Genomic DNA, 44,964 nt, shown 5'->3' on the forward strand with positions numbered 1-44,964 from the left:
ATAAATGAGATAGGGCCATGCCTGCCTGCATCCGGAACATCTCCGGATCCAGCGGGCTGAAACGCATCGCGCGCGTAAAGAACTCGATCGCGGCATCGGGGTCACCGCGCTCCGCTCTGAGAAAGCCTCCCAGGAACCAGGCCGACGCCAGGTTCGGATTGAGCACCAGCGCCTTGTCGACCAGCGTGATCGCGCCCTCCACGTCGCCAGCGAGATGGGCAAGGGCATGTCCGCCCCTGGTGAGCGCGACAGCGTCGTCCTTGCCCAATTCCACCGCAAGGCGGGCCAGTCGAACGCCTTCCGCGATTTCCTGCGCCCGGTCGGTCATCCAGCCATTTACCTTTCGCCAGAAATGACACCAGGCCGCCATTGCGTGGGCAGAGGCAAACTCCGGATCGAGCTGCATGGCCTTGTAGAACAGCGGCAGCGCCTCGTTGATTGCCTCCCGCGTGCCCCGATGCAAATGAGGCATGGCACGCAAATAGTTGTCGTAGGCACTGAGGCTGCCGGTCGGCTTCCGCCTCGCACGATCGATCTCCGCCCGCTCGAGCTGCGAGGCGATCGCTCCGACGATGCTGGTTGCGATCTGATCCTGAAGTTCAAAGATGTCGTCAAGCGTCCCTTCGAATCTCTCGGCCCAAAGATGGGTGCCTGTCGCCGCATCCACGAGCTGGCCCGTGATACGAATCCGGTTTTCGGACTGGCGCACGCTGCCTTCGACGACGTAACGCACGCCAAGCTCGCGGCCCACCTGCTTCTCGTCTACCGTCTTGTCTTTGTAAGTGAAGCTCGAGTTACGGGCGATCACGAACAGCCAGCGAATGCGCGACAAGGCGGTGATGATGTCCTCGACGATGCCATCGGCAAAATAGTCCTGCTCGACGTCGCCACTGAGGTTCCGAAATGGCAGGACCGCGATCGATGGGGAATCCGGCAGGGTCAGAATGGGTCCGAGCCTTTCGCCCGCGTTACTTGAGTCCATGATCAAAGCGTTCGCGGGCAATTTTTCTTCGGCGATCCTGCCGACGAAGCGGATGCCCCTGCGTGCAACCGTCCGGATCAGGCGCTGCTCCTTGCCGGTGTCGCCGATCGCCTTGCGCACCGCATTGATGTGGCTCGTCAGCGTCGACTCGGAGACGATCCGTCCTTCCCACACGGCCTGCAGCAGATCGTCTCTTGTTACGACCTGATCCCGGTTCTGGACCAGAAAGAGGAGCAGATCGAACACCTTCGGTCCGATGGCTATGAGCTCGGAGCCTCGCTTGAGTTCGCGCCGGTCGGGGTCCAGGCAATAATCTTCAAACGAGAACAGCACTTCCGCGCTCCCCTTGGACAAGAAGCCAAGCAAAATTCAACCGCAATTCAAGACGCCTACAAGGCCTTTCCGGCCGTAGGGGCGCATTCTCATCAGGAGCAGGGCCATTGGTGGCCACCAAATTGAGGAGCGTCATGAAGATTGTTGTTGTTGGCGGCACCGGCCTCATCGGAACGAAGCTTGCGAGCAAGCTGCGTCGGAAGGGCCACGAAGCGATTCCAGCAGCTCTCGGCACGGGCGTCAACACGATAACGAGCGAGGGCCTCGATAATGCACTTTCCGGCGCGGAAATTGTCGTCGACGTCGCGAACTCTCCCTCGTTCGAGGACGACGCGGTTCTGAGTTTCTTCGAAACTTCGGGTCGCAATTTGCTCGCGGCTGAGTCTGCCGCCGGCGTGCGTCTCCATGTCGGGCTGTCCATTGTCGGGGCAGACCGGCTTCCGGAATGCGGTTACTTCCGTGCCAAGCTAGCGCAAGAAAATCTGATCAGAGCTTCGAAAATTCCCTACACGATCCTGCGCGCGACGCAGTTCTTCGAGTTCGTGGGCGCGGTCGTCGATTCCTCCACGGATGGACAAATCGTCAGGCTGTCGCCCGCTTTGTTTCAGCCCGTGGCATCGGACGACGTTGCCGATGCGCTGGCCGATGTCACGCTCGCAGCTCCAATTAACGGCGTGGTCGAACTGGCCGGTCCGGAGCGATTCAGCCTCGATGAATTCGGCCGGCGTTACCTGACGGCGACGAAGGACCGCCGCAAGGTCGTCGCCGACATCCACGCCCGCTATTTCGGCGCGGAACTAAACGATCGGTCTCTTATGCCGGGCAACAACCCCTGGCTCGGCTCGGTGCGTTTCGAGGACTGGTTGAGAAGGCTTAGCCAGTGAGAAGCACGAGCGACGAACGCTCTTCACGTGCCTATATCATGCGAGCATGAAATCATGAGCAAGTCTATCTTGCGCGATCCCTCGCAGGAGGATCCGCCGGTCGAATCTGAAGCGCGCCAGGGCACCCAGCCCACCGCCGACCGGCATTCTGCCGATGCGGAAATGGCGCGTGTTCTCAACACGGCTCCGCTCCGTATGGCGTTGGACCCCTCCGGTGGCGGAATCGCCCACTGGAAACACGAACCACTGCACGACGTCGTCCAGCCCATGACCGATCACGTCATCATGGCTTACAACGGCTCGATTCAACGCATGGAGCGGCGGTCAGGAAGATCGGTTACGATTGGAACGTTTCGTCCTGGGGTTGTGATAATCATTCCGGCCGGATCAAGCTCCCGGTGGGATATTCCGAAATCTGTCGATGTCGTTCAGCTCTATCTTCCGCACACAACGCTCGATCGCGTTGCACACGAAGCCGATACTGCCACATCGGTCGATCTTCTGGAGCGAACGGCGCATCCCGACCCGATTACATCCCGATTGCTCTTGAGCGCGGCCGACGTCCTGGAGGGCAATGCAGCTCTGGATAGGTTGTTCAGGCATCAACTGACAGACCTCCTGGCCACGCGCATCCTGGTCGCGCACACCGGCTCGCCAAACACGTTCCGGCCGACCTTGGGCGGGCTTTCGCCGAAGGTCCTGCTCCGTGCCATCGAACGCTTGCGCTCGGACAGCGATGCCGACGTCTCACTGGCTGCACTGGCTGCAGATGCCGGCCTGTCGCGCTTTCACTTCTGCCGTGCCTTCAAGGAAAGCACCGGACTTTCACCTCACGCCTGGCTGCGCCAACACCGGCTCGAGCAGGCAATGAACATGCTTCGCGACACCGACGCGTCGATCGTCTCGGTCGCAGCGGCACTTGGCTACGCCTCTCAAACAGCCTTCGCGGCGGCGTTCAGGCGTTTGACCGGCGAAACTCCGAGCAATTGGAGACGGCGCGCGCGTTAGCAGCAATTCCTCTGCAATTACCTCAATCGCTCGGGGGCGGCTGCACACCTCCTTCGGTAAATCGGCATGTGCACGACCCATGCCGACCTCGTCAACGCCGAGTTGCTCTCGTTCATCGCGTCCTAGCGTCTCCGGTTTCTTGCGTCGGAAAAACTCAAACCACAGGAGTAGGTCACATGCGACTTGTCATCATAGGCGCCGGCTTCGCCGGCATGTACGCAGCGCTTTCCGCTGCCCGGCTGCGCGACATCAGGGGCGCTTCACCTGAAGAACTCGAGATCGCGCTGATCGCGCCGGACCCGAGGCTGGTCATTCGCCCGCGACTTTACGAGCCGAAGCCAGAGACGCTGACCGCGCCTCTGCTGGAGGTCCTCGAAGCCATCGATGTCGTCTACGTGCAAGGCAGCGCAAAGACGGTCGACACCAAGTCTCGCACGGTGGAAATCGCCACCGCAAAAGGTGCGAAGAAGAACCTCTCTTACGATCGGCTGGTCGTCGCCACCGGCAGCCGGCTGTTCCGTCCGAATATTCCGGGCCTTGCCGAACATGGCTTCAGCGTCGACCAACTCGAGGATGCGATGGCCCTCGACCGGCATCTGCACAGTCTGGCCGATCGGCCGGCAAAGAACGGGCGCGACACTGTCGTCGTCGCCGGCGGCGGGTTCACCGGCATTGAGGCGGCAACGGAGATGCCCGCGCGGCTTCGCGGGATTCTCGGCAAAGATGCCAGGCCGCGCGTCATCATCGTCGATAGGAACAGCGCGATCGCTCCCGACATGGGCGAAGGCCCTAGGCCCCTCATAGAGGAGGCATTGCGCAAACTCGGCGTGGAGGGTCGGTTCGGCGTCGGCGTCGCCGAGCTGGACAAATCCGGGGTCACGCTTTCGAACGGCGAACGCATCGAATGCGGGACCGTGATCTGGGCTGCCGGCATGCGTGCGGCTCCATTGACCACGCAGATCTCCGCCGAGCGCGACAATTTCGGCCGGCTGCTGGTCGACCGCGATCTGCGCGTGCTGTCGGTGCCCGGTGTCTTCGCCACAGGCGATGCCGCTCGCGCAGCGTGCGACGACGTCGGCAACTATGCGCTGATGTCGTGCCAGCACGCTACGCGGATGGGTGCCTTTGCGGGCAACAATGCCGCCGCTGAACTGTTGGGAGTTCCGACTATGCCGTACCACCAGAAGGTATACGTCACCTGTCTCGACCTCGGAGAAGCCGGCGCGCTCTTCACGCGCGGCTGGGACCGCAAGGTCGAGATGGTTGGCGACGAGGCAAAGAAGACCAAGCGGGAGATCAACACCGTCTGGATCTATCCGCCGCGCGCGGAGCGCGCCGCTGCTCTGGCGTCGGCCGACCCCGAGCGTGTCACCGATCTCTGAACACCCAACCAGCATTGAAGCCCTTCCCGCGCGGGAAGCGTGGCCCGCCCAGGATCGAGCACCAAGATCGAACGCAGGAGATGAATCAGATGATCCACAACACTCAGCAGGAGACAAACATGAGCCTAGATATTACCGCACACCCCGTTAGATCGAAGCCCGACGAATTGGTTCCGTCGCGCTACGCGCTGAAGGTCGGCGAGATTGACGTGCTGGTGGTCAGCGATGGGGTACTACCGCTGCCCACCAAAATGTTAGGACACAACGCCGACCCGGCCATCCGGGCGGCCTGGCTGAACAACATGTTCCTGCCGCCGGACGCTTTCGACTGGGCGCTGAACGCGGTCGTGGTGCGTAGCGGCGGTCGGACCATCCTCATCGATGCTGGACTAGGGGGCGACCCGGACTTGCACTTGCCGCGGGCCGGGCAGTTGGTCAAGCGACTGGACGCCGCCGGCATCGATCTCGCGTCCGTGACCGACGTGGTGCTGACCCACATGCATATGGATCACGTTGGCGGGCTGCTCGTCGAGGGCGTGAAGGAGAGGCTGCGTCCGGACCTGCAGATTCACGTGGCTGCCGCCGAGGTCAAATTCTGGGAGTCACCCGATTTCTCCCACACCGCCATGCCGCCGGGGTTCCCGGACGCGCTTCGGTCGGCGGCCAAGCGGTTCGTCAACCAGTACCACAACCATCTGCGTCAGTTCGATGAGGAGCACGAGGTGGCTCCGGGCGTGGTCGTCCGCCGCACCGGCGGCCACACCCCCGGGCACAGCGTGGTCCGCCTGGCGTCCGGCGGCGACGCCCTGACGTTTGCCGGCGACGCCGTGTTCGCGGTCGGGTTCGACCAGCCCGACTGGCACAACGGCTTCGAACATGACCCCGAGGAGGCGGCGCGCGTTCGGGTCCGTCTTTTGCGGGAGCTGGCTGCGACCGGCGAGATGCTGGTGGCCACTCACCTGCCATTCCCGTCTGTCGGTCGGGTCGCGGTGGACGACGACGCGTTTCGTTGGGTACCGGTTTTCTGGGACTACTGACCGCTTGTTGGCTTAAATCCGAACTAGGGCGCGTGCTCATAACGTAAAGAGTTCACGCCCTAGTTTGCGCGCTGCTGATTGCGGTCCCCGATTCGATCAGCGAATTAGTGAACATGCACAATTGCGAGCGCACCATTGCGTGGTGGCGCGACGGGAGAAAGGCTTGCCAATTCGAAGGGCCGGAGCAGGGATACTGTCCTGAGAAGCGCGATAACGCTCAAGCTCTTGACGTTTCCACACGGGCGAAAAGACGGTGACCATCGCATCGTTGATCCACACATCGATCGGTTCAAATTGCCGCACAATGGAGTCTGCCGCTGCGAAGAGCTCATCCGATTTGAGACGTCAGCCGACGTGACGAAACCAGCGCCCCCAAGCTCCTCGAGTTCGCCCTTCACGTCATTCAGTGCGTCGGCATCGCGCGCAATCAATCCGACGCGAGCGCCGGCTCGGGCAAAACGATGCGCGGCGGCTCGGCCCACGCCCGCGGAGGCGCCAGTGATTACGACTTTACAGTTTCGAAGCTCACCAGACATGTGCGAACCGTGTCTCACTTATGGATCAGTCTCTCCGGGTGGGCCGGGCTTATGACGCATGCTGATCTCACATCAGACCAACCGCGCGTCCGGCGAAGAAGTTCCTGAAAATCGCGGGCTTATAGGAACGGGCCCGGAGCCCGCTTGTTCTTCGCAAAGGGACGACGTTACAACCTTATCGGACGTATCCATGGCATCCTCCACCGCATCAGATGTCCTGGTCGAGACGCTGCTCGACTGGGGTGTCGATACCGTCTTCGGGCTTCCGGGTGATGGCATCAATGGCATTATCGAGGCCCTGCGCACGCGCCAGGACCGGATCAAGTTCGTCCAGGTCCGTCATGAAGAAGCCGCGGCCTTCAACGCCTGCGCCTACGCGAAGTGGACGGGCCGGCTCGGCGTATGCCTTGCAACATCAGGCCCGGGTGGCATCCATCTTCTTAATGGTCTCTACGATGCCAAGCTCGATGGACAATCAGTGTTGGCCATCACGGGTCTGCAATTTCACGATCTGCTCCACACGTTCACGCAGCAGGACGTGGAACTCGACAAGCTCTTTATGGACGTGTGTGTCTACAACAGCCGCGTGATGGGTCCACACCACGTCCAGAATATCGTGGAACTGGCCTGCCGGACCGCGCTTGCCTACCACGGTGTCGCCCATGTGACCATTCCGGTTGACATGCAATCGCAGCCTGTAAGCGCCGGCAAAAGATCGGAACGCAACGTGCCAAACCATGTTTCGGACCTGATGGCCCGCTCGGCGCAGACCGCAAGCGACGAGCAACTCGCCAAAGCATCCGAGATCCTTAAGGTCGGCAAGAAGACAGCCATTCTTGCAGGCCGCGGAGCGCTCGATGCGCGCAACGAGGTTCTCGCTGTAGCGGAGCGCCTCGGGGCGCCGGTCATCAAGCCACTTCTTGGCAAGGGGGTGATCCACGACGACAGTCCGTATTCGGCCGGCGGCATTGGCCTTCTCGGAACCAAACCCGCGCAGGAAGCGCTGGAAAGCTGTGACACGCTTCTGATTGCCGGCAGCACGTTCCCCTACATCGAATTTTATCCAAAGCCGGGTCAGGCGCGCGCCGTCCAGATCGATGTCGATCCGCAGCGGATCGGGCTGCGGTATCCGGTCGAGGCAGGCCTGGTGGGTGATACCGGCAAGGTACTTCAGGCTCTGCTGCGGCGGCTTGATTATCGTGACGATCGTTCGTTCCTGCAACAGACCCAGGAGGGGATGAAGGAATGGAACGCGTTGATGAGCCAGCGCGGCACCAATAGCCAAAAGCCGATGAAACCTGAGCGCGTTGCGTACGAGCTCAACAAGCTTCTTTCCGATGATGCGATCGTGGCAACCGATTCCGGAACAATCACCACCTGGATAGCCCGACACCTGGTCATGCGCGGCAATATGATGTTCTCGTGCTCCGGCAATCTCGCGACCATGGCGTGCGGCTTGCCCTATGCGATTGCGGCTGCGGTGGCTTTCCCGGGCAGGCAGGTTGTGGCGTTTGTTGGCGACGGCGGTCTCACCATGCTGATGGGCGAGCTTGCCACCTGCGTGAAATACGGCCTCGACGTAAAGATCGTGGTTATCAAGAACAACTCCCTCGGGCAGATCAAATGGGAGCAGATGGTGTTCCTGGGCAATCCGGAATACGTCTGCGATCTGCAGCCGATCGACTTTGCAGCGGTGGCGCGCGGCTTTGGTGTGAGCGCGTTCAGTGTCGACGATCCGGCGCAGTGCGGCGAGGTGCTGCGCGAGGCGCTGAGCACGCGCGGCCCGGCATTGATCGAAGCGGTGGTCGATCCGCACGAACCGCCGATGCCGCCGAAGGCGACTTTGACGCAGATCACGCATTTGGCCGAATCGCTCGTTCGCGGCACGCCGGCGAAGGGCAAGATCGCACTGACCATCGGCTCGGATGTGGTCCGCGAAATCATTTGAGTCGGAGCGATGGGCGAAGAGACAAGGATCAGGCGTCTGGCAGCACGGTCGTATCGCATTCCGACGGATGCGCCGGAAGCAGACGGTACGATCGCCTGGTCGGCTACGACGCTCAGGCTGGTCGAGGTCGACGCCGGAGGTGTGACCGGCGTTGGCTACAGCTATGGCAGCGCAGCTACCGCCGAGATCGTGAATAACAAACTCGCGTCGACCTTGCGCGAGCAGAATGCGCTGGCGATTCCGGCGCTCTGGCTTGCCATGGTGACGGCGGTGCGCAACATTGGTTGGCGCGGCGTGTGTGCGTGGGCAATTTCGGCCGTCGACGTGGCGCTGTGGGATTTGAAAGCGCGCCTGTTGAAAATGCCGCTGGCAGATCTCCTCGGACGTGAACGGGCCGAAGTGCCGATCTATGGCAGCGGTGGCTTCACCTCCTATTCCGAGGGGCGCCTGTGCGAGCAGTTGAGCGACTGGGTAGAAAGAGACGGCTGCCGATTCGTCAAGATGAAGGTCGGAACGGCGCCCGAGCATGATCTGGCTCGCATCCGGGCGGCGAAAGCGGCGGTCGGCTCCGCGGAGCTTTACGTCGATGCCAACGCCTACCGGCGTAAGCAGGCGCTCGAATTCGCCAGGCAGTTCGCCTCGCTCGGTGTGACCTGGTTCGAGGAGCCGGTCTCGAGCGACGATCTTGAGGGATTGCGACTGCTACGAAGCACGTCGCGGAAGTGATCGCTGACGCCATGCACTGAGCTCTGACGGGCACCGGCATTGCCGCCTTTTCAAGTGAAAGGCGCTATCGGAATGCCCCTATGGGCAATCCTGCAGAGCGAAACGGTTGCTCCTCATGCGCTGACCACCATTGGGCCACGGCTTGCGCGACGCGATCCCAAATTGATGTAGGCAAGTCGGGGATCGCGATTCTGACGAGGTAGCGAGTGCGTATCTTGTCGTGGAACCACTCCGCTGCACCGAAATCGAAACCAAAGCTTCCTGCGTGACGCAACGGCAACCCGGCCTTCCTGAGGTCGCCGCACAAATCCGCTGCCATTTGCCTCGTTTGCCTCTCATCAAGCATCCGCTTTGGCGTGAGCGTCACATACAGCCCGTGGCCAAAATGAAGTTCTCCCGACGAGCCGGCGAGCGTGGATGCAAAATAGCGCGCAGTCCTTCTGCTGTTCCGCAAGATTGCTGAGACGCGCTTATCGGTGAGATCCCGATAGGCTCTCGTTCCGACATAGGGCGGGAAATGCGCCGGCAACGCTGCGCCGCCGAACAGTCGAACGGCTTTTCGCATCTCCCTCGCAAGCGCCTCCAGTTGTGCCTGATGCACACGGTGCGCTTCGCAGGCGACAAAGACGGCGGAGCCGAGCCGGCCGTATTCCAACCCAAGGGAGTCGAGCTTGGTGTGGCTGCGTACAAGCACGATCGGAATTTCCCAGCGATGCGCCCAATTCAGGACGCGGCGGATGCGCCCCGAGCCGCTCGAGAAGCAGGTTGTGTCGAAAACGATGAGATCAAGGCGCGGGTTTGCGCCGCGAAGCGTCGTCTCGAATGCGGCCGCGGGTGCACATGAGTCCAAGAGAAGCACCCGCAATCGTCGCGCCCGAGACGCGACCTCGCCAGGTGAGCTTTTCAGCAGCATCGGCCGCAAATGGCGGGCATGACTTTCGATCAGCTCCAGGGTTTCACTATAAGAGCCAGGTAGTACCAAGATGTCTGCCTCTGGCATCATTTGTGCCGATGCCAGCAGCAGCGCCGATATCGCGGCCATCCCCGAGGAGGTATAGATCGTCTCATTGGCTGCCGCGTCGTCGAATTGATAAAACGACGGGCCCCGTACGTCCAGGTCGGCGCGCTGGTAGCCATAGCTGAATTCGAATGGTCCCGCGCGCAGCCGATCGGGATACGCCCATGCAGTCTCCGTGAGCGCCCAATCGTGCAGCGCATGCTCAGCCTTCAGGGCAGCGGCCAGTTGAAATTTCCGTTCAATGACCTCAGCGACCGAGGCGGGATGGTGCAACGACAGAGGAGTGCTGAGGAAGCGGTTCAGCAAGTTGAGCTCTTCGTGCTTTCTGTGGAGATATGCCTCGAGGGTTTCCATGCCCGGCCTTCATTTTTGTCCGCGCATTATGATTAACGTATCTACGAGGAATTGGGTCCTTGGCCGGTCCGGTCGGCTCACGAGCTATGGAATGCATTGCGGCCGGGGCAGGCCACTTCTGCATTGCCGCCATGAATCCGGGCCGCAGCCAGCCTTAGGTCCGGGTCAGGAAGTCCATTAGTCCGAGCCACAGCAGGATTGCCAGCCAGAACAGTCCGGCAGCCGCAAAGATCAGGGTTCGTGGCCCGCGGTGCCAGAGTTCCATGAATACGGCAGCAACGACCGAGGCCTTCAGAGCGGCGATGCTGAGCGCGACCATCGCGTTGCCGTTCCCGAGCGGGACGTAAGACAGGCTGACCGTGAGCGCGAGCAGAGCAAGCAGCACGAGCCAAGCGGCGAGCAGCGGAATTGAAGGGCGCGAAGGCATCACGAGACCGATCTCCCGGGAAGATAGATGAGAGCAAACAAGAAGATCCAGACTACACCGCCCAAGCGACCAGAAAGCTCGATGTGAGCAGGATCGCCGTATTGGCCGTGCCGATCAGAAGATCGGTGTGGCGCCCCGCAGCCAGGAAACTTGCGGGATAGGCGTGCCGGTAGACGAAATAGGAAAGCACGAGGCCGCCGAACAGAAGCACCTCGGTCGCGATGAAGACCCACATGCCGAGTTCGGCGGTGTGATCACGATGCTCAACGGAAATGAACTGCGGCGCAAACGAGCGGGTCTCAGGCATTTTGTGGTTCTGCCTTGAAGTCGGAGGAATACTGGTACGGCGCACGCGTGACGACCGGCTGCACCTCAAAGTTAAATTCCGGTGGCGGCGAGGGTGTCTGCCATTCCAGTCCCGGCGCGTTCCACGGATTGGCCAGCGAGCGTCGCCCGAAGAAGGCGGAATAGGCGAGATCGCGCCGATCGGCGCTGGCTTTTGGGATTGTGCGCGCTGACGCTGCTGATGCGCGTGCTGGAGGCCGCCATTCTGATCCTGCCCGCGATCGACCACGTCGCGCCGCTAACCACGGCGGTGATGCTGGCGGCCGCGCTGGTCTTTGTCGGGGCGCTTCTGCTTTGGATGTTTGATGCCATGCTGTCTGAGCGCGCGCGTTGGATCAACGCGACGGTGCAACATGTTCGCGCCGAAGGAGAAGCAGGATCAGGGCGGCCAGCCCGATGATCGTCATGAGGGCCGTGCCGGCGAGCAGCCGCCCAACAGCGAGCGTATAGGTGCCACTCACGGGATCGAAGCCGTAACAGATCAGGCCAATGTGATCGGCAACCGACCCAACCTGTCCCGACCGGCATCGACCAGAGCAAGGCGCAGGCTCGCGGCATCCAGCGCAAGTGCCGAAAGGCCGCGGACGACGCGGCCATCCGGGGTGACCACGAAAGCGGCGAGGGGATGCGCAAACTGATCGTGTTCACTGTCGTAGCGGAAATGAAACCCGAAGGCGTTGGTCAACTCGCGTATAGCAGCGGCGTTCGTGCGCAGGAAGTGACTGTTGCGGACCAACTCCCCGTCGCTACCGATTTGCTCGTGCTTCATTGTTAGCGCATCGGCCACCGCATCCCTCGGATCCAGGCTGACCACCAAGCACCCAGACGGATGGCGTCGCGCCCAGCCACTCCCGCAACGGCTCGATGTCTTTTTCGCCTTGCAGGAGCAGCGATAGCGGAAGAGATCCATTCGGCGGTGGCACGGCTTCCACCCCGCCATTTCACTCACGTTAACGCGCGCCTGCGCCGGGACTCCGGCGAGCAATATCGCAACAGTTGCGATTGCGGCAGCTCGCATCATGAGCACGTCGACCTTTCAGCCAGTGCCTAACGCTGGGTCTTGAACGGGGTTCCATTTGCGGCATTAGCCCGAGGCGGTCATCTCAAATAAAAAGATGCCGGCGGATCTACCGGCATCATTGAGTTTGTGCATCTACTTGCTGGACTGACCGACGCTTGGTGCCTTGTCGAGCTCTTGGGCCATATCAAGGTGATGCTGCAGCGCGGGCAACGTTTTGCCGGCCCAGTCTTTCAGATCGGCATTGTCGCCACCCTTGGCATAGCGCTCGAAAAGCGACACCGCGTCCTTGTGAGCGCTGACCTGGTAGGAATCGTAGTCCGAGCTGAAATCCTTGCCGGACACATCCTTCAGCTTGTTGAGCTTGCTCTGGTGCGAACTGTCGAGCGCCGCGGGCACCTCCGCCTTGACCTTGCCGCTGGTGACCAGTTGCTTCAGCTCGGCTGAGGTCTTTGAGTGGTCGGTTACCATCCGCTGGGCAAAGGATTTCTCCCGCGCATTGCCCTTTTGTTCGGCGAGCTTGCTCGATTCGATTTCGAACATGTCGCTGATTGCGACCTCCTTGACGAAGTCGGCCGTGGTCGGCGCAACACCCAGCATTGAATTGACGCCGGTCTTCTCGCCGGCGGATTGAGCAAGAGCTGGGCCTGCCAGCAGAACGCAGCCCAGCACGATGATTGCACGCGTCATGATTTTGGTCCTTCCGGATTTCAGCGGCGCCATGGTTGCCGACTGAAGGTGCGCATCAACCCGCAGAGGAGGGTGTTGTTCCTCTCGGTTGGCTGCGGCAGGGGCGTTTGATCGTATCGGCTGGGGCTGGTTGAGGAGCAGCCGCGCCTATCGCGCGCTGATTCTTGGCTCGAACCTGTCGGCAATGGCCATCCATTCCGGAAGCGGCGCGCCGTCACGGTGTCGACCGCCAGCAACAGCTGCCGCCCAGGCGCTGACGGCTCCGAGCAGGGCGGCGACTGCCAGTGAAAATGCCAGGATGATTGTGCTGCGACGCGCATGAGCAATCGCCGTCTTCGAACTCGCAATCGCCTGATCGGCTCGCCGCTCGGCGTCGCCCGCGGAAAGACCCGTAAGTGTCTGGACCTGCTGAATCAGATAGGTCCGGTCATCACCATTTACCCCGCCGTGGCTCGACGAAGTCATGAGTATCCGGCCGGCCTCGGCACGTTCGACGCTCATATCGACGTTCGGAGGTCGACGCGGTTGGCGGAGAAGCCGATCGAGCTCGTAGCTCAGAAGTGGTTCGGCTGAGGTCCTGTTTTCCATTGCAAACGATGGAGATGCGCGATTGATTGCTGCTGCGCTCACGATCGCCGTCAATCCGGCCCCGATTAGAACGGCGAGTGCCCAAGCCGTCAGGCCATGAAGACCATCGCGCGTTTCCTCCGAATTGGGGCCAGCGCTAATGTCATCGCGGACAGCACCAATGTCGCCGCGCGTCCGACCGGCAATGTAGCCGCCGAGGCCGAAACTGACGATCGCCTGCAGAATCAGAAAGAGGCCTGATAGCAGCGACAGGGCGGCAGATGCATCTCGCCAAGTTGGTGAAGTCGAGCTGATCCCGAGACCGATGGTGACGCCAAAGGTCACCAGGGTGAAGGCAAACGCCGCGGCGACTAACGCGCCTGCGATAATCGGCGTCCAGCGCAGATATCTGACATCATCAGTAAACGTCGGCACTCCGTCTTCGACGAGCGCGGCAGCCTCGATCGTCATGGTCGAATCCCTCAGCGCAGACCGAAAAACGAAAGGATGGCCAGTATGACGACGATCAGGCCAACCAGATAGATCAGCTGGTTCATTTCAATCCTCCTTGATCGCTTGATAAGCGCAGGCGGGTTCGGAAGGTTCCTGTCAGACCTGATGATGCGGCGCAAAACGCGCCATAATGGCTATTTCGTTCGCGGTGATCGCGCTGGAACGTTGCGGGCCGGAAAAGCCGGAAGGCTGCACACCGCTCCTGATGCAGCCTGCACCCAGTGGAGCATCAAAGACCATTGTCGATCACAATCCGCCCCGCTGATTTTCAGGCGTCTGGGGATCCCCCTCGTTCGGATGCAACCCGATCATCACTTGGACTTGGGGAACAGGACGCTACCGCTTCTTCCACTTCCTTGACCAGCGCTCGGTGGTGTTCAGCGAGCTTGGCAAATAATGCTTTCTTCGTCCCATTGGTCGCCAGCTTGCTGATTAACTCGCACTCCTCGGCTTCATTCCGAAGCCTCTCCAGGTGCGCCTGCATGTCTTTCATTTTGGTGCGCCCAAACTTAGAGCTACGTCCAGCTCAGCAGCTTGTTCGATTTGCCGCGCCTGGCGGAGAAGCTTGTCCCGCTCGGCGCCCGGAGACAGATTTCTGGCGCGCGTCCGAGCCCGTTGCGCTGAGCTGATCAGTCGCTCATGCAATGAGCCGATCGGCTTGGACCGATTGCGCTTTCGTTTATTGCTCATATTGAGAGCTTAGCATCGGGCTGCCAGGGGAAATTCAACTATGTAAAGACCCTGCGCAAGGCTGCGATAAAATTGGATTGATTCTCCGACAATGGCGGCCATCCATCGCTGTCCGCTGTGCCGCTGACAGCCGATCTGTTCGGGCCCGCAGCCGATCAGGGCTAGTGCCGCTGCAAAGGCTGACCTCACTTAACATGTGTGATTGTACCGCCAGGTCGCGCTGGCACAGGCTATTGCGAGGCGGTCGCTAATGCCGAAGGTAAGGGGAAGAAATGATGCTCAGCGAGGAATTTAGTCAGAAGACGATCGCCGCAATGGACCTGGCGCTGGAGAGGGCATGCAGATTCCTGCCTATCGGACTACCAGAGCATGAAACAAGGAAGTTCGTTGCAGAGAAGATCATTGAATGCGCCAAGAACGGCAACCAAACTCTTGCCGGCCTTACCGAGGTGGGACGCCGCGCGATACATGAGCTGATCGCAAGAAGGAACGAGACCGCTGATGAGATGACTTTGACCCACCCTGATGGCAAGTAAGCCATGCATCTTGCTCATCGGGCTGAGGAGGTGTCGCTCAGAAGCCTCAAGCGCACCTGTTCTCGACAGGGGGTAGCGGGTTAGCGTGCCCCGCCCAAAGGGCGAGGCCGACCTTTTGCGCTGCAGCGCAGGTAATTGCCACCAGTTCAATGATGGTGCTGCCCTTGGCTTCGCCACCTCTCGCTGACCAAGCAACTCCTGCCGAGAGGAAGCGGGCTCCGGTGTCGACGCCATGATCGCGCGGGGTGCGACGCGCCCAGAGCCCACTTAACATAGGTTGCGACCGTAGTCGGGGACTCGCATAATCTCTGCTCAGTTACGGCCCGGTCGATCGGCGCGCATGCCGCCCCCTTTATGGGCCGATGTTCCTCCCGCTGAACTCCCGTGCGCCTAAATTCCGGCGTTGACCCTCGGTCGCGACAGGACACGGCGCGCCTCGCCGCTCGCTTTGCCCTTATGTGGACAGCCGCTTGATGGTCTTGACGGCCTGGTTGGGGCCGCGCCAGCCCAGGAACTCAAGCTCCTTTTCCTCAAGCGCATTCGTTGCGAGAAAGAACTGCTGAAGCTCCTGGTGCGCTCGAGAGGGAAGATCGCGGATGTCCTTCAGGTCGGTCTCGAGCGGAGTGCGGTCGGGCACCGCGAACAGGCGATCGTTTCTCTCCGTCTTGCTCTTGCCTTTCTGTTCGACTTCGAGAATCCCTATCGGTCTGCACCGCAAGACCACGCCGGGGTAGGATTGCGCATCGTGAATCACTAGGACGTCGAGCGGATCACCGTCCTGCGCCTTGGTCGATGGGACAAAGCCCCAATCGTACGGATAGCTCAGACCGGCCATCAGAGGCTTGGCGAGCGTAAAGACGCGCAGCTTCGGATCGAAGTCAAGCTTGCAGGTGCTTCCGCGAGGAGTCTCGATCACTGCAAAGATTTGGTCATCGCCGGCCCAGGTCGGAAGCTTAAAAAGGTTCGTCATCTCATCTTCCTGTTATCTCGCGCGGTCAGGTGCGTCGGGCCCCTGGCCGGGAGGCTGACAAAGCTTGTCGCGCCGACAAACTTATCTGTCTGCTCTTTGAGGACGCCATAACGATTCCTTAGCTATCGACCGCCCTCCGTTGGTGTCTCGGCCCTAGCATGGCTGCGTGCCTGCCAGCTCTCAAGAAGCGTCTCCATCGTGATCGTTTCGACCTGCTCTCCGAACCGGTTCATGTAGATATTCATCATCGCGTCGTGGGTCTCGTCAGCCGAACTGCAAAGCGCGTCCTGGACGAGGATGACGCGGAAGCCCCAGTCGACCGCTCCGAGCATGGTGCTCAGAACGCAGACGTCAGTCTCGCCGCCGGTTATGATGACCGTATCTACGTCGGCGCCGCGCAACTGCTCGTGCAGGTCGCTGCCGGTCCATGGCGAATAGACATGCTTATCGAAGACTTTGGCGGGAGGAACAAACGTCGCAAGGTCTGGGACGAGGCCAACCATGTCGGGGCCGATCTGATCGATGGTCATCGACGCCCAGCGCTCATAGTACTGCCGCCACATGCCGACGCCATGCCCGGGCTTCCGGGCGGGAATGAAGCGGGTGAAGATGGTTCTCTCGGGGTGAGCGGACGTGATCGCGACGATGTTTGGCAGGACGCGTTCAAGCCAGGGCATCTTCCACTCGGTGCCCTCCGCAAACATTCTCTGCATGTCAACGCAGAGGTGAACCGCGCTATCGCCCGGCGCGCCATACCGAAGTGTGTCGCTCTTTGACATGGCAAATCCTGAAAACGGTCCAATCGGCGGGCTGGCTAGTTAGTTCCAATCGCCCGTGATCGCGTGCCAATGCCCCATCGCGCTTTAGGCCGCTTCCGAAACCTCCTCTTCCTCGGCTTCGAGATTGATCACCGAAGTGGCCAGTTCTGTCAGCGCTTGATCGGTCGCCTCCTCCTCGGCAAGGGTGGCCTGCAGCAGCTTCGCCGCATCCGCCATGCCAAGTTCTTCCGCCCAAGTCCGCAGGGTCCCGTAGCGGGAAATTTCGTAGTGCTCTACCGCCTGCGCTGCGGCCAAAAGCCCGGCATCGAGTGCTGGCATTCCCTTGAAGTCGCGCATGATCTCAGCGCCTTCATCGGTGATGCCATTGATGGCCTCGCATGTTTTGCCGCGGGCCGGCTTGCCAAGCATCCGGAAGATCTGATCCAGCCGCTTCACCTGTCCCTGGGTCTCGCGTAGATGCTTGTTGAAGGCGTTCGCAAGCTGCCTTGAGTGCGCTGCTTTCGCCATTTTCGGCAAGGTCTTGATGATCTTGTTTTCGGTAAAATAGATGTCCTTGAGGGTCTCGTGAAAAAGGTCGCTCAGCTTCTTCGGTTGTCGCGTCCGCCGGGATGTCGCTCGCTTGGCCATAACTCCTCCGGGTGTAAGTATCTAGAATTTGACACGTCACTTGTCCTACTCGGCCGATCAACCTGCCGTGTGCTTAAAGGTTCCTAGTACATGGGCTGTTCATCGCGAGCCAAGACAACCAGCGCAGCCCGGTTGAGCCGCGCAAGCCCTCGCGACGACCCGCCGGCGCCAACGCCGCCGACACAGATCCAGATCGAAAGATCCTGGTTCGTTCAGAACGTGATGCAGATTCAGCTCGATATCGAGATAGTTGAAGAGCCAGCTCGGCATGCCGTCGAGCCAAGTCGCGCCAATCTGCAGCGCCATTTCCAGCGGCGTGATTCCAGGCGGCCCACCACAGCAGCATCACACGATCCGAACCACGATCCTGGCCCGCCAGCTTGGCCTGCTCGGTGGCCGTGTCTCCCGATGGTCTAATCTGCCGCATCCAGGTGGCTAACGATGCAGCGGCCGCAGTTAGGTATACCCAAGGTTTATTTTTGTTCGTGATGCATCATTCAAGTTGATCTTAATTCCGCCGTTCGGAGGCTCGATTCCTCCCGCCACAGCCAGTCGTTGCTCAACGCAAGACGGTTTAACAATCCTTGTGTCGGCGATCTTCGGGGGGTATGCCCTGGAACGGGCCGACCGCGATCAATCTCGTATTCGGCCCGCCGCCGCTATAGGGAATTTGGTCGTATCCCCGCGCACCGGTGCACCCCGCTATTTGTCGATCAAAAAGAGCCGTTTGCTTGGAAGGAATCTCGCCGTGACAGAATCGAAAGCCGTCATCATCGACCGGCATCCAGGCCGCTCCACCCAAACCATCGGGATTGCGCGAGAGCTTGGCACCGATCCGGATTTGATCCACGAGCCGTCGGTTGGCGTGGTCGGCACCAAAGGCGACAGCCAGTGCTACATGGGCGTGACGGCGAAGGTCGATGCCATCCACGACAGTCTCAAGAGCCGCATTGGCAAGGGCGCGGGCCAGTTGAAGCTGCGCCTGGTCCAGCCAGAATACACGATCGCGACGTCGGACGGCATCCGCAATGGCACCCGCGAAATGCGCTATTCGCTGATCGGGCGTGAAGTCACTCACGATGCGCTCTGTGAGCATCTGAGCGCGACCGGTCTCGCCGGCACCATAGCCGTCGTAGCCTGTGACAAGCCGCCGGTCGGCACGCTGGCCGCTCTCCTCGAGCACAATCAGCCCGCGATCATCATGTCGGATGGGCCGATCCATCCCGGTACCGACCCGAACACCGGCGAGAAACTCGACATCGTCAGCGCCTATCAGGTCGCCGGCAACCCGGACGCCGAGTACCGCGATCACATCGCCTGTCATGCCTGCCCTGGATACGGTAGCTGCGGCGGCATGTTCACCTACAATACCATGCAGACATTTATCGGTGTCGTCGGCATGCAGCCGCTGCACATGGTGGCGCCACCGTCTGACGATCCCCGCCGTCTCAAGGAATTCCCGGACCAGCTAGTCGACTACCTCGCGCAAATGATCGCGAAGGACCTGAAGCCACGCGACATCGTGGTTCGCGATTCCATCCGAAACGCCGTCATCGTCGCAATGGCGGTCGGCGGTTCGACCAACGTCACCCTGCATGCGCCGGAGATCGCGCGCGCCGCAGGCTTTGCGGACTTCTGGAAAGAGGTGATGACGCCGGCCGAGTTCAATCATCTGTCGCAGTATGTCGTTCCGGTCCTCACCGATGCCCGCCCGTACGGCAAGTATTCGATGGTCGACATCGACCAGGTTGGCGGCGTGCAGGTGATCGTGCGCGAATTGCTGGAGGCCGGGCTTCTCAACGGCGACGTGATGACCTGCACGGGCGAAACGCTGGCGCAGCAGGTCAAGCGCCTCGGCACCAAGGCCGTCGATGGCAGCGTGATCTATCCCATCGCCAAGCCTTATAAGCCGACTGGAGGCCTGCGGGTTCTCGGTGGCAATTTGTCGCCGGAATTCTCGGCGATCCTGAAGCTTGCCGGCGTCGAAGGCGGACTGGAAAACAATCTGTTCCGCGGCAAGGCACGTGTGTTCGAAGGCGAGCAGGACCTGCTTGACGCGCTCGACAAGACGCCCGAGCGATTCCAGAACAACGACATGATCATCGTGCGCTACGAGGGGCCGAGCGGCGCTCCGGGCATGCCGGAGATGCTTGACCCGACCTCGCGCATCACCACGCTGTGTCGCGAGCGGGGAATCGTGGTGGCGCTGATGACCGATGCGCGGTTCTCCGGCGGATCGGTCGGCCTTGTCATCGGCCATGTCGGCCCCGAAGCGGCCCTTGGCGGACCGATCGCCCTCGTTCAGGACGGCGACGAGATCGTCGCGGACTTGAACAAGAACGAGCTCAACTGCACGGAGCTGTCGGATCCTGCCGTTCTCAGGCAGCGCAAAGCTGCATGGGACAAGGTGGTGGCTGATAACGACGGCATCCACCCGAATTGCGGCGACGCGGACACCCGCCTGCTGCACCGCGCACGGCTCACCGCCGTTCCTGCCACCCGCGGCGGCGGCCTGCATCCGAATCGCGAAGTCTGGGTGCGCCAGCCGCGCGAAGCAAAGCCGTCGGGTTTTGTGCCGACGAACAAGCACCGGCCGGAGACGAAAAAGGCGTTCTAGGAACGGCGACACGGCGCCCCAGGGCGTCGTGCCCGTGCGGATGCGCGTGGTCGCCAGTATGATGCGCTCACCCGAAGCGCGTTTGCTGGCGCCGGCGTTCCAAATTCGCCATCAACTGCTCGACGGATGTCCTCGAGTACACCATCATTGATTTCACTGGTGGGCCCGGCAGGACTCGAACCTGCAACCAGACCGTTATGAGCGCCGGAAAGGTGCTTCGGAGCGCGCAAAACCCCTTATTTTGCAGGCATCTTTATCACGTTCGTTTTCGTTTGTTCGCTCCGTTTCTGTGGCGAAGCTGTGGCGGTAGATCGTCGCTTCGGTTTAGCCGTCATCTTCTCAACGGCGTCGGATAGATAGTCCGGGTGATGGTGACCATATACCTTCAGCAGCGTCTCAACGGACATTCCTAAATACCCGGCGCCCTGCCAGGGATCGGTGCCGTTTTGCATCAACCAGGTTGCGGCGGTGTGGCGCAGCGTGTGAGGCGAGATGTTCTTGCCCAAGTTTGCCAGCTTCACGGCGCGTTTGAAAGCTGTCTTGACCGAGGTCACCGGCTGCCCGTTGAATTCGACAAAATGTCGCTTGATGATGCCGCGGGCATGCCAGCGTCGCAGGTGTGCCAACAGACGAGGCGGGATCGGCATTGGAGGCTGACGTTTGTTCGTTTCCTGCTGACCTTGCCGGCGCCGGTAGTAGACCCCACGCTCCAGATCGACAAATGACCGGCCAATGGCCGCAATCGGTGAAGCGGACGCAATGGCGCCCGCACGCGTTCCGCTATAGAGGCCGATAATGATGAACCGCGCGAGATGGCGCAACGGGCGCTTGTCCGTCTGGACTTTCTGGCCCTTCATGGGACCACGATGCACAGTTTGGATCTCTCGAGCTCGCCAACAGATCCAAAGCAGCTTAGCGGCCTGTTCGCGTGTCAACCACGCATCGCGTGGCGGACCTTTCTTCGGCAGCTTTACCTTGACGAGTCCGCGGTGATATCCCTCATCAGCATGATGTTCAATCGCAGCCCGAAGATCCTCCAGATCACGCCTCGAACCGCCATTGTTTCCACGTTTCTTCACGTACTCGTTGCATTTGGCCTTATTGACGTCGCCCAGCATTAGCGTGCCCCAGAAGTCACACAGCCGCTTCATGCGGGAAACGTACTTTTTGGCATCTGCATTCTCTACGAACAGGTCTGGCCGATCGTCGATGAAGATGGAAAGCACATCCGCGATCGGTATTGAATCTATGTCGCGCTCTTTTCGCTGCGGCGAGTATTTGCCGCTGATGTAGTTTCTGAGCGCTTGCTCAGCCCTTCCAATTTCATGTTCAAGGCATCCTGTGCCTTGGTACTTAGTGCCGTCTCGGATGATCCAGGTGGCCGCGTGAGTGAGCTTTCCGGCCTCGTAGCGGGCTGGTCTGAGGTGGAGACGGGCACCTTTACTTCTACGCGGCATCGGCCACGCATCCTTTCAATCTCATTGAGCGTCGTAAACGCTTTACCAGCAATAATCTCGACCGTAAGTCGCCCCCGCTTGGCCTCTCGTCTCAAGCTGCTTTCCGAAATGCTCCGGTCCGGAAATGCGATTGCGGCCGCCACAGACAGCCTCAGTGGGGTATCAGGTCCTATACTCTCCAAAGATGTTGGCGCTGGTTTTCGCATAAATCATCTCACAAATGATTCAGCCGGGCAACGGCGAAGCTTTGACACGCTTCGTTGACTTCGTAGTCACACATTCCGGAGTATCGAGCGGATCAAGCGGCTGCGACGCCACGCCAGCGCGCGCATTCGTTCAGACCTCGGCGAGGCCATTGAATCGCCCCGCCAGAGAACATTCAGGCGATGAAACCAAGCACGTGCTCCGATTATCCCTGGCGTATTGCCAAGCGGTCTGCGAAAGCTGAATGGTCATGAAGCCTTCGATCAACAGAAGCGCACTGCTGTTCGCGGTTCAACTGCAGCTAAAGGAAGGCTGCCACCTCAAGACGCTGCATGCCGAAAGACCGTATCACTCAGTATAGTTTGGTCGCACGTGGAGAATGCGATCATCTTTTTGTAATCTTCGCGTTCGGCGCTTGTCCGTTGAGGGAGGTGATTGACGATAGTTGAAACGTATCAATTGTAGGCCTCGAGTGGATAGGGCCGCGTAGGTCGGCGGATGTGCACGGCACGAATTTCAGGGCAGACAAGTGTCGACGACCGTTAGTGTCGGAGGTGGAAAGGCGCCTCCACCGCGCCTTCGCGCAGCTGCGCTGATCGCAACCGAGAACGAATGCTCCCGCAAATGTGGGGTTGGTAGCGTGCCCCCGCTACCAACGGTCACCCCCCCGCTCGAACGTTTCAGCAGCGGTCCCGGCAACGTCAATTCCGACAAGGATGCCTTGATCTCGATTGCGAGTTCGTCGGTCCCCGGCGGCGCATGAACGATGACGGCTTGGACCAGCTGGCGCAGCGTTGCGACGAGCACGGGCTCGTCGAGTTCCGCAGCCTCTGCGGCGACCTCGGCTAGGCGCCTGATGTCGGCGAGATAGCGCTCGATCGCCGCCGGGTGCACGGTGACGATCTCGGAAGCGGCCGCGATCTGTGCGAGCTCGGCCTTGACACGCTTCCGTTCGGCCGCGAGCTCATTGACCTTCGGGTTGTAGGTGTCGAAATCCGCGCCCTTCGCAATGTTCGTGATCAGGCGATCGATCTCGCGGTCGAGCTCGCCGTTGCGGCGCTGCAGATGCTTCTCGCGATCGCCACTCTCCTTGGCCAAGCGCCGGCGCTCGGAGTTGTAGGTGCGGACATATTCGGCGATTGCCTCGGGATTGGCGAGCTCCTCGCGCAAGCCTTCAAACACCAGGGTCTCGATCGCTGGGCGCGAAACCTTGCGGCCGTTGCTGCAGACGCCGCTCTCGCGGAATGCCGAGCACTGCATGCGGTGAGGCTTCCCCTTCCTCTGCGCGCCGATCGCCGACATACCGGCGCCGCAGAATCCACAGCGCAGCAGGCCTGACAAGGGCCGGACAGCCTTGCGCGATTGCGAGGCGCCCTGGTGACTGCGGCCAGCCTTGATCACCTGTGCGGCCTTGAACGTCGCGTCCTCAACGATCGCCAAGTGCGGCGCGTCGACGCTACGATATTGGTCTTGCGGTTCGGGCGTGGCACGCGCCTTCCGGTGGCAGGATCCTTGATCATGCGGACCTTGTTCCAGACGATGCGGCCCGCATAGAGCTCGTTGATCAGCATACCATGGCCGCGTGCGGCATTGCCGTTGATCGTCGACGCGTTCCAATTGTTGCCGCGGGGCGGTCTGACACCGTCGGCATTGAGGCCCGCGGCGATCTCGCGCGGCGTCTTGCCCTCGACAAACTCGCAGAAGATTCTCCGCACGATCTCGGCTTCGGCCTGGTCGATCTCGAGCTCGCCTGGTTTGCCTGCGATCGCCCGATAGCCGTAGGCGCGGCCCCCGGCGTGGCGGCCGTCGCCGATCACGCTCTCGAGGCCGCGGCGGGTGTGGACAACCCGGTTCTCGAGAAACATCTCGCCCATGAGCGCGCGCAGGGCGCCATCGAGCTTGCCCACCTTGCCGCTCGCCGTGTGGATCGCAATGCCGAGGAAGTCGAGCCGCTTGCGTGCGGTATGCCAATCGCCCTGGTCGCGCGAAATGCGATCGACGTCCTCGGCGATGATGACATCGAAGCGGCGCGCTTCGGCTGCTCGCATCAAGTCCTGGAAGCCGGGACGATTGACGGTCGAGGCGCCGGAGATCTCGCGATCGCAGAAGGTCAGCACGACCGTAAAGCCTTCGCGGGCGCAGAGCTCGCGGCAGGACGCGATCTGATCGTCGACAGATCTATCGTTCTGCCGATCGGACGAGAAGCGGGCGTAAATGGCTGCGCGGATCATTTGCGGTTGCCTCCAGCTCGGCCCGGCGGACGAGCTCGGCCGCATGATCCTGCCTTGCGTGCAGTAATGCAAGGGCGTGCGCAACGGCCAAAGCGGCCGCGCCAGGCCTTTCCGCGGATAACTCGCGCGGCGAGTTAGTCATCGGGAGCCGGGCTCCTGCTCGATCATTTCGACATTGAGCGGTGCCGTGAGGCTTTCGTTGGCGAGCGCCGCGGTGTCGCCGACGACGCGGGCGATCGAGAAGACAGCACATTCCTGCAGCTCGAGGTCAAGGATGGCGGCTATGATGGCGAACACCGTCACCTCATCGTCTCCCTGTTTGCGGCCACCAGCATACGTCGCCCATCGATCAGTGCTTCGCCGGCGAGCTCTGCGACGTCGCCATAGCCGCGGCAAACGCCTTTGTTCTGTTACCTATCGGGCGAATGCCGGAAGCGTTGATCATCCGAACATCATGCTCAGGCGAGGCCAAAACGGAATGAACGCTATGAGCTCATCGTACGATCGGATGCGACAGGAAAGGAAAAGGAGGGCAGCCTGCCGGTCGGGTCTTCAACCCGCGTATTTGGGGCGAAAGTCCATCTCGGCCCAAACGAGTCCCTGTCTCGCCATTGATTTCGTTATCATCGGCCGGCACTCGAAGCCGCGCGCAGACTGTTATGAGCGGCAGAATAGCGATCAGCTTCGTTGAATTTCCTACGTTTTCGTTCGATTTCGATCGCGTTCGTTGCGCTTCGTTGATGCCGTTTCTAGTGCGAAACTGGTCCGATTGCACAACTCTCCTTTCGGAGGACGGACCATCGCATCGGGGTCCCTAGTCATCTGGAACGCAAGTTCGTCACATTAGTTGATAGTTCGAATCTCTACAGAGGAGAGTGCGAGTGGCTAATGCAGGTGAGCGAGGCCGGCCGATTGCGCCGTTAATGCTGAATCCGCAGGAGCGGGCGTACTTGGAGAGGCAAGTTCGTCGTCATCGTGTTGCCCGGTCGCTGTCTGAGCGATGCCGCGCGATCCTGCGATGTGCGGATGGCTTGCCAAGCAAGTCTGTAGCTGCGGAACTCGGCCTCCACGAACATACCGTTGGCAAGTGGCGCCGCCGATTCTTGAAGGACCGCTGTGATGGCCTGCTTGACGAGGCCCGCCCTGGCCGCCCTCGCACCATCAACGACGATCAGGTCGCTGCCGTGATCGAGCGGACGTTGCGTACGACGCCGGCCGATGCGACGCACTGGTCGATCCGCTCGATGGCTGCGGAAACCGGCTTTTCCCACACCACGATCCGCCGAATGTGGGCAGCGTTCGGCTTGCAGCCGCACCGCAGCCAGACGTTCAAGCTGTCGAGCGATCCACTGTTCGTCGACAAGGTGCGCGATATCGTCGGCCTTTACCTATCCCCGCCGAACCGAGCCCTTGTCCTCAGCATCGATGAGAAAAGCCAGATTCAGGCACTCGATCGCGAGCAACCGGTCTTGCCGATGATGCCTGGCGTACCGGAACGTCGCACGCACAGCTACGTGCGGCATGGCACGACCACGCTTTTTGCCGCGCTCGACGTCGCTTCCGGGTTTGTCATTGGCAAATGCTACAAGCGCCACCGCGCAGTCAAGTTCTTGAAGTTTTTAAAAGAAGTCGATGCCCAAGTTCCTGAAGGGCTCGATGTCCATATCGTCATGGATAATTACGCCACCCACAAGACACCCAAGATCAAAGCGTGGCTCGCACGTCGACCTCACTATCATGTTCATTTTACGCCGACGTCCGCGTCATGGATCAATCAGGTCGAGCGCTGGTTCGCTGAACTCACCAGAAAGCAGATCCAGCGAGGTGTCCACACCTCCGTCAGGCAGCTCGAGACCGACATCCGTACCTTCATCGACCTGCACAACAGAAACCCGAAGCCCTTCAAATGGACCAAGTCCGCAGACCAGATTCTGGCCTCGGTCAAACGCTTCTGCCATAAAGCCCAGCAGACCTTATGTGGCGAACTTTAGATTCACGTGACTAGCTGGTCACCTACAAAATCGCTTAAGAAGTTTACCCATTGCAGGCGGCTGCATCGCGCACCTAGAAGGTGTCGGCCTGTTGCGTTGCAGTTCGATTCCTGCGGTCCCGCGGTTTGATTCCGATCGCATTTGCCGCCAACCAGATGCTGGAATTGTCCTGCACTTCCGGCGCCGCAATCTGTCCCTGGCCGGCGCCGAATTGGACAGACAAGTTATTGATTTCATTTGGCATTTTATGACGGCGAAATCTCGGTACCAACACGAATACCAACGTTGGCATTCCAAGAATCTGCGCGGATTGTCAGGGCGTGGCCGGCGGTTCCAGTCGCTTCCGGCCATTTTTAGCCCACGATTTCTCATCCCAAACTAGGATTTCATACGATATGGTGCTGACTATCGTACCCGTGAACGCGAATTGCGACATCGCGTAGCCGGTAGCAGTCGGGTTGTCTCTGAGAACTGATCCCTCGCGCCAATGGCGTACTTCGGCTTCGACCGCACGAGCGAAATCGGAGGATCGGCAGGTTATGGCGCAAACCGGACATTGGAGCCTATGACGGAGCTATGCGGAATTTTGGGTGATGAGGTGATCAGGCGGCGTGGTTTGCCGGCATTTGGATGACCTCGATGCCGTCGTTGAATCTGACACCTGCGATGACCTTCGGCAACTGATTTGTGCCTTTGAGCCGCCGCCAGGTCTTTGATGCGGCGATCACCAGTTTGAACACCATCAGCCTGGCGGTGGTTGGCGACAACGAGCCCTTGGTGTGCACCGTCCGGTGCCGCACGGTGGCGAACACGCTTTCGATGGGGTTGGTCGTCCGCAAGTGATCCCAATGCTCGGCAGGAAAGTCGTAGAAGGCCAGCAGGGCGTCGCGATCCTTGACCAGACATTCGACCGCCCGGCCGTATTTGGCGCGGTATTTCTCGGCGAAAACGTCGATCGCCGCTTCGGCGGACGCCCGGTTCGGCGCCCAGTAGACCTCGCGCAGATCCTTCTTCATGGTGGCCTGCACCGAGAGCGGGACCTTGTCCAGGACGTTCACGGTCTTGTGCACCCAGCATCGCTGGTGCCTTGTGCCGGGACAGACCTCGTCGAGCGCCTTTCAGAAGCCGAGCGCGCCGTCGCCGACGGCAATTTCCGGGGCGATCTGCAACCCGCGCCGCTTGACGTCGATCAGGAGCTCACGCCAGCTCCGCGCGCTCTCCCGCACGCCGACCTGGAAGCCGATCAGTTCCTTCTTGCCTTCCGGCGTCGCGCCGATCAGCACCAGCATGCACTCGCCGTGGTCTTCCATGCGGGCCTGCAGGAAGACGCCATCGGCCCACACATACACGTATCGTCGCGCCGACAAATCGCGCCTCTGCCAGCGCTCGTACTCGCCTTGCCACTCCGCGGTCAGCCCGGAAATCACCGCGGGCGACAGGTTCGGTGCGTCCTTGCCCAGCAAGGCCGTCAGCGCCTCCTGGAAATCGCCGNTCGAGATGCCGCGCAGGTACAGAATCGGCAACAGCGCATCCAGGCTTCTGGTCCGCCGTGCCCACAGCGGCAGGATCGCCGAGCCGAACCGGATCCGCTCACTATCGCCGGCCGCCCCACGGTCGCGAATCTTCGCCCGCGCGACCTCGACCGGACCGATGCCCGTCGCAATCGTTCGCACCGGGCCGTAACCATGCCGCACGACACGGGCGCGTCCGTCGGCAAGCTTCAAATCCTTCATCGTGGCAAGAAAGGTCTCGACTTCGACCTCGACGGCCTGCGCCAGAAGCTGCCGCGCACCAGCACGCAGGATATTGGTCAGTGGATCGTCGATCTCGTCGGGCTGACGGAGCGGGACAATGTTGCTAGTCTCGTTCATGGCGTATCGCTCTCCTTGAGAGGTTCTGGCAGGCTTCGACACCCGCCTCGATACGCCGCCTATCTCAGTCCGTCATCACCCAGTTTCCCGCATAGCTCCCTATGACGAGGTCGCCGAAGGGCCAATACCGGAAGTAGCCAGCCTAATCGATCACCCGGTCGATGCGGGCGCTGAACGTCGGCGAAAATTCGAGCGATCCGCTCCGTCAATCTTGCGCGCGCCAGGTGACTACCTATTCAAATGCCGCGATTGCAAGCACAACGGCGGCAAGGATCGGACCTGCATCGGCGACAAGCGGGCGATCATGTGCGCTGACTGCGCCTACGCACTGCCCAATGATCACGAACCTAGAAATATCGCCACGGACAAGCACCCGCAATCTGTGCGTTAGGAACTTTGTTCAATCTCAAGATCCTTCTAATATTTGCACTGCCGTCAGGCAGGACAGAAGTACCAAGACTCACTTGCGATTACCCTCGGACCCGGACTGGGATTGCTACCGCACATCGTTCGATGACATTGAAAACCGTCACAAGCATCATAACCGATGAATGCAACTTCAGGGGCGGGATAACCTGAACAATACACTTTCGTTCCAGTCCAGCATTTGTCACCGTCCCCTTTTGAATCACTCCTCACGTATGTCATTCCCAGATCGGTGCAGTCTGCTGGCGACCCAAAGCGAAATGGGGCTGTCCCGATCCAGATTCGCCGGCTCCGCAAATGCATCCCTGGTTAGCAAGATAGCGCTTACTGCGAAGACTATCCTGAATAGGATCATAGAAGAGCCTCCCTATCTGTGACAGATGTGGAGGGGGATATCTGACCCACCGCAGAAGATATTTGAGCAACCAGAGACGCCTGTAAAGAAAGATCCGTATGTCGCACGACTCACCAGTGGTCAATCGCGCTCATTGCTTTCCTTTTGCTTCATGATTTCGCGGAGAGACTTCGGCCGCGGAGGTGACCTGTAGCGGCCCTCCCACGAGGCCGCGATCACGCCCTCGAAGGGAGCTTCCCCCGAGTGCAACTCGGCATTCCGCTATCGGTTGTGACTAGTTTAGCGTTCGCCGCGCCAGGCCCTGCCACCGAAATGCCCATGCCGATCCTCGACGAGACAACGCAGCCTGATCCGGCAGGGATGGAGGAGGTGCTAAATCGAAATGACCATCATACGCTGGATGCGAAGGACCATCACGGGTCGATGTCGCATTTGGGTCAAACTGAAGAAGAACGTGCGGTGATGGCCGAACAATTCGCAGGCGCATATTTGCTGAAGTAGAAATCCCGGCTTGGTCGGGGTGGGGTACCTGGCATCGCCGGCTACAAGGCGATCAACGCACTGGACTCTATGATCGGCCATCATACGCCGCGACACGAAGCCCTTGGTTGGGCTGCGGCGCGCGCATCGATGATGTGGCAAACTTCATTCCAGCTCGCCTGACCGCTGTTCTCTTCGTGCTGCGCGCCCCGGTCTTCGCAGGGTGGTCATGCATGATGCGCGATGCGAACCGGCGCCGCTCGATTAATGCCGGCTGGCTCGAAGCCGCCATAGCTGGAGCGCTCGGCGAGCGGCTCAGCGGTCCGCGAGCGTATCACGAGACCATCGCGGCGGGAACTCGAGGCGCTCGCGAGGGCTGAGCTCGCGATCGTGGTCAACCCGAACGATCCCGACGGAAAGCATCATGATCAGAGTGAACTTCTTTCGATCCTGCCGCGTGTCGGCCGTCTAGTGATCGACGAAAGCTTTACCGAGCTAGCCCTGGCTTATCACCTGCGCCCGATCAGTCCCTCTTCGCCGCCCTTGGTCGCCCTGATCTTTCGCGGACCATCTCCTTTTTCGCCATTTTGATGGCGTGGCGGGCGTCGGTGGAGCCCTCGGGCGCGACGATGTCCCCGTCCTCGGCGGCATCTGGTTCGGACATCATCCGGCGTGGTCCCTTTGGCTTGACAAGTTGCGGCCCAGAGCAAATGGTCGGCCCGCGTTGGTGCCTGTTCTGCGACAGGCGAAGAGGGAATGCGATAGGGCTCGAGCCAAACGGCTTGGCCTGAAAAGCAGCCGCCCCCGCGACCGTGACCGGAGAGATGCCCGAAGCCACTGATCCCCTGGGGATCGGGAAGGCGGGGATCGAAGGGAAAGACCCTGCTCCGCAAGCCGGGAGACCTGCCAGCGCAACGTTGAGACCGGCGGACGGGGTGTTCCGCGACGGGGAAAGCGAAGCCTCCTCAAGGACGGTTCGTGCACCTCATCGCTTCCCGCCGTCAATTCAGGAAGGGGCGATGATCGTCACTCTTCACGTTTGCATCACATGCCGCCCGGGCCAGACGCTCGGGGAAGGCGAGATTACGCCCGGTGCGCGCCTGCATGCCGCTATTCTCGACGCGGGCGTGCCTGACGGCGTCGTCGTTCCCGTCGAATGCCTGTCCGCCTGTAACCAGGGCGGCTCGGTCGCGCTCAGCGCGCCGGGACGGTGGTCCTATGTCTACGGTCGCTTGTCCGATGGCAACGCGCACGACGTGATTGCCGGCGCGTCAGCTTACGCGGCGGCACCCGATGGCATCGTGCCATGGCGCAGCCGGCCGGAGATCTTCCGCAAACAATCGCTCGCTCGCATTCCACCTATCGCCGCCCTGCCAGAAGCCGCGGAATGAACACGCTCGCAAAAGTCCCTGTCACGGTCGTCACTGGCTTGGCATCACTCTGGAAGACGCGCCGAAATTCGATCGCGGCTGCGCCGCGCGAGGCGTCATGAGTACGGTCGCTATCAAGGGCTGGTGCCCTGGCGCGTTGCGGCCGATGCAGTCAGGCGACGGGCTCGTGGTCCGCGTGCGCCCCTATGGCGGAAGGCTCGATGCGGCACAGGCGGCAGGGCTGGCTGATCTGGCAGAGTGTTACGGCAACGGCTTGATCGACTTGACCAGCCGGGCCAACTTCCAGATCAGAGGCGTGAGTGATCAGGGACACTTGTCTCTGCTCGACGGTCTCGCCCAATTGAAGCTGCTTGACCATGATCCGGAGGCCGAGTCGCATCGCAACATCCTGGTGACACCGTTCTGGGGCATAGGCGATGACACGCGTTCGCTCGCAGCCGAACTGGAGCAGGCCCTTGCCGGCAGTGGGCTAGCTCTTCCGACCAAATTTGGCTTCGCTGTCGATGACGGCAAGGAACGGGTGCTTGCTGGCGCATCCGCGGACATTCGGATCGAGCGTGGCCGCGCGGGCGGCCTTTTGGTGCGCGCCGATGGCGCTGAGTTTGGTCGCTCCGTTACGCGCGGCGACGCTGTGAGCGTTGCAGTCGCGCTTGCCGAATGGTTCATTACCTCAGGCGGCACCAGCGGCAGGCGAGGGCGCATGGCCGCCCACATCATGGCCGGCGCGAGATTGCCGGATGCACTGCTCGGTAGGACCGAGCCCGCACCGACGATCGCTGTGCCTCGTCCCGGTCTTTGTCCGCTGGGTGCGATGGTCGGCGTCGCATTCGGGCAACTGCCCCATTCGGCGCTTCGGCTTATTGCCGCAGATGCGCAAGGGTTGCGTATGACACCGTGGCGGATGATTCTTGCTGAGGGAGCACGCACGATGCCGCGCGGTGCGGACCTCATCACCGAGGCCGATGACCCAGCGCTTCGCGTCATCGCTTGCAGCGGCGCGCCGCGCTGCCGCGAGGCTCTTGCCGATACCCGCACGCTGGCTGCCGCGCTTGCGCCGCACATCGCCGCGGACGCGCGCCTCCACGTTTCGGGCTGCGCCAAGGGCTGCGCGCATTCCGGGGCGACCGCGATCACGCTGGTTGCGACCAGCGCCGGATTCGATCTCATCCGCGACGGCTCGCCGCGCGCCGCGCCAGTTATGCGTGGCTTGAGCCACGGCGTCATCATCGAAAATCCCTCCATGCTGGCGGGAGGACGCTGATGCCGCACATTTATGAAACCGACGGTGCAGCGATCTATCGACAGTCCTTTGCCACCATCCGCGCCGAGGCGGACTTGACGCGCTTCACGCCCGATGAAGAACAGGTGGTCGTGCGCATGATCCATGCCGCCGGCATGGTAGGGCTCGAGGCCCATATCCGTTTCACGCCCGGCATGGTGGCGGCGGCGCGGGATGCGCTGCAGGCCGGCGCGCCCGTACTTTGCGACACGCGTATGGTGTCCGAGGGGATTACACGCGCGCGGTTGCCGGCGGTCAATGCCATCGTCTGCACGCTCGGCGACCCCGCCGTTCACGTACTGGCACAATCCATGCGCGATACCCGTTCGGCCGCGGCACTGGAACTGTGGCGACCGCACCTCGATGGCGCCCTTGTCGCGATCGGCAACGCGCCCACCGCGCTGTTTCACCTCCTCAACATGCTGGAGGATCGCGATTGCCCGAGGCCGGCTGCAATCATTGGCTGTCCGGTCGGCTTCGTCGGCGCGGCTGAATCCAAGGCCGCGCTGATGGCCGATCCGCCGGCGCCCGCCCTGACAATTGAAGGACGCCTCGGCGGCTCGGCGATCACCGTCGCCGCCGTGAACGCGCTCGCGAGCCGGAGCGAATAGCGATGGGGCGCATCATTTGCTGCGGCCTCGGGCCAGGCAATCCGGACTTGATGAGCGTGCGCGCGGACCGCGAGGTGCGCGCAGCCAGGCACGTCGCCTATTTCCGCAAGAAAGGGCGTCCCGGTCAGGCCCGCCGCATTGTCGAAGGCATGCTGGCCGCCAATGTCTCCGAATATCCGATGGAATATCCGGTCACCACCGAGCTCTCCTTCGACAGTCCGGATTACCTTCGCGTGCTCGCCGGCTTCTATGAAGAATGGGCGGAGCGTCTGGCGCGGCTTGCGCTCGCGGTCGATGTCGTCGTGCTCTGCGAAGGCGATCCCTACTTCTATGGCTCCTTCATGCATTTGCACGCGGGCCTGCGAGGCCGCGTCGAGATCGAGGTGATCGCGGGCATTCCGGGCATGGCCGGCTGCTGGAATGTGGTCGGTCAGCCGATTGCGTTGGGCGATGACGTGACGACCGTCTTGATGGGCACAATGGCGGAGGATGAACTCGAACGGCGGATGCGCAATTCGGACGCGCTCGTCGTCATGAAGACCGGGCGCAACCTCCAAAAGGTGCGCCGTGCGCTCGCCTCCGCCGGTCGTCTCAATGATGCCTGGCTGGTCGAGCGCGGCACCATGCCGGGCGAGCGTGTTGCGCGGCTGGTCGATGTCGAGGAAACCGATTGCCCCTATTTTGCAATCGTGCTCGTGCATGGAACGGGATGGCGCGCGGACAACATCGCATGACGGGATCGCTGACGATCGCGGGACTTGGGCCGGGCGATGAGGCGCTGGTCACGCCGGAGGTGACGGCCGCGCTAGCTACCGCGACCGACATTCTGGGCTATGCGCCCTATGTCGCGCGCGTAGCGCCGCGCGAAGGGCTCACGTTCCATCCGTCGGACAATCGCATGGAGTTGCAACGCGCAGCCCACGCATTGCGGCTGGCATCAGAGGGACGCAACGTGGTGCTGGTATCCTCTGGCGATTCCGGCATCTTTGCGATGGCTTCTGCCGTGTTCGAAGCACTCGAAGAGACGCCGCAATACCAGGGGCTTCCGATCCGGGTGCTCCCTGGCGTGACCGCAATGCTGGCGGCGGCCGCGCGCGCCGGCGCGCCGCTCGGACACGATTTCTGTGCCATTAATCTCTCCGACAATCTGAAATCGTGGGCGGTGATCGAGAAACGGCTGCGGCTTGCGGCCGAAGCTGATTTTGCCATCGCGATGTACAATCCGCGCTCGGCGAGCCGGCTGGAGGGATTTGGACGCGCGCTCTCAGTGTTGAAGGAGGCCGGGTGCGGCGACCGTCTCGTGATATTCGCGCGCGCGGTCAGCACACCCGATGAGCGGATTGAAATGATCAAATTGAGCGAGGCGTTGCCCGAGATGGCCGACATGCGTACGCTCGTGATCATCGGCAATTCGGCGACGCGACGCGTTGGCCGCTGGGTCTATGCGCCGAGGCACGCCCGATGACCGAGCCATTGCATCACCTCGGCCACGCTTTCCATCCGCGTCCGCTCAGGCAGAGGCGGCCGCGAGATCATGATCACGGGAAGGCCGAGCGCACGCGCAGCGTCGATTTTTGCGCGCGCGCCTTCGCCCCCGGAATTGCGGGCGACAATCCATTCGATGCCGCGCGTGCGCATCATCTCCAGCTCACTTTGAAGAGTGAATGGCCCGCGCGACACGATGACGTCGGCATCGAATGGCAGTGCGCCCTCGGGCGGGTCGACGAATCGCAAGGTGTAGGCATGCTGCGGCTTCGCGCCGAACGGCGCGATGTGTTGCCGGCCGATGGCAAGAAAGACGCGCGCCCGATTTTCCGGCAAGGCGGCGACGGCGGACGCGACATCCGCAACCTCGATCCAGTTATCGTCAGTCGCCTTGGCCCAAGGCACACGCTCGATCGCGATCAGAGGCGTTCCGCTTGCCGCGCACGCGGCAGCCGCGTTGCGGCTCATTTCGGCCGCAAACGGATGGGTTGCATCAACGACATGCGTAATGGCTTCGCGGCGAATATAGTCGGCAAGTCCGTTCGCGCCGCCGAATCCACCGACGCGGGTGGGCAGTGGCTGGTCGGCGGGGTTGCGGGTGCGTCCGCCATAGGAATAGATCGCTTCGAGGCCCGCCCGCGCAATTGCTGCAGCGAGCAAATTGGCCTCAGTCGTTCCGCCCAGAATGAGGGCGCGCGTCATGGCTGATCCCTGGCTGACCATCATCGGTATCGGCGAGGATGGCCTTGCCGGCCTCTCCGAGGCAAGCCGAAAGGCGCTTTTTGAAGCCGAAACCGTCTTTGGTGGCGAGCGCCATCTTGCGCTCGCAGGCATAACCGAACGCACCCGGCCCTGGCCAGTGCCGTTCGATGCCGACGCTGTGCTGAGCTGCCGCGGCCGCCCGACGGCGGTGCTCGCCTCGGGCGACCCGTTCTGGCATGGCGTCGGCGGCAGTCTTGCGGAGAAGCTCGAGGCAGGCGAGTGGATCGCGCATTCCGCGCCTTCGACATTCTCGCTCGCCGCAGCGCGGCTCGGCTGGCGTCTTGAGTCCGTCATCTGTCTCGGACTGCACGCCGCGCCGTTCGAACGGCTCGTGCCGCATCTCGCGCGCGGCGCACAGATCATTTGCCTGGTGCGCGATGCCAGGGCGGCTGGTGACCTTGCGAGATGGTTGACAGAGCAGGGGTGGGACGCATCGTCGTTCTGGACCCTCGCCGCGCTGGGCGGCCCACGTGAGAAGATCATGCAGCATCGCGCAGACAGCTATGCCGGTGATTTGGCCGATGGCCCGGTCGCGGTTGCGCTGAAGGCCAGCGGAGCACAAGGCATCACCCGCAGTTCGGGGCTGCCGGACGATCTCTTCGCGCATGATGGCCAGATGACGAAGCGGCCGGTGCGTGCGCTCGCTCTTTCGGCGCTGGCGCCGCGACTGGGCGAACGGTTGTGGGATATCGGCGCAGGCTCTGGCTCGATCTCGATCGAATGGGCGCTGTGCGGCGGGATCGCGGTGGCCGTCGAGGCGCGCGATGACCGCGCCGCGAACATCCGCCGCAATGCAGCGAGTTTCGGGCTGTCGCACCGGGTCACCGTCATTGGCGGGACTGCTCCCGACGCTCTCGCTGCACTTGAAACGCCGGATGCTGTGTTCCTCGGCGGAGGTCTCGACAGCGCGATGTTCGATGCCGTCTGGTCGCGCGTTGTCCCGGGTACGCGGCTGGTCGCGCACGCCATAACGCTCGAGACGGAAGCGTTTCTCGTGGAACTGCACCATCGCCACGGCGGCGGGTTGATGCGGATCGAGCTCGCGCATGCAGGACGACTCGGCCATTACCGCTCCTGGGAGGCGACACGGCCGGTCGTGCAATGGAGCGTGGTCAGATGAAGGTCGCGGGCTTGGGATTCCAACGCGACGCCACGCTCGACGCGCTCCGCGAAGCGCTCGTGGCGGCCGGCGGACCCGCCGGAATCGCGGCGGTGGCAACCGTTAGCGACAAGGCGGAAGCGGGTGCCCTGAAGTTGCTCGCGCGAGAATGCGGCGTGCCGATCAAGGCGATTCCAGCTGAAGTTCTGACAGGCATCGCAACGCCGACTCAGTCAAAACTCATCAGGGACAAGTTTGGCACGGGATCGGTCGCCGAGGCTGCCGCGCTCGCCGCGGCCGGCCGTCGCGCGCGGCTAATTTCGAGGCGGTCGATCTCGCAGGACCGGACGGCAACCGCTGCCATTGCGGAGGGAGACGGCGAATGACGGTGCATTTCATCGGTGCAGGGCCGGGCGCCGCGGATCTCTTGACCTTGCGTGGCCGCGATCTCATCGCCTCTTGTCCGATCTGTCTCTATGCCGGCTCGCTGGTGCCGGCGGGCGTGCTGGCGCATTGCCCGCAAGGCGCGCGAATCGTTAACACCGCGCCACTGTCGCTCGACGAGATCATCGCAGAAATCGCAGGTGCGCATGCCGACGGCAAGGATGTGGCACGGCTGCACTCGGGTGATCTCTCGATCTGGTCGGCGATGGGCGAACAATTGCGCCGCCTGCGCGCGCTCGGTATTTCCTATTCCGTGACGCCGGGTGTTCCCGCCTTTTCCGCGGCCGCGGCAGCGCTGCAAGCTGAGCTGACATTGCCGGGGTTGGCCCAATCGGTGGTGCTGACGCGTACGCCGGGCCGGGCCAGCGCGATGCCGGAGGGCGAGAACCTCGCCGCGTTCGCCGCAACCGGCGCGGTGCTCGCCATTCATCTGTCGATCCATTTACTCGATAAGGTCGTCGCCGAACTCGCGCCGCATTACGGCGCGGACTGCCCGGTGGCGATCGTCTGGCGCGCGAGCTGGCCAGACCAGCGCATCGTCCGCGCCACGCTCGCCACAGTTGAAGCCGCTCTTGGTGCTGAGCTCGAGCGGACCGCACTCATCCTGGTGGGCAAGACCTTGGGTTCGGAGGAGTTTGCCGAGAGTCGTCTCTACGCCGCCGACTATGATCGCCGCTACCGGCCGATCGGGCCGGTACCGCGCTTTCCGGAGGCGTCGTGATGGGGGCGGGCCTCGTCATCTCGGCGCCGGCCTCCGGCGTCGGCAAGACGACGCTGACGCTGGCGCTCGCGCGCGCCTATCGCGACCGCGGATTGAAGGTGCAGTGCTTCAAGAGCGGGCCCGATTATATCGACCCGGCGTTTCATGCCGCCGCCGCCGGATGCCCGTCCGTCAACGTGGACAGTTGGGCGATGGATCGCGCGGCGATCGAGCACCTCGTTGGCCGTGGTGCGGATGCCGACCTCGTTCTAACCGAGGGTTCGATGGGCTTGTTTGACGGCGCGGCCGCACGCGGCGTCTCCGGCACCGGCGCCACCGCCGACATTGCCGAGATGATCGGTTGGCCAGTGCTGCTCGTGATCGATCCGTGCGGACAGGCCCAGACGGCCGCGGCCGTGGCCGCGGGTCTGCGCGATTTTCGCGCGGGTGTGCGCCTTGCCTGTGTCGTGTTGAATCGCGTCGCGAGTCCGCGCCACGAGGAGCTCGTGCGCAGTGCCTTCGCCAATGCCGGCATACCCGTGCTCGGGGCCTTGCCTCGCCACGCCGAAATCAGCTTGCCGAAACGGCATCTCGGCCTGGTGCAGGCGGAGGAGCAGGCTCAGATCAGTGGCCTGATCGGTGAGGCCGCGCGCTTCGTCAGCGCGCATGTCGATCTCGACGCCGTGCTGCAAGCGGCGTCCAGCTGGTCGCCGCAACCGTCCGCGCGCGGGCTCGGCGTCGATCCGCCCGGTCAACGCATTACGCTCGCTCGCGATGCGGCGTTCTCCTTTGTCTATCCGCATATGTTGGAGGCCTGGCGCTCCGCGGGCGCCGAGATCACGACCTTCTCGCCGCTCGCCGATGAAGGCCCCGATGAAAGCGCCGATGTGTGCTGGCTGCCCGGCGGCTATCCCGAACTGCACGCCGGCCGCCTCACGGCCAACGCACGATTTCGCACCGCTCTCCGCGCCTTTGCGGCGACGCGCCCCGTGCACGGCGAATGTGGGGGTTATATGGTGCTGGGTGCGGCTTTGGCGGATGCCGAAGGCGCGCGCCACGAGATGGTCGGCTTGCTCGGTCTGGAGACGAGCTTTGCCAAACGTCGCATGCACCTCGGCTATCGTCTCGCCGAGCTCGCGGCGCCGATCCCTGGACATCAAGCCGGCGCGCGCTTGCGTGGCCATGAGTTTCACTATTCCACGATCGTCGCACAGCCAGATACGCCGCTCGCAGTCGTCCGCGACGCGACCGGGGCGATCGTCGCCGAGACCGGCTCGCGGCGCGGTCACGCGACCGGCACATTCTTTCACCTGATTGCGGAGGACCGGTGAGGGGCTTCGTCTCTTTCATCTCCGCCGGTCCCGGCGATCCCGAGCTCCTGACGTTGAAAGGGGCCGCGCGGCTTCGCGAGGCCGACGTCGTACTCTATGACGATCTCGCGTCAGGCGCGATCCTCGACCGTGTCCGTCCCGGCGCCAATCTCGTCGCGGTTGGAAAACGCGCCGGCCGTCCCTCGACCAAGCAGCAGCATGTCAACCGGCTCCTGGTCGACTATGCCTCGACCGGCGCGCGCGTGGTGCGCCTGAAATCCGGCGATGCCGGCGTCTTCGGCCGTCTCGAAGAGGAGATCGAGACGCTGCGCGCGGCTGATATCGGCTATGAGATCATTCCCGGCGTGACCGCGGCCTGCGCTGCCGCCGCGCAGGCCGGCGTTCCGTTGACGCGACGCCACACGTCGCGCCGGGTCCAGTTCGTGACCGCAGCCGATGTCACCGGCGAATTGCCGCAAAATCTCAATTGGGCGGCCCTCGCCGATTCGGAAGCAACCACCGTGGTCTATATGGGCCGGCGGACATTCCCCGCTCTGGCGGCAAAGCTGATCGCGCATGGTCTTGCGCCTGATACCCCGGCGCTGCTTGCGGAATCCTTAGGCCACTCCGATGAGCGGCTTGTCCGCACCACCATCGCAGAGCTCGCCGAACGTCTTGCGCAAGCCGAAGCCGTGACCAAAGCCGCCGTCATTCTGTTCGGCGCGCTTGCAGGAGATTCTGCCTGATGATGTCGGCGTCCGCCCTCGCTCGCCCCTTGACGCCTGCTGTTCGAAAAGAGCACACAAGAGGGCATGGTGCTCGAAGCGGCGCAAAGCGCCGGAACATAATCGGGAATGGGGTAGGGCGGACCCATTGCGCGCGCCCGGAAGCCCCGGCCGCCCGTGGACCCAGGGCCGTCGGGTGTGACGGCAGGAAGGGCTTGAGATCATGCATATCGAACCGGGAATCGTAACGGGCGCCAAGCTCGTGTTGAGTTATGCGACGGGCATCGCCGCGGGCGCTGTCGCGCTCAAGCTCGCGGTCGAGACCGTGCGCGAGCAGGGCATCGGATCGTTGGCTGTGCGGATAATGGCCACGACAGCGCTTGTGCTCACGTTCTTCGAGATCCTGCCGCATTTCTCGGTCGGGGTCTCCGAGGTGCACTTCATCCTCGGCTCGACGTTGTTCTTATTGTTCGGCGCGGCGCCAGCTGCCTTGGGACTTGCGCTCGGTCTACTGTTGCAGGGACTATTCTTCGTGCCGACCGATCTGCCGCAATACGGCATGAACGTCACGACGCTGTTGGTGCCACTATTTGCGATCCAGGCGCTCGGCCAGCGCATCGTTCCACGCAACACGGCCTATGTGGACTTGCAATATCGCCAGGCCCTCGCGCTCTCGACTGCATACCAGTCGGGCATCGTGGCGTGGGTCGCCTTCTGGGCGCTCTATGGTGCGGGCTTTGGCGCCGCCAATCTCGCCAACATCGCGACCTTCGCGGCGTCCTATGCGCTAGTCGTATTGATCGAGCCGTTGGCCGATCTCGCCGTGTTGGCGCTCGCCAAATCGCTGCGTGCCGTGACCGCGGAGGGGTTCGTCACCCGCCGCCTGCACAACGCTGCCTAGAGACAATGCGAACGGCGGCCGCCATGGCCGCTCTTCGCTCAAGCAATGCTCACGATCTCCTTGATAGGCATCGGTTGCGGCGATCCCGAGCAACTCACGCTCGCGGCAATCCGTGCCATCAACGCAGCCGATCTCATTCTCATTCCGCGCAAGGGAATGGCGAAGTCCGAGCTCGCCGAATTGCGGCGGGCCATTTGCAAAGACGTACTTACCAATGCAGCGGCACGCATCGCGGAATTCGACCTGCCGGTTCGTGACGCAGACGAAACGGATTACCGCAAGCGCGTGGACGAATGGCACGACGCGGTCGCCGCAACCTGGTCGCAGACGATCACCGGCCATTTGGGACGCGAGGGGCGGATTGCGCTGCTGATCTGGGGCGATCCTTCGCTCTATGACTCGTCCCTGCGCATCGCGCGACGGCTCGATCCCACACCTATGATCGAAGTGATCCCCGGCATAACGTCGATCCAGGCATTGTGCGCGGCCCACGCGCTGCCGTTGAACGATGTCGGCGAGCCTTTTCTGGTCACGACGGGACGGCGGTTGCGCGAAGGCGGCTGGCCGCCCGGCACCGATACCGTGGTCGTGATGCTCGACGGTGGCACGGCGTTTCAGTCGCTCGACGCGCACGGCCTGCACATCTGGTGGGGCGCCTATCTCGGTACGCCGGATCAGATCATTATGTCGGGCGAGCTATCCGAGATGGGTCCGCGCATCACTGCCGCGCGGCAGGAGGCGCGCGCACGGCACGGGTGGATCATGGACAGCTACATTCTCAAACGTAGATCGTGAAGCGGCCATTCGTCGCGCGAACGGAACAGAGGTACGGCAACATGCTCCCTCAATGGGTCTATCAGAAGTGCCCCGGAATCTCTGCCGTCCATCGCGAGGCGGCCGTCGCGGTTGCTCTAAAACTGTCCGCTAGGATCGCAGTCGCCGCCAACCTATCACGATACCGCTCGTCGACACGACGATTCCAATGAGCGACAGGAGCACCATCACGGTGTCCCATGCCGGGCGATGGCGCAGCAGCAGCGGAAAATCTAGACTGTGCATGGCATTGAATAGCCAGCGATACGTCCGGCGGCTATTGTCGACGCGGCCGAGAATGTCGCCATTGCGCGGATCAATGTAGAACCAGCTCTGAGCCGCGTCCTCGAAGCCCACGCGCAGCACCGGCAGAGGGCGCTCATTGTGATGCGAATACCAATAAGCATCGAACCACGTTTGTGGGTGCGCTTCTCGATCCGAAGCCGGTGAACGCGCACTTGCAGGACACCATTCGTCGTTACCGCAAGCTCATGGGGAATGAGGAGCGAGAGCCTGAAAGCCGCCCGCAGGGTAGGAGGGCGGCTATACGCTAAAGCGTATTTATATGGTGTATACGCTGAAAGGTATATCCATTTTTAACCTCTGAAGCGTATATTGACATTTAACCTCTAGAGCGTATATGGCGTGCCTAGAGAGGTACGCCGTGGACCAGATCGCCCGAACGCCCAAGCAAATCGGAGATGCCATCCGCCGGCAACGCCGCAACCTTGGCCTGAACCAGACCCGCGTCAGGGACAAGACAAAGCTACGGCAAGCAACTATCTCGGCCGTCGAGAGTGGCGCGCCCGGGACTCAGCTCGGAACGCTTTGTGATATTCTCGCAGCGCTCGACCTCGAGTTCGTTATCCGTCCCAGGACGAAGGCAAAGCCGGCCGAGATCGAGGACATCTTTTGATGGCTCGCCCGCGGCGGCATATCCCGCTCAATGTCTTCTTGAACGGCCGTCTCGTCGGGCGCCTGAACAGGCAATCCAGCGGCGCAATCGACTTTCAGTACGATCCGTCCTGGCTTGCCTGGGAGCATGCGCTGCCCGTGTCGCTATCTCTGCCTCTGCGTGAGGACCGCTATATCGGTGCGCCTGTCATCGCCGTCTTCGACAATCTCCTGCCCGATAGCACGCCCATCCGTCGTCGCATGGCGGAGCGAGTCCACGCTCAGGGCATCGACGCTTACGACCTACTTGCCCCTGTCGGACGGGATTGCGTCGGCGCACTGCAATTCCTGCCGGACGGTATCGAACCCGGCACCGCCGGTGCTGTCGACGGCAGACCTGTTAACGACAAGGAAATCGCGCAGCTTCTCGGCGACCTTGCATCGGCTCCCCTTGGGCTTGGCGAGGACGAGGACTTTCGGATCTCGATCGCCGGCGCCCAGGAAAAGACCGCGCTCTTGTTCTGGAAAGGGCGTTGGTACAAGCCGCTGGCGACTACAGCTACGACGCACATCCTCAAACCGCAGATTGGCCGACTGCCGAACGGCATCGATCTTTCCTACAGCGTCGAGAATGAGTTCTTCTGTCTCAAGCTGACAGCCGCCCTTGGGTTTCCGAGCGCCCCGGTCGCCATTGAGGAGTTTGAGGGTAACCGCGTGCTCGTGGTCGAGCGGTTCGATCGCCGCTGGACCAGCGACAACCGTCTCCTGCGTTTGCCCCAAGAGGATTGCTGCCAGGCTTTGTCCGTGCCGCCATCCTTGAAATACGAATCCGAGGGCGGGCCCGGTATTCCAGCTATCCTCAATCTGCTGAAAGGGAGCGATCAGCCAGAGGCAGATCAAACGACGTTTCTGAAAGCCGTGATTGCCTTCTGGCTTCTCGGTGCCACGGATGGGCACGCCAAAAATTTCAGCGTCTTTCTCTCTCCCGGCGGTCGCTTCCGCATGACCCCGCTCTACGATGTGATCTCAGCGCAGCCCAGCCTCGACGCAGGCCAGATCAAGCGTAACAAGATGAAGCTGGCCATGGCCGTCGGTGATAGCCGTCACTACGTCGTCGACAGCGTCATGCCGCGCCATTTTGTCCAGACCGCTGCCAAGGCAGGGATTGGCGCGGGACTCGTGACCGCGATCTTCGATGAGCTGCGCGCACAGGCGCCGGCGGCGGTCGAACAGGTCACCGCGGCGCTCCCGAAGGCATTTCCTGCCGAAGTCGCTGATAGCATCAATAATGGGGTCAAGGCTCGTCTGCGCAGGTTGGAGGATGCGTGATGCCAAAGATCGATGTGCCACCAGTTAATCGAAGCCGAGGGGCATCTCTGCCCATCGCCACGCTGGACCAGCGAGATTGATCATGGGGCCAAAGCTCGATTCAGCGATGCTCCAGAACTGGAATCTGGCCCCATTCACCTATGAGAATCCCGAGGGCACAACATTCTTTGCCCCCGAGCGATCCTGCCTGGAGCTCGCCGACACGCCCCAAACGGCCCTGGCGGTCTCGATCGCGCGCCGTTCGCGATTCCTGTCGCGCACAAAGGAAGCGGCAGCCGGCCTCGACATGCGGATGTTGAAGACCCCCGTCGAGGGGAAGTTCATCGACCTGCGCACCGTGTCGGCCGAACTTCCGCGAGAGCAACGCTGGTCATTGGGCAACGCGGTCCCAGCCGACATCGACGGTGTCCTGTTTCGGCCGGCCGAGCGCCCCACGGCAACGGCGATTGCCGTCCTCAAGGGACAGGCGCTCGGCCGATCGATTCAGACAACGCACTATCGCTTTGAATGGAACGGCGTTCGCATCGACAGGCTCTACGCCTTCGACGAGGAAGGTACTGTCCTGCAACCCGAGATTCTCGCGGGAAAGGAGGAGGTTCTTGCAGCGTAGAATCGAAATGGCGCTGTCCTGGGCAAAGGCCGTTTGGCGCGCGATCTGGTCACGCCGACCATTCACGCCGCGTCGCTCGCCCACGCAACGACACACGCCGGAACCGCGGACCCGCCTTGCGCATTGGCGGGGGACCGGTTCAGCACCAGCAGGCCATTGGACCGCCTGTCACCCCTCCACCGAGCACATCTTCAAGGCCGAGGTCACGTGTTCGCATGGTCACCGACTTACACTCAAGGGGCATTCCATCAGCGCCAGGGGCCAGGTTCAGCCGAGCGTGATTTGCAGGCATCCCGGCTGCGACTTCCACGAATTCGTCATGCTCGACAACTGGTCGCACCGGCGAGCGGCGCAGACCGCGCTGCCGCGCTAGCGAGAACGGGCAACCAGGGTCCTCGGCAACATGAAGCGTCACACCGTCATCGTCGAGGGCACTCTCTCCTTTCGCATGCAACGTGTCGCAGCGGCGCGTGCGGGAGACCACGGCCGCGATGTCGCCACACTACCGCTGCTCGCGGCCCGCCTCGCGGGTGGCTTCAGCCGACCCGCCGATCACGCCACCCTTGTCCCCATCGTCGGTCGAGCGCTCGCGGAGCTCGCGTTCGAAGAGCTTGAGGCAGTCAAGACCAGGCCCGGCATGGCGCGGGCCGTGCTTGCAGTCCTGGCGCGCGTATGGGCCGCAGACATTCGATTCGATGATCCGCTTTATGCGAGCGCCCGCCTGCTCGATCTGGGGCGCATCGAGACCTATCTGCGCGACCAACTGCCCATCGGCGCGCTGCCTCCGGACCTTCGCGACCAGGCGATTGTGGGTGTAGGACATGCGCCTGCGACCATCGGCAGCCTGCATTTCCACCGGCTGATCTCCATCGACCCGCTATGGCGACCGTGTGAATAAGCGCCGAACTCTGACCCCCATCGGCTTCCAACGTTGACCCCATACGTGATGGATTTTTCGCCGACGGTCCAAGGGTTTCGTCATTACTGGCCGGGGCGCATTGCCTCATCAAGAATGTTACCCGAGAACTGACCGTCAGGATTGGGGCGGCGACACCGAATCGGATCGGTGTCACCGATGGCAGGACGGATCAGCATGGGTGCTCGGCGCGAGCTCACGGCGGCGGTGGTAGAGCGCTATCGATCGGCAGGGCGGGCAGATAAGGGGCGCATACTCGACGAGCTTTGCGCGGTGACCGGCTGGCATCGCAAGCACGCGGTCCGGGCGCTTGCCAGCCATGTCGCAATTTCGCCGGAGGCCAGGCGGCAGCGAAGGCCGACCTACGGCGCCAAGATCAGGGATGCGCTGGTGGCCTTGTGGGAGGTCTCGGATCGAATCTGCGGCAAGCGGCTGAAGGTAATGATTCCGACGTTGCTGCCTTCGCTGGAGCGGCATGGCCGGCTCAAGCTCGACCAGGCNGATCGNGCGCTGGTGCTCGGCGTNAGNGCAGCCACGATTGATCGCCTGCTGGTCGAGACCAAAATTGCCGCGGCCGGCGGTAAGCGCCGGCGGGTCGGGTTTTATTCGGCGGTCCGCCGTGAAGTGCCGATCCGGACGTTCAATGACTGGCACGATCCGCCGCCGGGGTTCTGCGAGGTCGACATGGTGGCG

The 44,964-nt window shown here is 62.0% G+C and carries 46 protein-coding genes, 3 pseudogenes and 1 riboswitch (1 of these 50 running past the window's edge); of the genes and pseudogenes, 29 read left to right on the forward strand and 20 right to left on the reverse strand.

The window, feature by feature from the left end; translation table 11 throughout:
* A protein-coding gene (locus tag YY7_RS0105130; RefSeq protein WP_028162289.1) for a winged helix-turn-helix domain-containing tetratricopeptide repeat protein crosses the window boundary here: on the reverse strand, positions 1–1,315 show its 5' portion. Its footprint begins 263 nt before the window's first position; 1,315 of the gene's 1,578 nt are visible here — the first part of the coding sequence; the start codon lies at positions 1,313–1,315; its stop codon lies beyond the left edge, outside the window.
* A gap of 134 nt (positions 1,316–1,449) precedes the next feature.
* On the opposite strand from YY7_RS0105130, the gene YY7_RS0105135 reads away from it, so the two are divergent.
* From YY7_RS0105135 to YY7_RS0105150, 4 genes are all read left to right on the forward strand, one after another.
* A complete protein-coding gene (locus tag YY7_RS0105135) occupies positions 1,450–2,199 on the forward strand; it encodes an SDR family oxidoreductase (protein WP_028162290.1) in 750 nt (249 codons plus the stop codon).
* Between the two features lie 54 nt (positions 2,200–2,253).
* A complete protein-coding gene (locus YY7_RS0105140) occupies positions 2,254–3,207 on the forward strand; it encodes a helix-turn-helix transcriptional regulator (RefSeq protein ID WP_028162291.1) in 954 nt (317 codons plus the stop codon).
* 176 nt (positions 3,208–3,383) lie between these two features.
* On the forward strand, positions 3,384–4,589 hold the full coding sequence (locus tag YY7_RS0105145) for an NAD(P)/FAD-dependent oxidoreductase (RefSeq protein WP_028162292.1): 1,206 nt from the start codon (positions 3,384–3,386) through the stop codon (positions 4,587–4,589).
* 80 nt (positions 4,590–4,669) lie between these two features.
* Positions 4,670–5,626: an MBL fold metallo-hydrolase gene (locus YY7_RS0105150; RefSeq protein WP_028162293.1), complete on the forward strand. Its 957-nt coding sequence runs from the start codon at positions 4,670–4,672 to the stop codon at positions 5,624–5,626.
* Between the two features lie 104 nt (positions 5,627–5,730).
* Here the strand turns inward: YY7_RS0105150 and YY7_RS57775 are convergent, their stop codons facing one another.
* Entirely contained in the window at positions 5,731–6,162 is a 432-nt protein-coding gene (locus YY7_RS57775) for an SDR family NAD(P)-dependent oxidoreductase (RefSeq protein ID WP_080663586.1), read from the reverse strand.
* 190 nt (positions 6,163–6,352) lie between these two features.
* Between YY7_RS57775 and YY7_RS0105155 the strand changes: the two genes are divergently transcribed.
* Positions 6,353–8,110 (forward strand): thiamine pyrophosphate-dependent enzyme, encoded by a 1,758-nt coding sequence (locus YY7_RS0105155; protein ID WP_028162294.1) that lies wholly within the window; start codon positions 6,353–6,355, stop codon positions 8,108–8,110.
* Positions 8,111–8,119: 9 nt separating this feature from the next.
* A complete protein-coding gene (locus YY7_RS50795; protein ID WP_051396540.1) occupies positions 8,120–8,836 on the forward strand; it encodes an enolase C-terminal domain-like protein in 717 nt (238 codons plus the stop codon).
* Between the two features lie 64 nt (positions 8,837–8,900).
* Here YY7_RS50795 and YY7_RS0105165 read toward each other — a convergent pair whose 3' ends face one another.
* The 3 genes from YY7_RS0105165 to YY7_RS0105175 all read right to left on the reverse strand — a co-directional run bounded on the left by YY7_RS0105165 (position 8,901) and on the right by YY7_RS0105175 (position 10,942).
* The gene (locus YY7_RS0105165; RefSeq protein WP_028162295.1) at positions 8,901–10,208 is read right to left on the reverse strand and encodes a hypothetical protein; all 1,308 of its coding nucleotides are present in this window, start codon (positions 10,206–10,208) and stop codon (positions 8,901–8,903) included.
* A gap of 154 nt (positions 10,209–10,362) precedes the next feature.
* On the reverse strand, positions 10,363–10,635 hold the full coding sequence (locus YY7_RS0105170) for a cytochrome C oxidase subunit IV family protein (protein WP_051396541.1): 273 nt from the start codon (positions 10,633–10,635) through the stop codon (positions 10,363–10,365).
* Between the two features lie 52 nt (positions 10,636–10,687).
* A complete protein-coding gene (locus YY7_RS0105175; protein WP_028162297.1) occupies positions 10,688–10,942 on the reverse strand; it encodes a hypothetical protein in 255 nt (84 codons plus the stop codon).
* A gap of 198 nt (positions 10,943–11,140) precedes the next feature.
* Here YY7_RS0105175 and YY7_RS56380 point away from each other — a divergent pair, with 198 nt between their 5' ends.
* The gene (locus YY7_RS56380; RefSeq protein ID WP_028162298.1) at positions 11,141–11,380 is read left to right on the forward strand and encodes a hypothetical protein; all 240 of its coding nucleotides are present in this window, start codon (positions 11,141–11,143) and stop codon (positions 11,378–11,380) included.
* A gap of 81 nt (positions 11,381–11,461) precedes the next feature.
* Here YY7_RS56380 and YY7_RS50805 read toward each other — a convergent pair whose 3' ends face one another.
* The 4 genes from YY7_RS50805 to YY7_RS57780 all read right to left on the reverse strand — a co-directional run bounded on the left by YY7_RS50805 (position 11,462) and on the right by YY7_RS57780 (position 14,261).
* Positions 11,462–11,767: a hypothetical protein gene (locus YY7_RS50805; RefSeq protein ID WP_155255045.1), complete on the reverse strand. Its 306-nt coding sequence runs from the start codon at positions 11,765–11,767 to the stop codon at positions 11,462–11,464.
* A 366-nt stretch (positions 11,768–12,133) separates the two neighbouring features.
* Positions 12,134–12,688, reverse strand: coding sequence for a DUF4142 domain-containing protein (locus YY7_RS0105190; protein ID WP_028162300.1), 555 nt, complete (start codon positions 12,686–12,688; stop codon positions 12,134–12,136).
* A gap of 147 nt (positions 12,689–12,835) precedes the next feature.
* On the reverse strand, positions 12,836–13,726 hold the full coding sequence (locus YY7_RS0105195; protein ID WP_028162301.1) for a hypothetical protein: 891 nt from the start codon (positions 13,724–13,726) through the stop codon (positions 12,836–12,838).
* 310 nt (positions 13,727–14,036) lie between these two features.
* Positions 14,037–14,261, reverse strand: coding sequence for a hypothetical protein (locus tag YY7_RS57780; RefSeq protein ID WP_080663587.1), 225 nt, complete (start codon positions 14,259–14,261; stop codon positions 14,037–14,039).
* 469 nt (positions 14,262–14,730) lie between these two features.
* On the opposite strand from YY7_RS57780, the gene YY7_RS50810 reads away from it, so the two are divergent.
* Positions 14,731–14,994, forward strand: coding sequence for a hypothetical protein (locus tag YY7_RS50810; protein ID WP_051396543.1), 264 nt, complete (start codon positions 14,731–14,733; stop codon positions 14,992–14,994).
* A gap of 454 nt (positions 14,995–15,448) precedes the next feature.
* On the opposite strand, the gene YY7_RS0105210 is transcribed toward YY7_RS50810, so the two are convergent.
* The 3 genes from YY7_RS0105210 to YY7_RS0105220 form a co-directional block, all read right to left on the reverse strand.
* Positions 15,449–15,964 carry an inorganic diphosphatase gene (locus YY7_RS0105210; RefSeq protein WP_028162302.1) on the reverse strand — a complete coding sequence of 172 codons (516 nt, stop codon included), beginning with the start codon at positions 15,962–15,964 and terminating at the stop codon, positions 15,449–15,451.
* Between the two features lie 122 nt (positions 15,965–16,086).
* The gene (locus YY7_RS0105215) at positions 16,087–16,743 is read right to left on the reverse strand and encodes a cysteine hydrolase family protein (protein ID WP_028162303.1); all 657 of its coding nucleotides are present in this window, start codon (positions 16,741–16,743) and stop codon (positions 16,087–16,089) included.
* An 84-nt stretch (positions 16,744–16,827) separates the two neighbouring features.
* Positions 16,828–17,370, reverse strand: a complete 543-nt coding sequence (locus YY7_RS0105220) for a ferritin-like domain-containing protein (protein WP_028162304.1) — start codon at positions 17,368–17,370, stop codon at positions 16,828–16,830.
* Positions 17,371–18,118: 748 nt separating this feature from the next.
* Here YY7_RS0105220 and YY7_RS0105230 point away from each other — a divergent pair.
* A complete protein-coding gene (locus YY7_RS0105230) occupies positions 18,119–19,987 on the forward strand; it encodes a dihydroxy-acid dehydratase domain-containing protein (RefSeq protein ID WP_028162306.1) in 1,869 nt (622 codons plus the stop codon).
* 236 nt (positions 19,988–20,223) lie between these two features.
* Here YY7_RS0105230 and YY7_RS50815 read toward each other — a convergent pair whose 3' ends face one another.
* From YY7_RS50815 to YY7_RS60080, 4 genes are all read right to left on the reverse strand, one after another.
* On the reverse strand, positions 20,224–21,444 hold the full coding sequence (locus YY7_RS50815) for a tyrosine-type recombinase/integrase (protein ID WP_051396544.1): 1,221 nt from the start codon (positions 21,442–21,444) through the stop codon (positions 20,224–20,226).
* 720 nt (positions 21,445–22,164) lie between these two features.
* Positions 22,165–23,088, reverse strand: coding sequence for a zinc ribbon domain-containing protein (locus YY7_RS62955; RefSeq protein ID WP_051396545.1), 924 nt, complete (start codon positions 23,086–23,088; stop codon positions 22,165–22,167).
* Positions 23,046–23,879, reverse strand: coding sequence for a recombinase family protein (locus tag YY7_RS62960; protein ID WP_051396546.1), 834 nt, complete (start codon positions 23,877–23,879; stop codon positions 23,046–23,048). Before YY7_RS62960 ends, YY7_RS62955 begins: the two co-directional genes overlap by 43 nt.
* Positions 23,880–24,017: 138 nt before the next feature.
* The gene (locus tag YY7_RS60080; protein ID WP_155255047.1) at positions 24,018–24,182 is read right to left on the reverse strand and encodes a hypothetical protein; all 165 of its coding nucleotides are present in this window, start codon (positions 24,180–24,182) and stop codon (positions 24,018–24,020) included.
* A gap of 578 nt (positions 24,183–24,760) precedes the next feature.
* On the opposite strand from YY7_RS60080, the gene YY7_RS0105255 reads away from it, so the two are divergent.
* A complete protein-coding gene (locus YY7_RS0105255) occupies positions 24,761–25,870 on the forward strand; it encodes an IS630 family transposase (RefSeq protein WP_028162307.1) in 1,110 nt (369 codons plus the stop codon).
* Between the two features lie 73 nt (positions 25,871–25,943).
* Here YY7_RS0105255 and YY7_RS61785 read toward each other — a convergent pair whose 3' ends face one another.
* Both YY7_RS61785 and YY7_RS50830 read right to left on the reverse strand, forming a co-directional pair.
* Positions 25,944–26,093 (reverse strand): hypothetical protein, encoded by a 150-nt coding sequence (locus tag YY7_RS61785; RefSeq protein WP_196237223.1) that lies wholly within the window; start codon positions 26,091–26,093, stop codon positions 25,944–25,946.
* A 379-nt stretch (positions 26,094–26,472) separates the two neighbouring features.
* Positions 26,473–27,741: pseudogene (locus tag YY7_RS50830) on the reverse strand (IS256 family transposase).
* 1,099 nt (positions 27,742–28,840) lie between these two features.
* On the opposite strand from YY7_RS50830, the gene YY7_RS0105270 reads away from it, so the two are divergent.
* The 8 genes and pseudogenes from YY7_RS0105270 (at position 28,841) to cobJ (ending at position 33,748) form a co-directional block, all read left to right on the forward strand.
* The gene (locus tag YY7_RS0105270) at positions 28,841–29,023 is read left to right on the forward strand and encodes a hypothetical protein (protein ID WP_028162308.1); all 183 of its coding nucleotides are present in this window, start codon (positions 28,841–28,843) and stop codon (positions 29,021–29,023) included.
* 21 nt (positions 29,024–29,044) lie between these two features.
* Positions 29,045–29,340, forward strand: a pseudogene (locus YY7_RS50835) (CobD/CbiB family cobalamin biosynthesis protein); the annotation flags it as partial.
* 52 nt (positions 29,341–29,392) lie between these two features.
* Positions 29,393–29,593 carry a hypothetical protein gene (locus tag YY7_RS61790; protein WP_080663589.1) on the forward strand — a complete coding sequence of 67 codons (201 nt, stop codon included), beginning with the start codon at positions 29,393–29,395 and terminating at the stop codon, positions 29,591–29,593.
* 117 nt (positions 29,594–29,710) lie between these two features.
* Positions 29,711–29,927: riboswitch (cobalamin riboswitch) on the forward strand.
* 94 nt (positions 29,928–30,021) lie between these two features.
* Positions 30,022–30,393 carry a DUF1636 family protein gene (locus YY7_RS0105285; RefSeq protein ID WP_028162310.1) on the forward strand — a complete coding sequence of 124 codons (372 nt, stop codon included), beginning with the start codon at positions 30,022–30,024 and terminating at the stop codon, positions 30,391–30,393.
* A 97-nt stretch (positions 30,394–30,490) separates the two neighbouring features.
* Positions 30,491–31,654 (forward strand): precorrin-3B synthase, encoded by a 1,164-nt coding sequence (cobG, locus tag YY7_RS0105295; RefSeq protein WP_028162311.1) that lies wholly within the window; start codon positions 30,491–30,493, stop codon positions 31,652–31,654.
* On the forward strand, positions 31,654–32,283 hold the full coding sequence (locus YY7_RS0105300) for a precorrin-8X methylmutase (protein WP_028162312.1): 630 nt from the start codon (positions 31,654–31,656) through the stop codon (positions 32,281–32,283). Before cobG ends, YY7_RS0105300 begins: the two co-directional genes overlap by 1 nt.
* A gap of 2 nt (positions 32,284–32,285) precedes the next feature.
* Complete coding sequence (locus YY7_RS0105305) at positions 32,286–33,017, forward strand: precorrin-2 C(20)-methyltransferase (RefSeq protein ID WP_028162313.1); 732 nt, start codon at positions 32,286–32,288, stop codon at positions 33,015–33,017.
* Entirely contained in the window at positions 33,014–33,748 is a 735-nt protein-coding gene (gene cobJ / locus YY7_RS0105310; protein WP_028162314.1) for a precorrin-3B C(17)-methyltransferase, read from the forward strand. The genes YY7_RS0105305 and cobJ overlap by 4 nt, the downstream gene beginning before the upstream one ends.
* Here cobJ and YY7_RS0105315 read toward each other — a convergent pair.
* The gene (locus tag YY7_RS0105315; RefSeq protein ID WP_028162315.1) at positions 33,724–34,470 is read right to left on the reverse strand and encodes a cobalt-precorrin-6A reductase; all 747 of its coding nucleotides are present in this window, start codon (positions 34,468–34,470) and stop codon (positions 33,724–33,726) included. The two genes, cobJ and YY7_RS0105315, sit on opposite strands and share 25 nt — an antisense overlap.
* On the opposite strand from YY7_RS0105315, the gene YY7_RS0105320 reads away from it, so the two are divergent.
* The 7 genes from YY7_RS0105320 (at position 34,469) to cobF (ending at position 40,504) form a co-directional block, all read left to right on the forward strand.
* Entirely contained in the window at positions 34,469–35,650 is a 1,182-nt protein-coding gene (locus YY7_RS0105320; RefSeq protein ID WP_028162316.1) for a bifunctional cobalt-precorrin-7 (C(5))-methyltransferase/cobalt-precorrin-6B (C(15))-methyltransferase, read from the forward strand. The genes YY7_RS0105315 and YY7_RS0105320 overlap by 2 nt on opposite strands.
* Positions 35,647–36,015 carry a cobalamin biosynthesis protein gene (locus YY7_RS0105325; protein WP_028162317.1) on the forward strand — a complete coding sequence of 123 codons (369 nt, stop codon included), beginning with the start codon at positions 35,647–35,649 and terminating at the stop codon, positions 36,013–36,015. The genes YY7_RS0105320 and YY7_RS0105325 overlap by 4 nt, the downstream gene beginning before the upstream one ends.
* Positions 36,012–36,794, forward strand: a complete 783-nt coding sequence (cobM, locus tag YY7_RS0105330; RefSeq protein WP_028162318.1) for a precorrin-4 C(11)-methyltransferase — start codon at positions 36,012–36,014, stop codon at positions 36,792–36,794. The genes YY7_RS0105325 and cobM overlap by 4 nt, the downstream gene beginning before the upstream one ends.
* On the forward strand, positions 36,794–38,104 hold the full coding sequence (locus tag YY7_RS0105335; protein WP_028162319.1) for a cobyrinate a,c-diamide synthase: 1,311 nt from the start codon (positions 36,794–36,796) through the stop codon (positions 38,102–38,104). The genes cobM and YY7_RS0105335 overlap by 1 nt, the downstream gene beginning before the upstream one ends.
* The gene (cobA, locus tag YY7_RS0105340; RefSeq protein ID WP_028162320.1) at positions 38,101–38,829 is read left to right on the forward strand and encodes a uroporphyrinogen-III C-methyltransferase; all 729 of its coding nucleotides are present in this window, start codon (positions 38,101–38,103) and stop codon (positions 38,827–38,829) included. The genes YY7_RS0105335 and cobA overlap by 4 nt, the downstream gene beginning before the upstream one ends.
* 202 nt (positions 38,830–39,031) lie before the next feature.
* Positions 39,032–39,709, forward strand: a complete 678-nt coding sequence (locus YY7_RS0105345; protein ID WP_028162321.1) for an energy-coupling factor ABC transporter permease — start codon at positions 39,032–39,034, stop codon at positions 39,707–39,709.
* 45 nt (positions 39,710–39,754) lie between these two features.
* Positions 39,755–40,504, forward strand: a complete 750-nt coding sequence (gene cobF / locus YY7_RS0105350) for a precorrin-6A synthase (deacetylating) (RefSeq protein ID WP_028162322.1) — start codon at positions 39,755–39,757, stop codon at positions 40,502–40,504.
* A 129-nt stretch (positions 40,505–40,633) separates the two neighbouring features.
* Here the strand turns inward: cobF and YY7_RS0105355 are convergent.
* A pseudogene (locus YY7_RS0105355) lies at positions 40,634–40,966 on the reverse strand (PepSY domain-containing protein); the annotation flags it as partial.
* 220 nt (positions 40,967–41,186) lie between these two features.
* On the opposite strand from YY7_RS0105355, the gene YY7_RS0105360 reads away from it, so the two are divergent.
* The 4 genes from YY7_RS0105360 to YY7_RS0105380 all read left to right on the forward strand — a co-directional run bounded on the left by YY7_RS0105360 (position 41,187) and on the right by YY7_RS0105380 (position 44,253).
* Positions 41,187–41,438: a helix-turn-helix domain-containing protein gene (locus YY7_RS0105360; protein WP_028162324.1), complete on the forward strand. Its 252-nt coding sequence runs from the start codon at positions 41,187–41,189 to the stop codon at positions 41,436–41,438.
* Complete coding sequence (locus YY7_RS0105365; protein ID WP_028162325.1) at positions 41,438–42,745, forward strand: type II toxin-antitoxin system HipA family toxin; 1,308 nt, start codon at positions 41,438–41,440, stop codon at positions 42,743–42,745. Before YY7_RS0105360 ends, YY7_RS0105365 begins: the two co-directional genes overlap by 1 nt.
* Before the next feature lie 82 nt (positions 42,746–42,827).
* Positions 42,828–43,355: an RES family NAD+ phosphorylase gene (locus tag YY7_RS50840; RefSeq protein WP_051396547.1), complete on the forward strand. Its 528-nt coding sequence runs from the start codon at positions 42,828–42,830 to the stop codon at positions 43,353–43,355.
* A 403-nt stretch (positions 43,356–43,758) separates the two neighbouring features.
* Positions 43,759–44,253 carry a hypothetical protein gene (locus tag YY7_RS0105380; RefSeq protein WP_028162326.1) on the forward strand — a complete coding sequence of 165 codons (495 nt, stop codon included), beginning with the start codon at positions 43,759–43,761 and terminating at the stop codon, positions 44,251–44,253.
* The last annotated feature ends 711 nt before the right edge of the window (positions 44,254–44,964 follow it).

Source organism: Bradyrhizobium elkanii WSM2783 (assembly GCF_000472865.1).
Lineage (GTDB): Bacteria > Pseudomonadota > Alphaproteobacteria > Rhizobiales > Xanthobacteraceae > Bradyrhizobium > Bradyrhizobium elkanii_A.

Excerpts from the sequence above, each read along its gene's own strand:
- YY7_RS0105135 (WP_028162290.1), top strand. The coding sequence starts at position 1,450 with ATGAAGATTGTTGTTGTTGGCGGCACCGGCCTCATCGGAACGAAGCTT.
- YY7_RS0105140 (WP_028162291.1), top strand. The coding sequence starts at position 2,254 with ATGAGCAAGTCTATCTTGCGCGATCCCTCGCAGGAGGATCCGCCGGTC.
- YY7_RS0105145 (WP_028162292.1), top strand. The coding sequence starts at position 3,384 with ATGCGACTTGTCATCATAGGCGCCGGCTTCGCCGGCATGTACGCAGCG.
- YY7_RS0105150 (WP_028162293.1), top strand. The coding sequence starts at position 4,670 with ATGAATCAGATGATCCACAACACTCAGCAGGAGACAAACATGAGCCTA.
- YY7_RS57775 (WP_080663586.1), bottom strand. The coding sequence starts at position 6,162 with ATGTCTGGTGAGCTTCGAAACTGTAAAGTCGTAATCACTGGCGCCTCC.
- YY7_RS0105155 (WP_028162294.1), top strand. The coding sequence starts at position 6,353 with ATGGCATCCTCCACCGCATCAGATGTCCTGGTCGAGACGCTGCTCGAC.
- YY7_RS50795 (WP_051396540.1), top strand. The coding sequence starts at position 8,120 with ATGGGCGAAGAGACAAGGATCAGGCGTCTGGCAGCACGGTCGTATCGC.
- YY7_RS0105165 (WP_028162295.1), bottom strand. The coding sequence starts at position 10,208 with ATGGAAACCCTCGAGGCATATCTCCACAGAAAGCACGAAGAGCTCAAC.
- YY7_RS0105170 (WP_051396541.1), bottom strand. The coding sequence starts at position 10,635 with ATGCCTTCGCGCCCTTCAATTCCGCTGCTCGCCGCTTGGCTCGTGCTG.
- YY7_RS0105175 (WP_028162297.1), bottom strand. The coding sequence starts at position 10,942 with ATGCCTGAGACCCGCTCGTTTGCGCCGCAGTTCATTTCCGTTGAGCAT.
- YY7_RS0105190 (WP_028162300.1), bottom strand. The coding sequence starts at position 12,688 with ATGACGCGTGCAATCATCGTGCTGGGCTGCGTTCTGCTGGCAGGCCCA.
- YY7_RS0105195 (WP_028162301.1), bottom strand. The coding sequence starts at position 13,726 with ATGACGATCGAGGCTGCCGCGCTCGTCGAAGACGGAGTGCCGACGTTT.
- YY7_RS57780 (WP_080663587.1), bottom strand. The coding sequence starts at position 14,261 with ATGAAAGACATGCAGGCGCACCTGGAGAGGCTTCGGAATGAAGCCGAG.
- YY7_RS50810 (WP_051396543.1), top strand. The coding sequence starts at position 14,731 with ATGATGCTCAGCGAGGAATTTAGTCAGAAGACGATCGCCGCAATGGAC.
- YY7_RS0105210 (WP_028162302.1), bottom strand. The coding sequence starts at position 15,964 with ATGACGAACCTTTTTAAGCTTCCGACCTGGGCCGGCGATGACCAAATC.
- YY7_RS0105215 (WP_028162303.1), bottom strand. The coding sequence starts at position 16,743 with ATGTCAAAGAGCGACACACTTCGGTATGGCGCGCCGGGCGATAGCGCG.
- YY7_RS0105220 (WP_028162304.1), bottom strand. The coding sequence starts at position 17,370 with ATGGCCAAGCGAGCGACATCCCGGCGGACGCGACAACCGAAGAAGCTG.
- YY7_RS50815 (WP_051396544.1), bottom strand. The coding sequence starts at position 21,444 with ATGCCGCGTAGAAGTAAAGGTGCCCGTCTCCACCTCAGACCAGCCCGC.
- YY7_RS62960 (WP_051396546.1), bottom strand. The coding sequence starts at position 23,879 with ATGATCCGCGCAGCCATTTACGCCCGCTTCTCGTCCGATCGGCAGAAC.
- YY7_RS0105270 (WP_028162308.1), top strand. The coding sequence starts at position 28,841 with ATGCCGATCCTCGACGAGACAACGCAGCCTGATCCGGCAGGGATGGAG.
- YY7_RS0105285 (WP_028162310.1), top strand. The coding sequence starts at position 30,022 with ATGATCGTCACTCTTCACGTTTGCATCACATGCCGCCCGGGCCAGACG.
- cobG (WP_028162311.1), top strand. The coding sequence starts at position 30,491 with ATGAGTACGGTCGCTATCAAGGGCTGGTGCCCTGGCGCGTTGCGGCCG.
- YY7_RS0105300 (WP_028162312.1), top strand. The coding sequence starts at position 31,654 with ATGCCGCACATTTATGAAACCGACGGTGCAGCGATCTATCGACAGTCC.
- YY7_RS0105305 (WP_028162313.1), top strand. The coding sequence starts at position 32,286 with ATGGGGCGCATCATTTGCTGCGGCCTCGGGCCAGGCAATCCGGACTTG.
- cobJ (WP_028162314.1), top strand. The coding sequence starts at position 33,014 with ATGACGGGATCGCTGACGATCGCGGGACTTGGGCCGGGCGATGAGGCG.
- YY7_RS0105320 (WP_028162316.1), top strand. The coding sequence starts at position 34,469 with ATGGCTGATCCCTGGCTGACCATCATCGGTATCGGCGAGGATGGCCTT.
- YY7_RS0105315 (WP_028162315.1), bottom strand. The coding sequence starts at position 34,470 with ATGACGCGCGCCCTCATTCTGGGCGGAACGACTGAGGCCAATTTGCTC.
- YY7_RS0105325 (WP_028162317.1), top strand. The coding sequence starts at position 35,647 with ATGAAGGTCGCGGGCTTGGGATTCCAACGCGACGCCACGCTCGACGCG.
- cobM (WP_028162318.1), top strand. The coding sequence starts at position 36,012 with ATGACGGTGCATTTCATCGGTGCAGGGCCGGGCGCCGCGGATCTCTTG.
- YY7_RS0105335 (WP_028162319.1), top strand. The coding sequence starts at position 36,794 with ATGGGGGCGGGCCTCGTCATCTCGGCGCCGGCCTCCGGCGTCGGCAAG.
- YY7_RS0105345 (WP_028162321.1), top strand. The coding sequence starts at position 39,032 with ATGCATATCGAACCGGGAATCGTAACGGGCGCCAAGCTCGTGTTGAGT.
- cobF (WP_028162322.1), top strand. The coding sequence starts at position 39,755 with ATGCTCACGATCTCCTTGATAGGCATCGGTTGCGGCGATCCCGAGCAA.
- YY7_RS0105365 (WP_028162325.1), top strand. The coding sequence starts at position 41,438 with ATGGCTCGCCCGCGGCGGCATATCCCGCTCAATGTCTTCTTGAACGGC.
- YY7_RS50840 (WP_051396547.1), top strand. The coding sequence starts at position 42,828 with ATGGGGCCAAAGCTCGATTCAGCGATGCTCCAGAACTGGAATCTGGCC.
- YY7_RS0105380 (WP_028162326.1), top strand. The coding sequence starts at position 43,759 with ATGAAGCGTCACACCGTCATCGTCGAGGGCACTCTCTCCTTTCGCATG.